This is a genomic window from Streptomyces sp. NPDC026206, from assembly GCF_040638465.1.
Classification (GTDB): Bacteria; Actinomycetota; Actinomycetes; order Streptomycetales; family Streptomycetaceae; genus Streptomyces.
Map to the genome: position 1 here is coordinate 1 of NZ_JBEZYL010000001.1, position 54,694 is coordinate 54,694.

General features: G+C 72.7%; 57 protein-coding genes, 1 pseudogene and 1 riboswitch (1 of these 59 cut by a window edge). Of the genes and pseudogenes, 29 read left to right on the forward strand and 29 right to left on the reverse strand.

All coding sequences use genetic code 11. The annotated features are described in order from the left end of the window. Positions 1 to 152: 152 nt before the first annotated feature. Both AB0F13_RS00005 and AB0F13_RS00010 read right to left on the reverse strand, forming a co-directional pair. Entirely contained in the window at positions 153 to 1,637 is a 1,485-nt protein-coding gene (locus AB0F13_RS00005; protein WP_362072493.1) for a trehalose-6-phosphate synthase, read from the reverse strand. A gap of 41 nt (positions 1,638 to 1,678) precedes the next feature. Beyond that, entirely contained in the window at positions 1,679 to 2,626 is a 948-nt protein-coding gene (locus AB0F13_RS00010; protein ID WP_362072496.1) for a glucosyl-3-phosphoglycerate synthase, read from the reverse strand. A gap of 163 nt (positions 2,627 to 2,789) precedes the next feature. Continuing rightward, a riboswitch (SAM riboswitch) is annotated at positions 2,790 to 2,933 on the forward strand. Between the two features lie 17 nt (positions 2,934 to 2,950). On the opposite strand from AB0F13_RS00010, the gene thrC reads away from it, so the two are divergent. From thrC to AB0F13_RS00035, 5 genes are all read left to right on the forward strand, one after another. After that, positions 2,951 to 4,234, forward strand: coding sequence for a threonine synthase (thrC, locus tag AB0F13_RS00015; RefSeq protein ID WP_362072499.1), 1,284 nt, complete (start codon positions 2,951 to 2,953; stop codon positions 4,232 to 4,234). 96 nt (positions 4,235 to 4,330) lie between these two features. Beyond that, positions 4,331 to 4,606 (forward strand): MoaD/ThiS family protein, encoded by a 276-nt coding sequence (locus AB0F13_RS00020; protein WP_362072502.1) that lies wholly within the window; start codon positions 4,331 to 4,333, stop codon positions 4,604 to 4,606. 512 nt (positions 4,607 to 5,118) lie between these two features. Further along, the gene (locus AB0F13_RS00025; protein ID WP_005486335.1) at positions 5,119 to 5,325 is read left to right on the forward strand and encodes a cold-shock protein; all 207 of its coding nucleotides are present in this window, start codon (positions 5,119 to 5,121) and stop codon (positions 5,323 to 5,325) included. A 376-nt stretch (positions 5,326 to 5,701) separates the two neighbouring features. Then, positions 5,702 to 7,324: a chaperonin GroEL gene (gene groL / locus AB0F13_RS00030; protein ID WP_362072505.1), complete on the forward strand. Its 1,623-nt coding sequence runs from the start codon at positions 5,702 to 5,704 to the stop codon at positions 7,322 to 7,324. 162 nt (positions 7,325 to 7,486) lie between these two features. Next, complete coding sequence (locus AB0F13_RS00035; RefSeq protein WP_362072508.1) at positions 7,487 to 7,627, forward strand: hypothetical protein; 141 nt, start codon at positions 7,487 to 7,489, stop codon at positions 7,625 to 7,627. A 148-nt stretch (positions 7,628 to 7,775) separates the two neighbouring features. On the opposite strand, the gene AB0F13_RS00040 is transcribed toward AB0F13_RS00035, so the two are convergent. Continuing rightward, complete coding sequence (locus AB0F13_RS00040) at positions 7,776 to 8,036, reverse strand: hypothetical protein (protein ID WP_362072510.1); 261 nt, start codon at positions 8,034 to 8,036, stop codon at positions 7,776 to 7,778. 269 nt (positions 8,037 to 8,305) lie between these two features. On the opposite strand from AB0F13_RS00040, the gene AB0F13_RS00045 reads away from it, so the two are divergent. After that, complete coding sequence (locus tag AB0F13_RS00045) at positions 8,306 to 8,473, forward strand: hypothetical protein (RefSeq protein ID WP_362072512.1); 168 nt, start codon at positions 8,306 to 8,308, stop codon at positions 8,471 to 8,473. A 91-nt stretch (positions 8,474 to 8,564) separates the two neighbouring features. Here AB0F13_RS00045 and AB0F13_RS00050 read toward each other — a convergent pair whose 3' ends face one another. Next, a complete protein-coding gene (locus AB0F13_RS00050) occupies positions 8,565 to 8,654 on the reverse strand; it encodes a hypothetical protein (RefSeq protein ID WP_362074388.1) in 90 nt (29 codons plus the stop codon). Between the two features lie 288 nt (positions 8,655 to 8,942). On the opposite strand from AB0F13_RS00050, the gene AB0F13_RS00055 reads away from it, so the two are divergent. Continuing rightward, on the forward strand, positions 8,943 to 10,589 hold the full coding sequence (locus AB0F13_RS00055; RefSeq protein WP_362072514.1) for a DNA repair helicase XPB: 1,647 nt from the start codon (positions 8,943 to 8,945) through the stop codon (positions 10,587 to 10,589). 154 nt (positions 10,590 to 10,743) lie between these two features. Here AB0F13_RS00055 and AB0F13_RS00060 read toward each other — a convergent pair whose 3' ends face one another. Beyond that, a complete protein-coding gene (locus AB0F13_RS00060; RefSeq protein ID WP_362072517.1) occupies positions 10,744 to 10,887 on the reverse strand; it encodes a hypothetical protein in 144 nt (47 codons plus the stop codon). 277 nt (positions 10,888 to 11,164) lie between these two features. Between AB0F13_RS00060 and AB0F13_RS00065 the strand changes: the two genes are divergently transcribed. Next, positions 11,165 to 13,225 (forward strand): AAA family ATPase, encoded by a 2,061-nt coding sequence (locus AB0F13_RS00065; protein WP_362072520.1) that lies wholly within the window; start codon positions 11,165 to 11,167, stop codon positions 13,223 to 13,225. Between the two features lie 126 nt (positions 13,226 to 13,351). Here AB0F13_RS00065 and AB0F13_RS00070 read toward each other — a convergent pair whose 3' ends face one another. Next, entirely contained in the window at positions 13,352 to 14,056 is a 705-nt protein-coding gene (locus AB0F13_RS00070; RefSeq protein WP_362072523.1) for a copper homeostasis protein CutC, read from the reverse strand. Positions 14,057 to 14,356: 300 nt separating this feature from the next. After that, entirely contained in the window at positions 14,357 to 14,674 is a 318-nt protein-coding gene (locus AB0F13_RS00075) for a hypothetical protein (protein ID WP_362072526.1), read from the reverse strand. 218 nt (positions 14,675 to 14,892) lie between these two features. On the opposite strand from AB0F13_RS00075, the gene AB0F13_RS00080 reads away from it, so the two are divergent. Both AB0F13_RS00080 and AB0F13_RS00085 read left to right on the forward strand, forming a co-directional pair. After that, a complete protein-coding gene (locus AB0F13_RS00080; RefSeq protein ID WP_362072529.1) occupies positions 14,893 to 15,561 on the forward strand; it encodes a hypothetical protein in 669 nt (222 codons plus the stop codon). Positions 15,562 to 15,609: 48 nt separating this feature from the next. Further along, positions 15,610 to 16,866: a Cmx/CmrA family chloramphenicol efflux MFS transporter gene (locus AB0F13_RS00085; RefSeq protein WP_362072532.1), complete on the forward strand. Its 1,257-nt coding sequence runs from the start codon at positions 15,610 to 15,612 to the stop codon at positions 16,864 to 16,866. Between the two features lie 42 nt (positions 16,867 to 16,908). Here the strand turns inward: AB0F13_RS00085 and AB0F13_RS00090 are convergent, their stop codons facing one another. Both AB0F13_RS00090 and AB0F13_RS00095 read right to left on the reverse strand, forming a co-directional pair. After that, entirely contained in the window at positions 16,909 to 17,184 is a 276-nt protein-coding gene (locus tag AB0F13_RS00090; protein WP_362072535.1) for a DUF4031 domain-containing protein, read from the reverse strand. Between the two features lie 18 nt (positions 17,185 to 17,202). Beyond that, positions 17,203 to 17,565: a hypothetical protein gene (locus AB0F13_RS00095; RefSeq protein WP_362072538.1), complete on the reverse strand. Its 363-nt coding sequence runs from the start codon at positions 17,563 to 17,565 to the stop codon at positions 17,203 to 17,205. 75 nt (positions 17,566 to 17,640) lie between these two features. Here AB0F13_RS00095 and AB0F13_RS00100 point away from each other — a divergent pair, with 75 nt between their 5' ends. The 3 genes from AB0F13_RS00100 to AB0F13_RS00110 all read left to right on the forward strand — a co-directional run bounded on the left by AB0F13_RS00100 (position 17,641) and on the right by AB0F13_RS00110 (position 21,064). Continuing rightward, the gene (locus AB0F13_RS00100) at positions 17,641 to 18,570 is read left to right on the forward strand and encodes a MurR/RpiR family transcriptional regulator (RefSeq protein ID WP_362072541.1); all 930 of its coding nucleotides are present in this window, start codon (positions 17,641 to 17,643) and stop codon (positions 18,568 to 18,570) included. A 98-nt stretch (positions 18,571 to 18,668) separates the two neighbouring features. Beyond that, on the forward strand, positions 18,669 to 19,604 hold the full coding sequence (gene murQ / locus AB0F13_RS00105; protein WP_362072544.1) for an N-acetylmuramic acid 6-phosphate etherase: 936 nt from the start codon (positions 18,669 to 18,671) through the stop codon (positions 19,602 to 19,604). Positions 19,605 to 19,636: 32 nt separating this feature from the next. Beyond that, positions 19,637 to 21,064 carry a PTS transporter subunit EIIC gene (locus tag AB0F13_RS00110; protein WP_362072547.1) on the forward strand — a complete coding sequence of 476 codons (1,428 nt, stop codon included), beginning with the start codon at positions 19,637 to 19,639 and terminating at the stop codon, positions 21,062 to 21,064. 95 nt (positions 21,065 to 21,159) lie between these two features. Here the strand turns inward: AB0F13_RS00110 and AB0F13_RS00115 are convergent, their stop codons facing one another. Then, positions 21,160 to 23,604: a helicase C-terminal domain-containing protein gene (locus AB0F13_RS00115; protein WP_362072550.1), complete on the reverse strand. Its 2,445-nt coding sequence runs from the start codon at positions 23,602 to 23,604 to the stop codon at positions 21,160 to 21,162. A 154-nt stretch (positions 23,605 to 23,758) separates the two neighbouring features. Here AB0F13_RS00115 and AB0F13_RS00120 point away from each other — a divergent pair, with 154 nt between their 5' ends. After that, a complete protein-coding gene (locus AB0F13_RS00120; RefSeq protein WP_362072553.1) occupies positions 23,759 to 24,763 on the forward strand; it encodes a hypothetical protein in 1,005 nt (334 codons plus the stop codon). A 122-nt stretch (positions 24,764 to 24,885) separates the two neighbouring features. Continuing rightward, the gene (locus AB0F13_RS00125) at positions 24,886 to 25,548 is read left to right on the forward strand and encodes a haloacid dehalogenase-like hydrolase (protein ID WP_362072556.1); all 663 of its coding nucleotides are present in this window, start codon (positions 24,886 to 24,888) and stop codon (positions 25,546 to 25,548) included. On the opposite strand, the gene AB0F13_RS00130 is transcribed toward AB0F13_RS00125, so the two are convergent. Continuing rightward, positions 25,518 to 25,763, reverse strand: coding sequence for a hypothetical protein (locus tag AB0F13_RS00130; protein WP_362072559.1), 246 nt, complete (start codon positions 25,761 to 25,763; stop codon positions 25,518 to 25,520). The genes AB0F13_RS00125 and AB0F13_RS00130 overlap by 31 nt on opposite strands. A 237-nt stretch (positions 25,764 to 26,000) precedes the next feature. Here AB0F13_RS00130 and AB0F13_RS00135 point away from each other — a divergent pair, with 237 nt between their 5' ends. Further along, on the forward strand, positions 26,001 to 26,384 hold the full coding sequence (locus tag AB0F13_RS00135) for a cold-shock protein (RefSeq protein ID WP_136740898.1): 384 nt from the start codon (positions 26,001 to 26,003) through the stop codon (positions 26,382 to 26,384). Positions 26,385 to 26,424: 40 nt separating this feature from the next. Here AB0F13_RS00135 and AB0F13_RS00140 read toward each other — a convergent pair whose 3' ends face one another. The 4 genes from AB0F13_RS00140 to AB0F13_RS00155 are packed head-to-tail and all read right to left on the reverse strand — an operon-like array spanning position 26,425 to position 29,902. Further along, a complete protein-coding gene (locus tag AB0F13_RS00140) occupies positions 26,425 to 27,276 on the reverse strand; it encodes a 1,4-dihydroxy-6-naphthoate synthase (protein WP_362072563.1) in 852 nt (283 codons plus the stop codon). Beyond that, positions 27,273 to 27,998: a futalosine hydrolase gene (locus AB0F13_RS00145; protein ID WP_362074391.1), complete on the reverse strand. Its 726-nt coding sequence runs from the start codon at positions 27,996 to 27,998 to the stop codon at positions 27,273 to 27,275. The genes AB0F13_RS00140 and AB0F13_RS00145 overlap by 4 nt, the downstream gene beginning before the upstream one ends. Before the next feature lie 21 nt (positions 27,999 to 28,019). Further along, the gene (locus AB0F13_RS00150) at positions 28,020 to 28,499 is read right to left on the reverse strand and encodes a DUF2771 domain-containing protein (RefSeq protein ID WP_362072566.1); all 480 of its coding nucleotides are present in this window, start codon (positions 28,497 to 28,499) and stop codon (positions 28,020 to 28,022) included. A gap of 26 nt (positions 28,500 to 28,525) precedes the next feature. After that, complete coding sequence (locus AB0F13_RS00155; RefSeq protein WP_362072569.1) at positions 28,526 to 29,902, reverse strand: MFS transporter; 1,377 nt, start codon at positions 29,900 to 29,902, stop codon at positions 28,526 to 28,528. 327 nt (positions 29,903 to 30,229) lie between these two features. On the opposite strand from AB0F13_RS00155, the gene AB0F13_RS00160 reads away from it, so the two are divergent. From AB0F13_RS00160 to AB0F13_RS00170, 3 genes are all read left to right on the forward strand, one after another. After that, positions 30,230 to 31,117 (forward strand): DUF3027 domain-containing protein, encoded by an 888-nt coding sequence (locus AB0F13_RS00160; protein ID WP_362072572.1) that lies wholly within the window; start codon positions 30,230 to 30,232, stop codon positions 31,115 to 31,117. Between the two features lie 335 nt (positions 31,118 to 31,452). Further along, entirely contained in the window at positions 31,453 to 34,746 is a 3,294-nt protein-coding gene (locus tag AB0F13_RS00165) for a molecular chaperone Hsp90 (RefSeq protein ID WP_362072575.1), read from the forward strand. Positions 34,747 to 34,848: 102 nt separating this feature from the next. After that, complete coding sequence (locus AB0F13_RS00170; protein ID WP_362072578.1) at positions 34,849 to 35,040, forward strand: DUF1059 domain-containing protein; 192 nt, start codon at positions 34,849 to 34,851, stop codon at positions 35,038 to 35,040. A gap of 21 nt (positions 35,041 to 35,061) precedes the next feature. On the opposite strand, the gene AB0F13_RS00175 is transcribed toward AB0F13_RS00170, so the two are convergent. Both AB0F13_RS00175 and AB0F13_RS00180 read right to left on the reverse strand, forming a co-directional pair. Further along, positions 35,062 to 37,455: an HAD-IC family P-type ATPase gene (locus tag AB0F13_RS00175; protein WP_362072581.1), complete on the reverse strand. Its 2,394-nt coding sequence runs from the start codon at positions 37,453 to 37,455 to the stop codon at positions 35,062 to 35,064. Positions 37,456 to 37,714: 259 nt separating this feature from the next. After that, positions 37,715 to 37,993 carry a DUF2530 domain-containing protein gene (locus tag AB0F13_RS00180; RefSeq protein ID WP_362072584.1) on the reverse strand — a complete coding sequence of 93 codons (279 nt, stop codon included), beginning with the start codon at positions 37,991 to 37,993 and terminating at the stop codon, positions 37,715 to 37,717. Positions 37,994 to 38,220: 227 nt separating this feature from the next. Here AB0F13_RS00180 and AB0F13_RS00185 point away from each other — a divergent pair, with 227 nt between their 5' ends. The 4 genes from AB0F13_RS00185 (at position 38,221) to thpR (ending at position 43,049) form a co-directional block, all read left to right on the forward strand. Beyond that, positions 38,221 to 39,696, forward strand: a complete 1,476-nt coding sequence (locus AB0F13_RS00185; RefSeq protein WP_362072587.1) for an NCS2 family permease — start codon at positions 38,221 to 38,223, stop codon at positions 39,694 to 39,696. Positions 39,697 to 39,928: 232 nt separating this feature from the next. After that, positions 39,929 to 40,381, forward strand: a complete 453-nt coding sequence (locus AB0F13_RS00190) for a MarR family transcriptional regulator (RefSeq protein WP_362072590.1) — start codon at positions 39,929 to 39,931, stop codon at positions 40,379 to 40,381. Between the two features lie 127 nt (positions 40,382 to 40,508). After that, positions 40,509 to 41,891, forward strand: a complete 1,383-nt coding sequence (locus AB0F13_RS00195; protein WP_362072593.1) for an MFS transporter — start codon at positions 40,509 to 40,511, stop codon at positions 41,889 to 41,891. A gap of 591 nt (positions 41,892 to 42,482) precedes the next feature. After that, positions 42,483 to 43,049, forward strand: a complete 567-nt coding sequence (gene thpR, locus AB0F13_RS00200) for an RNA 2',3'-cyclic phosphodiesterase (protein WP_362072596.1) — start codon at positions 42,483 to 42,485, stop codon at positions 43,047 to 43,049. Positions 43,050 to 43,242: 193 nt separating this feature from the next. On the opposite strand, the gene AB0F13_RS00205 is transcribed toward thpR, so the two are convergent. Continuing rightward, positions 43,243 to 43,398, reverse strand: coding sequence for a hypothetical protein (locus tag AB0F13_RS00205; protein WP_362072599.1), 156 nt, complete (start codon positions 43,396 to 43,398; stop codon positions 43,243 to 43,245). A 17-nt stretch (positions 43,399 to 43,415) separates the two neighbouring features. On the opposite strand from AB0F13_RS00205, the gene AB0F13_RS00210 reads away from it, so the two are divergent. Further along, a complete protein-coding gene (locus AB0F13_RS00210; RefSeq protein ID WP_362072602.1) occupies positions 43,416 to 44,405 on the forward strand; it encodes an aldo/keto reductase in 990 nt (329 codons plus the stop codon). A 189-nt stretch (positions 44,406 to 44,594) separates the two neighbouring features. On the opposite strand, the gene AB0F13_RS00215 is transcribed toward AB0F13_RS00210, so the two are convergent. The 6 genes and pseudogenes from AB0F13_RS00215 to AB0F13_RS00240 form a co-directional block, all read right to left on the reverse strand. After that, positions 44,595 to 45,023 carry a lasso peptide biosynthesis B2 protein gene (locus AB0F13_RS00215; protein ID WP_362072605.1) on the reverse strand — a complete coding sequence of 143 codons (429 nt, stop codon included), beginning with the start codon at positions 45,021 to 45,023 and terminating at the stop codon, positions 44,595 to 44,597. Further along, complete coding sequence (locus AB0F13_RS00220) at positions 45,020 to 45,283, reverse strand: lasso peptide biosynthesis PqqD family chaperone (protein WP_362072608.1); 264 nt, start codon at positions 45,281 to 45,283, stop codon at positions 45,020 to 45,022. The genes AB0F13_RS00215 and AB0F13_RS00220 overlap by 4 nt, the downstream gene beginning before the upstream one ends. After that, positions 45,261 to 47,177, reverse strand: coding sequence for an asparagine synthase-related protein (locus tag AB0F13_RS00225; RefSeq protein WP_362072611.1), 1,917 nt, complete (start codon positions 47,175 to 47,177; stop codon positions 45,261 to 45,263). The genes AB0F13_RS00220 and AB0F13_RS00225 overlap by 23 nt, the downstream gene beginning before the upstream one ends. Before the next feature lie 25 nt (positions 47,178 to 47,202). Continuing rightward, positions 47,203 to 47,340 carry a lasso RiPP family leader peptide-containing protein gene (locus tag AB0F13_RS00230; RefSeq protein WP_362072613.1) on the reverse strand — a complete coding sequence of 46 codons (138 nt, stop codon included), beginning with the start codon at positions 47,338 to 47,340 and terminating at the stop codon, positions 47,203 to 47,205. Between the two features lie 140 nt (positions 47,341 to 47,480). Beyond that, positions 47,481 to 48,197 carry a GDSL-type esterase/lipase family protein gene (locus tag AB0F13_RS00235; RefSeq protein ID WP_362072616.1) on the reverse strand — a complete coding sequence of 239 codons (717 nt, stop codon included), beginning with the start codon at positions 48,195 to 48,197 and terminating at the stop codon, positions 47,481 to 47,483. Positions 48,198 to 48,348: 151 nt separating this feature from the next. Further along, positions 48,349 to 48,519: pseudogene (locus AB0F13_RS00240) on the reverse strand (transcriptional regulator); the annotation flags it as partial. Between the two features lie 296 nt (positions 48,520 to 48,815). Here AB0F13_RS00240 and AB0F13_RS00245 point away from each other — a divergent pair. The 3 genes from AB0F13_RS00245 (at position 48,816) to AB0F13_RS00255 (ending at position 50,952) form a co-directional block, all read left to right on the forward strand. Then, the gene (locus tag AB0F13_RS00245) at positions 48,816 to 49,445 is read left to right on the forward strand and encodes a class I SAM-dependent methyltransferase (protein WP_362072619.1); all 630 of its coding nucleotides are present in this window, start codon (positions 48,816 to 48,818) and stop codon (positions 49,443 to 49,445) included. A 348-nt stretch (positions 49,446 to 49,793) separates the two neighbouring features. Then, complete coding sequence (locus AB0F13_RS00250) at positions 49,794 to 50,267, forward strand: nuclear transport factor 2 family protein (protein ID WP_362072622.1); 474 nt, start codon at positions 49,794 to 49,796, stop codon at positions 50,265 to 50,267. A 142-nt stretch (positions 50,268 to 50,409) separates the two neighbouring features. After that, positions 50,410 to 50,952, forward strand: coding sequence for a dihydrofolate reductase family protein (locus AB0F13_RS00255; RefSeq protein WP_362072625.1), 543 nt, complete (start codon positions 50,410 to 50,412; stop codon positions 50,950 to 50,952). 57 nt (positions 50,953 to 51,009) lie between these two features. Here AB0F13_RS00255 and AB0F13_RS00260 read toward each other — a convergent pair whose 3' ends face one another. Both AB0F13_RS00260 and AB0F13_RS00265 read right to left on the reverse strand, forming a co-directional pair. Beyond that, complete coding sequence (locus AB0F13_RS00260) at positions 51,010 to 51,237, reverse strand: hypothetical protein (RefSeq protein WP_362072628.1); 228 nt, start codon at positions 51,235 to 51,237, stop codon at positions 51,010 to 51,012. After that, positions 51,234 to 51,413, reverse strand: coding sequence for a hypothetical protein (locus AB0F13_RS00265; protein WP_362074394.1), 180 nt, complete (start codon positions 51,411 to 51,413; stop codon positions 51,234 to 51,236). Before AB0F13_RS00265 ends, AB0F13_RS00260 begins: the two co-directional genes overlap by 4 nt. Positions 51,414 to 51,810: 397 nt before the next feature. Here AB0F13_RS00265 and AB0F13_RS00270 point away from each other — a divergent pair, with 397 nt between their 5' ends. Beyond that, positions 51,811 to 52,038 carry a GntR family transcriptional regulator gene (locus AB0F13_RS00270; protein WP_362072631.1) on the forward strand — a complete coding sequence of 76 codons (228 nt, stop codon included), beginning with the start codon at positions 51,811 to 51,813 and terminating at the stop codon, positions 52,036 to 52,038. Between the two features lie 19 nt (positions 52,039 to 52,057). Here the strand turns inward: AB0F13_RS00270 and AB0F13_RS00275 are convergent, their stop codons facing one another. The 3 genes from AB0F13_RS00275 to AB0F13_RS00285 all read right to left on the reverse strand — a co-directional run bounded on the left by AB0F13_RS00275 (position 52,058) and on the right by AB0F13_RS00285 (position 54,022). Further along, on the reverse strand, positions 52,058 to 52,477 hold the full coding sequence (locus tag AB0F13_RS00275; RefSeq protein ID WP_362072634.1) for a TIGR03668 family PPOX class F420-dependent oxidoreductase: 420 nt from the start codon (positions 52,475 to 52,477) through the stop codon (positions 52,058 to 52,060). A 178-nt stretch (positions 52,478 to 52,655) separates the two neighbouring features. Next, complete coding sequence (locus AB0F13_RS00280; protein ID WP_362074397.1) at positions 52,656 to 53,720, reverse strand: cobalamin-independent methionine synthase II family protein; 1,065 nt, start codon at positions 53,718 to 53,720, stop codon at positions 52,656 to 52,658. 11 nt (positions 53,721 to 53,731) lie between these two features. Then, a complete protein-coding gene (locus AB0F13_RS00285) occupies positions 53,732 to 54,022 on the reverse strand; it encodes a hypothetical protein (RefSeq protein ID WP_362072637.1) in 291 nt (96 codons plus the stop codon). A 518-nt stretch (positions 54,023 to 54,540) separates the two neighbouring features. Here AB0F13_RS00285 and AB0F13_RS00290 point away from each other — a divergent pair. Beyond that, a protein-coding gene (locus AB0F13_RS00290; protein WP_362072640.1) for an EF-hand domain-containing protein crosses the window boundary here: on the forward strand, positions 54,541 to 54,694 show its start. The gene runs 377 nt beyond the window's last position; the window shows 154 of its 531 coding nt (coding positions 1-154); the start codon lies at positions 54,541 to 54,543; its stop codon lies beyond the right edge, outside the window.

The following is a 54,694-nucleotide window of genomic DNA, read 5'->3' on the forward strand; positions in this document are numbered from 1 at the left end:
AGCTGATCGGCTTACCCCACCCGCCCCCGACCGGGGGCTCCGCCCCGGACCCCGGTCCTCAAGCTCCCCCAGCTACCGCTGGGAGGTGCCCCCGGACGGGCTGGATTTCCAGCCCGTCCGGCGATGGGCGGGGCAGGGGCAGGGGCAGGGGATCACTGCTCCAGCGCGCGCAACTGGTCCGCGAACCAGCGGGCCGGTGGAAGCGCCGTCGCCGCCGCTGCCAGGCGCTTCGTGCGCTCGGCGCGTTCGCCGGGGTCCATCAGGAGGGCGAGGTGGAGGGCGCGGGCGGTGGCCTCGATGTCGTACGGGTTGATGATGATCGCCTCCTCGCCCAGCTCGGCGGCCGCGCCCGCCTCGCGGGAGAGGACCAGCGCGCAGCCGTGGTCGGAGACGACCGGGACCTCCTTGGCGACCAGGTTCATGCCGTCGCGGATGGGGTTGACCAGGGCCACGTCCGCGAGGCGGTAGGCGGCCAGGGAGCGCGGGAAGTCGTCCTCCAGATGGAGGGCGACCGGCTCCCAGCCGTCCGTGCCGAACTCGGAGTTGATCTCCCGGGCCAGCCGTCCGACCTCGGCCATGTAGTCGCGGTAGACCGCCAGGTCCTGCCGCGAGGGGTAGGCGAAGGCGATGTGCACCACCTTGCCGTGCCACTGCGGATGGTCCTGCAGCAGCCGCCGGTAGGCGCGCAGGCCGCGCACGATGTTCTTCGACAGCTCGGTGCGGTCCACCCGGACGATGACCCGGCGGCCCGGCCCGATCCGCTCCCGCAGCGCCGCCAGCCGCTCCTCGACGTCCGGCCGGTGCGCGCGCTCGCGCAGGAAGTCGGCGTCCGCGCCCAGCCCGTGCACGGCCAGCCGGGTCGTACGGCCCTCGAAGCGCACCGCCGTCACCGCACCGTCCTCGCGCACCGGTTCCGCGCCGAGCACGCTCTCGCAGCACGCGGCGAACGCCTCCGCCCAGCGCCGGGTCAGGAACGCGGCGCGGTCGCCGCCCAGGATGCCGCGCAGCACCTGTGCGGCGACGTCGTCGGGGAGCAGCCGGTAGTAGTCCGGCGGGGCCCAGGGGGTGTGCGAGAAGTGCCCGATGCGCAGGTCCGGGCGGCGCTCGCGCAGCAGCCGGGGGACCAGCGTCAGGTGGTAGTCCTGCACCAGCACGAAGGCGCCCGGCGCGGCCTCCTCGGCGATCGCGTCCGCGAAGGCGGTGTTGTAGGCCTCGTACGCCGCCCACTGGGCCCGGAAGCCGGCGTCGAAGGAGGGCTCCAGCGGCGTCTGCCACAGCATGTGGTGGACGAACCACAGGACGGAGTTGGCCACTCCGTTGTACGCGGCGGCGAAGGTCTCCGGCGCGATGTCCAGCATCCGCACGTGGAGGCCGCCGGTGTCGGCCGCGGCGAGCCGCCGGCCCGCGCGGCGGGCGGCCTCCCGGTCGCCCTCGCCCAGCGCGGCACACACCCACACCGCGGCGGCGCCCGTGGGGTCCCGCCCGATCTCGCTCAGGCCGGAGACCAGTCCGCCGCCGCCCCGCCCGGCCGCGAGCGAGCCGTCGCCGCGCAGCTTGTACGAGACGGGGCCCCGGTTGGAGGCCACGACGATCGGCGCGGCTGTGTCCGGGGCGTCCGGGATGTGCTCAACGACCATGACCGCAGCCTTGCCCCGGAGGGAACCGCTCAAACGTACGCTTACGCGGCGCGCCGCCGCGCGTACTCGGGTATCCCGGCCATCGGCGGCCGCTCCTCGGTGTCCACCGCGTACGTTCGCGGCACAAAACCCTCCGCCGTGCGCTCGAACTGGGTGAGCGCCGGACGCACCAGATGGCCGCGGGCCAGCCGCAGCTGCGCGGTGCGGTAGATCGCGGCGGCCATCCGGCCCAGGGCACGGCCGTCCTGGTGCCGGTGGACACGCACCCCCACGTCCACCTGGGCCAGCGCGTCCAGGCCCACCGTGTGCAGCGCGTCGACGAGCAGGCCCAGCTCCACGCCGTAGCCCACGGGGAACGGCAGCTGCTCCAGCAGCGAGCGGCGCGCCGCGTACTCGCCGCCCAGGGGCTGCACGAAACCCGCCAGCTGCGGCCAGTGCAGGTTCAGCAGCGGGCGGGCCACCAGCTCGGTCACCCGGCCACCCTGGCCGGAGACCTCTCCCAGCGGACGGTCGTACATCCCCTTGACGAAGTGGACGTCCGGGTCGGTCAGCAGCGGGCCGACGATGCCGGAGACGAAGCCGGCGGAGAAGTCCTTCAGGTCGGCGTCGATGAAACAGACGATGTCACCGGTCGTCGCCAGCAGCGACCGCCACAGCACCTCGCCCTTGCCGGGCAGCGCGGGCAGCCGCGGCAGGACCTCGTCACGGTGCACGACGCGCGCCCCGGCCGCCGCCGCGACCTCGCCCGTACGGTCGGTGGAACCGGAGTCCAGCACCACCAGCTCGTCCACCAGCGGAACGTCCGCGGACATCAGCTCCCGGCGGATCGTGGCCACGATGGCCCCGACCGTGGCCTCCTCGTTCAGCGCCGGCAGCACGACGCTGACCGTGCTGCCGGTGCCGCCCTTCGCGGCGAGAAGCCGGCCGAGCGGCCGGTCCGCCGCGGACCAGGACCGCCGGGCCAGCCAGCGCTCCACCTCTTCCAGCACGTGTACGACTCCTTGCGTGTGTCGCGTTCTGTGACGCATCTCGCGGTACGGACGGCCCTCTCAAGCGGCCGCCCCTTCCGTTACAGTCTTGAACAACGCGGACGGCCGCCCTATGTCGGGGTCGTCGTGCGGACAAATGCCTGGGCCGCGCCCAGTGCCATACCGCTCATCCAGAGGGGCAGAGGGACACGGCCCGTTGAAGCCCCGGCAACCCTCCAGCCGGTCTCGGTCATCCAGACGCGAGGCTCCCGGCGGGGAAGGTGCCAATTCCGTCTCGTGGTGAAGTCCGCCGCGAGGAAGATGAGGAGAAAGGGCCTCGCCTCCATGGCTGTGCAAGCCGTTGAAAGCGTTACAACTCCCGCAGCTTCCCCCTCGTTCGGCCCCGCCGTGGCGCTCTCCTGCCGCGAGTGCGGCGAGCGCTTCGAGCTCGGACCCCTCTTCGCCTGTGCCGTCTGCTTCGGCCCGCTGGAAGTGGCGTACGAGCTGCCGGCCGGCGACCCGGAAGCCCTCCGGCGCCGCATCGAGGCCGGCCCCGCGAACATCTGGCGGTACGCGCCCCTGCTGCCCGTCCCCGCCGACGTCGCCGACAGGCCGAACCTCAACCCGGGCCTCACCAAGCTCGTCCGGACCGACAACCTCGCCCGCGAGCTGGGCGTCACCGGCGGCCTGTACGTCAAGGACGACTCCGGCAACCCCACGCACTCCTTCAAGGACCGCGTCGTCGCCATCGCCGTCGAGGCCGCCCGCGCCTTCGGCTTCACCACCCTCTCGTGCTCCTCGACCGGCAACCTCGCCGGCGCGGTCGGCGCGGCGGCGGCCCGCGCGGGCCTGAAGTCCTGTGTGTTCATCCCGCACGACCTGGAGGCCGGCAAGGTCGTCATGGCCGCGGTCTACGGCGGCGACCTCGTCGGCATCGAGGGCACGTACGACGACGTCAACCGCTTCTGCTCCGAGCTCATCGGCGACCCGCTCGGCGAGGGCTGGGGCTTCGTCAACGTCAATCTGCGCCCGTACTACGGCGAGGGCTCGAAGACGCTCGCGTACGAGATCTGCGAGCAGCTGGGCTGGCGGCTGCCCGACCAGATCGTCGTGCCCATCGCGTCCGGTTCGCAGCTGACGAAGATCGACAAGGGGCTCCGGGAGCTCATCGCGCTCGGGCTGGTCGAGGACCGGCCGTACAAGATCTTCGGCGCTCAGGCGGAGGGCTGCTCGCCGGTGTCACGGGCGTTCAAGGACGGGCACGACGTCGTACGGCCGGTGAAGCCCGACACGATCGCGAAGTCACTCGCCATCGGCAATCCCGCCGACGGGCCGTACGTGCTCGACATCGCGCGGCGTACGGGCGGTGCCGTCGAGGACGTGACCGATGCCGAGATCGTCGACGGCATCAGGCTGCTGGCACGGACGGAGGGGATCTTCGCCGAGACGGCCGGCGGGGTGACGGTGGGCGTGACCCGCAAGCTGATCGAAAGCGGTGCGCTCGATCCGGCGCTGACCACGGTCGTGCTCAACACGGGGGACGGGCTGAAGACGCTCGACGCGGTGGCGGCGGGGCCGACGGTGACGATCCGGCCGTCGCTGGACGCGTTCCGGTCGGCCGGGCTCTAGCTCCCGCCGCCCGCCCTGTCCCTTCCCGTTTCTTCCCTTTCCTTCCTCAAGCGCCGGACGGGCTGATTCCGTCCGGCCTCACGCAGAGGTGACCCCATGAGCGTCAGCGTCCGCATCCCCACCATTCTTCGCACCTACACCTCCGGCAAGGCCGAGGTCACCGCCGAGGGGACCACCCTCGCCGAGGTCATCACATCCCTTGAGGCGAACCACCCCGGGATCGCCGCCCGTGTTCTCGACGAGGGCGGCAAGCTGCGCCGGTTCGTCAATGTGTACGTCAACGACGACGATGTGCGGTTCGAGGGCGGGCTCGGCACCGCCACGCCCGACGGGGCCGGTGTCTCGATCATTCCGGCGGTGGCGGGTGGCTGATCAGCTGCCTGATCAGTGGCCTGATCGATGACCCGATCAATGTCCGGATCAATGCCCGGATCATTGGCCTGAGCTTTTCGCAGCGTTCCTGTTCATTTCCTTGGAATCACCCTGGCCGTTAAACGGACGGGGTGATTCCGTCTGTTGAACCGCGATACAGTTGGGGCGTTCCCCCTCCGGTGTCACTGCCGAACGCATATGAGAACCCGTCAAGTTGTGCGCGTAACCTGTGCACGAATTGTCGGGTTGGTTGCGTTATGCCTGGTCCGACTTGCCCGGGAAGTAGTGGAAATCTGCGCTAATAAGCGATCGGCCGCGCCCGGAATTCTCGTCCGACTGACCTGTTGCAGACGGCATCCGTGCAGATACATTCAGCCGCGGTCGACGCGTTCCGGCGCACACCTCAGGGGTGTTCCCATGCCGTCATGGCATGGGGGCTGTCCGGGGGTGAGGTCTGACCCGGGTCCGCGAGGTGCGGTCCTGCGCAAGGGCCAGTAATAGGGGAGTTAGGCATGGCTCAGGGCACCGTCAAGTGGTTCAACGCGGAGAAGGGGTACGGCTTCATCGCGGTCGACGGTGGTGCGGATGTTTTCGTCCACTACAGCGCGATTCAGATGGACGGCTACCGCACCCTCGAGGAGGGGCAGCGAGTCGAGTTCGAGATCTCGCAGGGTCAGAAGGGGCCGCAGGCGGACATGGTGAGGCTGGCCGCCGGCTGATCGCGTCGCATCGACCACCGGCTCAAACGGCTCGCCGTCGAGGGGTCCGCACCTGTCAGGGTGCGGGCCCCTCGCGTGTGCGCGGGCCCGGGGCGGGGCAGGCTGCAGCGGGCGGGGCCTATGGGAGGTGCCCCGGCTACCGCTGGGTGCCCCCCTGCCACCGGGGGTGGATAACACGCGAACCGCTTGCACTCGGAGGGGTCGAGTGCTAATCATTGGGCTTAGCACTCTCCGGGTGAGAGTGACAGATTTGGACCGTCGGTGAGGCCGGCGAGCCAGGCGGAGCAAGGAACCGCAGGGCACGCAGGCCGTCCGTCGCGGGCGCCAGCGCGGTCCGGAGCAATCCACCCCGTCCCGTCTGGGAGGACCACTTCACATGGCCAAGATCATCGCGTTCGACGAGGAGGCACGGCGCGGTCTCGAGCGCGGGATGAACCAGCTCGCCGACGCCGTCAAGGTCACCCTCGGCCCCAAGGGCCGGAACGTCGTCCTCGAGAAGAAGTGGGGCGCCCCCACGATCACCAACGATGGTGTGTCCATCGCCAAGGAGATCGAGCTCGAGGACCCGTACGAGAAGATCGGCGCCGAGCTGGTCAAGGAGGTCGCGAAGAAGACGGACGACGTCGCCGGTGACGGCACGACGACCGCGACCGTCCTCGCCCAGGCGCTGGTCCGCGAGGGTCTGCGCAACGTGGCCGCCGGTGCCAACCCGATGGCGCTCAAGCGTGGCATCGAGAAGGCCGTCGAGGCCGTCTCCGCCGCCCTGCTCGAGCAGGCCAAGGATGTGGAGACCAAGGAGCAGATCGCCTCCACCGCCTCCATCTCCGCCGCCGACACCCAGATCGGCGAGCTCATCGCCGAGGCCATGGACAAGGTCGGCAAGGAAGGCGTCATCACCGTCGAGGAGTCGCAGACCTTCGGGCTCGAGCTTGAGCTCACCGAGGGCATGCGCTTCGACAAGGGCTACATCTCGGCGTACTTCGCCACCGACATGGAGCGTATGGAGGCGTCGCTCGACGACCCGTACATCCTGATCGTCAACTCGAAGATCGGCTCGGTCAAGGACCTGCTGCCGCTCCTCGAGAAGGTCATGCAGTCCGGCAAGCCGCTGCTGATCATCGCCGAGGACGTCGAGGGCGAGGCCCTGTCCACGCTGGTCGTCAACAAGATCCGCGGCACCTTCAAGTCCGTCGCCGTCAAGGCCCCGGGCTTCGGCGACCGCCGCAAGGCCATGCTGGGCGACATCGCCATCCTCACCGGTGGCACGGTCATCTCCGAGGAGGTCGGCCTCAAGCTGGAGAACGCCGGTCTCGACCTGCTCGGCCGCGCCCGCAAGGTCGTCATCACCAAGGACGAGACGACCATCGTCGACGGTGCCGGTGACAGCGACCAGGTCCAGGGCCGCGTCAACCAGATCCGCGCCGAGATCGAGAACAGCGACTCGGACTACGACCGCGAGAAGCTCCAGGAGCGCCTCGCGAAGCTGGCCGGCGGCGTGGCCGTCATCAAGGCCGGTGCCGCGACCGAGGTCGAGCTCAAGGAGCGCAAGCACCGCATCGAGGACGCCGTTCGCAACGCGAAGGCGGCCGTCGAGGAGGGCATCGTCGCCGGTGGTGGCGTGGCCCTGCTCCAGGCCTCCGCGGTCTTCGAGAAGCTCGAGCTCGAGGGCGACGAGGCCACCGGCGCCAACGCCGTGCGCCTGGCCCTGGAGGCCCCGCTCAAGCAGATCGCCGTCAACGGTGGTCTCGAGGGTGGCGTCATCGTCGAGAAGGTCCGCAACCTGCCCATCGGTCACGGCCTGAACGCCGCGACCGGCGAGTACGTGGACATGATCGCCGAGGGCATCATCGACCCGGCGAAGGTCACGCGTTCCGCTCTGCAGAACGCCGCGTCCATCGCCGCGCTCTTCCTGACCACCGAGGCCGTCATCGCCGACAAGCCGGAGAAGGCCTCCGCGGCCGCTCCGGGCGGCATGCCCGGCGGTGAGATGGACTTCTGATCGACCTCTGACGGTTGATCGCCTGTCCTCATGGACACCGGGGCGGCACTCCCTCACGGGGGTGCCGCCCCGGTGGCGTTTCCGGCCGTCCTCGACTCGGCGGCCTCCACCGCCTCCTCACGCGTGGTCAGCAGTACACGGTGCGGGAGCGGGGAGGCATCGGTGGCAGACTCCGCCGAGGCGGACGGGAGCGCGGACGCGGATGCGGACGGGGCGGGGCTCCTGCACACTGTGCTGCCGCGAGGCCCGGGGCAGGGCGGGACCCGGGTCGACGGCGATCCCGGGGCCGCCGCCCGCGCATGAGCCGGGCCCGCTCGTTCCGTGTTCCGCTGGAGGCGGCGGGTCCGGAGAACGACCCGGTAGGGGAAGGGCTCGGCGGAGCGACGACAACCCCGCCCGGACGCTATGTGTGCGGCGTACGAGCGGGGCTGGTTCGGTCCTTCAACCTCCGTCAGTCTTCGTCGGGCGGGATGATGAAGCACCGCGTGGGGCCAAGCTCGACGTCTCGGGAGAGTTCCGGGTCGGCTTCCTGGAACCTCGCCACGACGACCGCCAGGACGTCAGCAGTCGTGTCCTTGCGCGTCCTGGGGTCGGGGCTGTCGTACACGCGCCATGACCCCGCTGCGTTGTCCGGGACTTCCGGCGCGACCACCCCGGGGATTCCGAGGCGCCTCAGCGTGGCGTCCACTCGCCGGGCTTCTTCCGCGTCCATGCCCTCACCTTTCTCCGGTGCGTTGGGGAAGCCTGGCTACCGTCGCCCCCACTGCCCCCGCCGTGTGTGGCGCAGCCCCCGGGGTTGATCGGGCCGCAGCCTCCCGGCCCTCCTGGGGTGTGGGAGCAGTTCGCCGCCACGGGGACGAGAGCCTTGGTGGGGGCGGTCCACAGTTCGCCGTCCACGCGGTAGCCGGCCTGTTCGATGAGCGCCGTGGTCCGCGTGATGACGTGCGGGTCGTGGCGCGCCGGGTCCGGTCGCTCCGGGTAGTGGTGCACGAGCCGGAGGAAGCGGCGGCAACGGCGGAGCGGGTCATCACGCTGTCCGCCGGCGTGGCCAGCGAAAGGACGGCGGAGCGGGTCAGGGTCGTGCTCTCGCGACTGGAGCAGTTCCGGGACGTTCCGGAGGCCCGGGCCCTGCTCGACAGCGTCGCGTGAAGCCTGCCGGCGCCGAAACCCGCACACCGCCTGGAGCGCTGTCACGTTCCGGTCTGCGTCCCGAGCGCCACGCCCCCGTTCTGCGTGATCTTCAGATCGCGGCGAAATCCACCGTGGACCGCGCGAGACGGTCGATCTTGAAGAACACGATCACGTCGAACTCTGTGAGGCGGGCCAAGATTCGCTGGAGCCCCCCGGACGATCAAGCCCCGCGAGTAGCCGGATACGTCGATGTCCTCTCCAGCCGCTATCACCTGCCGGCCCCTGGCCTGGCACAACGCCTCGCAAGCCGCCCGTTGACGCTCCGGCGAGGTAGAATCATCTGTTTCCCGCGAAAGGCGGGCATGGACAGCCGCGCGTATTCCAGGCGCGTTGGCTGAGACGCCCTGGGCGGCGGGCGCGGAGCATTGCCCGAGCCGTGGCCGGTGTGGCGTCTGTCACGCTGACGATCCCATCTGCGGAGGTATGTGTGTCCTGCTTGATCGTCCAGAGCGACAAGACGCTGCTGCTGGAGGTGGACCACGAGCAGGCGGACGAGTGCCGCCGCGCTATCGCGCCGTTCGCCGAGCTGGAGCGGGCGCCCGAGCACATCCACACCTACCGGGTCACGCCGCTGGGGCTGTGGAACTCCCGTGCCGCGGGGCACGACGCCGAGCAGGTCATCGACGCGCTCGTCACGTACTCCCGCTACCCCGTGCCGCACGCCCTGCTCGTCGACATCGCCGAGACCATGGCCCGCTACGGGCGGCTGAAGCTGGTCAAGCACCCCACGCACGGCCTGGTCCTGGAGAGCACCGACCGGCCGGTGCTGGAGGAGATCCTCCGGTCGAAGAAGGTCCAGCCGCTCGTCGGGGCCCGCCTCGACCCCGACACCGTCGCCGTGCACCCGTCCGAGCGCGGGCAGATCAAGCAGACGCTGCTGAAGCTGGGCTGGCCGGCCGAGGACCTGGCCGGCTACGTCGACGGCGAGGCGCATCCCATCGAGCTGCGCGAGGACGGCTGGGCCCTGCGGCCGTACCAGCGGCAGGCCGTGGAGGGGTTCTGGCACGGCGGCTCGGGTGTGGTCGTGCTGCCCTGTGGTGCGGGAAAGACGCTCGTCGGCGCGGGCGCCATGGCCGAGGCCAAGGCGACGACGCTGATCCTGGTCACCAACACCGTCTCGGCCCGGCAGTGGAAGCACGAGCTGGTCAAGCGGACGTCGCTGACCGAGGAGGAGATCGGCGAGTACAGCGGTACGCGCAAGGAGATCCGCCCCGTCACGATTGCCACCTACCAGGTGCTGACGACGAAGCGGAAGGGCATCTACCGGCACCTGGAGCTGTTCGACTCCCGGGACTGGGGCCTGGTCGTCTACGACGAGGTGCACCTGCTGCCGGCGCCCGTCTTCAAGTTCACCGCGGACTTGCAGGCCCGGCGCCGACTCGGGCTGACCGCGACGCTCGTGCGCGAGGACGGCCGCGAGTCGGACGTCTTCTCCCTCATCGGGCCCAAGCGCTTCGACGCGCCCTGGAAGGAGATCGAGGCCCAGGGCTACATCGCGCCCGCCGACTGCGTCGAGGTGCGCGTCAATCTGACCGACTCCGAGCGGCTGGCGTACGCGACGGCCGAGACGGAGGAGAAGTACCGCTACTGCGCGACGACGGCCACCAAGCGGAAGGTCACCGAGGCGCTGGTGCGCAAGCACCAGGGTGAGCAGACGCTGGTCATCGGCCAGTACATCGACCAGCTGGACGAGCTGGGCGAGCATCTGGACGCGCCCGTCATCAAGGGCGAGACGAGCAACGCGCAGCGCGAGAAGCTCTTCAATGCCTTCCGGGAGGGCGAGATCTCGGTGCTCGTCGTCTCCAAGGTCGCGAACTTCTCCATCGACCTTCCGGAGGCGACGGTCGCCATCCAGGTCTCGGGCACCTTCGGCTCCCGCCAGGAGGAGGCCCAGCGCCTGGGCCGCGTGCTGCGCCCGAAGGCCGACGGCCACGAGGCCCGCTTCTACTCCGTCGTCGCCCGTGACACGGTCGACCAGGATTTCGCGGCGCACCGCCAGCGCTTCCTGGCCGAGCAGGGGTACGCGTACCGCATCGTGGACGCGGACTCGCTGCTGGCGGAGGAAGACGTCTGAGCCGTCCGGCCGGGCGGTGTGAAATCGCCTCACGTCGCAGATCGTGGCCGAGTACATGGTGTCGCGGGGCCGCCTGCTCCTCGTGGTTCTGAGGATCTTCGACGACGCGGACATCCATCTGGCTGAAGACCGACCCGGCCCGGGTGTGTGAGCCTCAGGCCTTGCGCTCGTCCGCGTACTCGCCGAGGAGGACGACGCTGACGGCCGCGCCGGCGAAGGCCTTGATCGCGCGGAGGGCGTGGGTGACGGCGGAGGCGGGGGGCCGGGCGCCGGCCGGGGTGAGGGATGCTGTGGTCATGTCCTCCATCATGGTTTCCGGCCGCGCCGGGCACATCGGTCTGCCGGTGTAAACGCGCGGGTGCGGGCGTACGACCCAAGGATCATGGCGTCCCCTACGGGAGGCGGACGGCAACCCTGAGGCGTCCCGGGGGCGTGGGAAAAACCGTTCGCGCCCTTGGTGCCGGCTGACTAGAATCCACGCTTCCCCCGCCTCCCGCATCGCTTACGGGAGCGCCGCCGCCCGGACGGAAACCGGCGGTTCCCGCTCACTCCGCCGTACGCCTGGAGGCTCCGCCGTGCCCGCGCAGCAAGTGACCGATGCGAACGACCCCCTTGAGCGTGAGCGAATCCACCTCGCCTCCTCCCGCTCCGCCCTGCGCGCGATGCGCGCCGACGTCGAGTCCCTCGACATCAAGGACGTCACCGCCAACTGGGTCAACGCCGCCGTGCTGCAGCGGCAGATCGAGGAGCGCATCACCGCCCTCGCCGACCTCGCGCACACCCCGCTCTTCTTCGGCCGACTGGACTACCTGCACGCCCCCGGCGCGGAGCAGGCGGAGGGGGCGGAGGGCGAGCTGTTCTACATCGGGCGCCGGCACGTGCACGACGCCGGTGGCGACCCGATGGTCATCGACTGGCGTGCGCCCGTCTCGCAGCCGTTCTACCGGGCCTCCAAGAAGGAGCCGATGGACGTGCGGCTGCGGCGCCGGTTCGGCTACACGGGCGGGGAGCTGACCGCGTACGAGGACGAGGACCTCACCGACGCCGCCGCGGACGACCGCACGAGCCGGCTGCTGCAGACCGAGATCGAGCGGCCGCGCGTGGGCCCGATGCGGGACATCGTCGCGACGATCCAGCCGGAGCAGGACGAGATCGTACGGTCCGGGATCGGCGGCACCGTGTGTGTGCAGGGCGCCCCCGGCACCGGGAAGACGGCGGTCGGCCTGCACCGTGTCGCCTATCTGCTCTACGCCCACCGCGAGCGGCTCGCCCGCACGGGCACACTGGTCATCGGGCCGAACCGGTCCTTCCTGCGCTACATCGAGCAAGTGCTGCCCGCGCTCGGTGAGTTGAACGTGGCGCAGGCGACCGTCGACGATCTCGTCGCGCACGTCGACGTGCGCGGGACCGACACCCCCGCCGCCGCCCGCGTCAAGGGTGACGCCCGCATGGCCGAGGTGCTGCGGCGCGCCGTACGGGCCGGGGTGACGATGCCCGTCGAGCCGGTGGTCGTGGTGCGGGGCTCGCGGCGCTGGCGGGTGCCGGCGTACGAGATCGAGGAGATGGTCCGCGAGCTGCTGGCCCGCGACATCCGCTACGGAGCCGCGCGCGAGGCGCTGCCGCAGCGCATCGCGCACGCCGTCCTCGTACGGATGGAGGAGGCGGGCGAGGCGCCCGACGACCGCGTGCAGGACGCCGTCGCGCGGGGCGCGGTGGTGAAGGCGGCCGTGAAGGCCATCTGGCCGGTGGTCGACCCGGCGAAGCTGGTGCTGCGGCTGCTGTCCGACGCCGGGTTCCTCGCGGAGCACGCGGACGGCGTGCTGGAGGAGGGCGAGCAGCGGGAGATCCTCTGGCCGCGGCCCGCCCGGAGCGTACGGTCCGCGAAGTGGTCGGCGGCGGATGCGGTGTTGATCGACGAGGCGTCGGACCTGGTCGCCCGGACGCACTCGCTCGGGCACGTGGTCCTGGACGAGGCGCAGGATCTGTCCCCCATGCAGTACCGGGCGGTGGGGCGCCGCTGCACGACGGGCTCGGCGACGATCCTCGGCGACCTCGCGCAGGGCACGACGCCCTGGGCGACGGGCAGTTGGCCCGAGGCGCTGGCGCACCTGGGCAAGGCCGACGCGCGCGTCGAGGAGCTGACCCGCGGTTTCCGCGTGCCGCGCGAGGTGATCGCGTACGCGTCGCGGCTGCTGCCGTTCATCGCCCCGGGGCTGGCGGAGGCGACGTCGGTGCGGGAGTCGGCGGGTTCGCTGGAGATCCGGGCGGTGGGGGAGGGCGGCCTGGACGCCGCCGTCGTCGACGCCTGCCGGGCCGCTCTGCGGCGGGAGGGGTCGGTGGGGCTGATCGCGGCCGATTCCAGGATCCCGGTGCTGGGGGCCGCGCTGGCGGCGGAGGGGCTGTCGTGGCTCGCGCCGGGCGAGGAGACGTCGGCGGAGGCGCGGCTGACGCTGGTGCCGGCGTCGCTGGCCAAGGGCCTGGAGTACGACTACGTGGTGCTGGAGGAGCCGGCGGCGGTCGTCGCCGGGGAGCCGGACGAGCGGACGGGGTTGCGGCGGCTGTACGTCGCGCTGACGCGGGCGGTGTCGGGGCTGGCGGTGGTCCACGCCGCGGCGCTTCCGCCGCAGCTCGCGTAGTCCGGCACCTGGTCCGGCGCGGCCGGCCGCGTCACGGCGGAGGGGCCCCCGGCCCCGCCCTTTCGCCTCCCCAGCTACCGCTGGGGGAGCTTGAGGACCGGGGTCCGGGGCCGAGCCCCGGGACGGCTACTGCGCGTCCAGTGCCTCGCGCCACGTCCGCACCGCGGCCGCGTCCACCGGCGAGTCCCAGCCCGCCGGACGCGCCGCGCCGCCGATGTGGAAGGCGGTGAGGCCCGCGGCGCGCAGGACGGGGACGTGCTCGAGCTTGAGGCCGCCGCCCACGAGGATCCGCGGCTCGTAGCCCGGCTCGTCGCTGCGGGCCGCCTCCGCGAGGAGCGTGGCGAGACCGTCGTCGACGCCGGAGGCGGAGCCGGCGGTGAGGTAGGTGTCGAGGCCCGGCTGGTCGGCGAGCTGCTTGCGCAGGGCGTCGCGGTCCGCCGCCCGGTCGATGGCGCGGTGGAAGGTCCACCGGGCCCGCGGCCCGACGGCCCCGGCCAGCTCGGAGACCGCCGACAGGTCGGCGCGGCCGTCGTCGGTGAGGAAGCCGAGGACGAACTCCTGCGCGCCCGCCGCGCGCAGCGCCCGCGCGTCCTCGCACAGGGCCGTGAGCGCCGCGGCGCCTCCGGCCGAGAAGCCGTCCCTGGCACGGAGCATGACGCGTACGGGGATGTCGACGGCGGCACGTACCGCCGCGAAGGTCTCCAACGCGGGGGTGAGCCCGTCGGCGGCCATGTCGCTGACCAGTTCGAGCCGGTCCGCACCTCCGGACTGCGCCGCCACCGCGTCCTCGGGCCCGAGCGCGATCACCTCCAAGATTGCACCGTTACCCACGTGACACCATTCCTCTCCAGTAGCACGCGTCATTGGGACAACGTGCGTGCAATCTCTCAGGACGTCAGTCGAAGCGTCGGGAAGACGGCAACAGGTCTAGTCCAATAGCACAGCGTAAGTCCTGGGAGGCATGCGTGGCACCACGGCCCGGGCTGGGTTCCCGCCACGTGATCTCGTCGTGCCGGGAATCTGCACCAGTCGCTCAGGGGCGCGGAGAAGCCGTCCGGGCCCGTGTGAAGCGGACGCGCGCGAGGTGCCCCGGCCGGGCGTGCGGCCGGGGCACCTCGTTCATGCGGGTCGTCAGCAGGGGAGCAGGCCCTTGGCCACCTGGCCGAAGCCCATGGACCAGTACTCCTCCACGACGCTCTGCTGAGGGGCGAGCGAGTGGCACTTGTCGCCCGGGCCCGAGGGGAAGACGATCTTCACCTTGACGGACTGAGTGCAGCCGTTGGTCACCGTGGCCTTCACTATGCCGCCGAACATGTTGTACGGGGCGTCGAGCTTGACGCAGCTCGGCACGGTCTCCGTCGTGGTCGCGGCCTGCGCCGTCCCCTGCACGGCGCCGAGCAGGGCGACCGAACCCAGGGCTGCTGCGGCGAACTTCGCCATCTTCTTCATATCGCTTGCCTCCAAGGCAATTATTTGCATTGCGGGCGCGTATACCCGAATCAACAGTGAATTCCTAAAAAATCTATACGCAGCGGCCCGGAGAGGTGAATAGCGATTCGAATGATTCCATGCGAGCGTTTATAGCTGCACAAGGAATATTTCAGGCCGGATTCCCGCTTGTTTCCGGCCGGTTCCACCCCGGCCGCGCGGTACTCCACAATTGACCCATGGCACTCACGCCCGAGCACCCGGCCGGACCCCCGTACGAGGGCCTGCGCGCCCGCTGGCGGCAGACCGTCGAGCAGGTCCGCACCGCCGGGGAGCCCGACCCCGGCCCGTACGCCGACGACCTCCTCGCCCGCTGGTCCGAGCCGCAGCGCCGCTATCACACCGTCGATCACCTCGCCGCCGTCCTCGGCCACCTCGACACCCTGGCCGCCCACGCCGACGACATCGGGAGCGTCCGCCTCGCCGCCTGGTTCCACGACGCCGTCTACCGCCCCGACCGCTCCGAGAACGAGGAGCGCAGCGCCCACCTCGCCGAGCGCGCCCTGCCCGAGCTGGGCGTCGACCGGGCCCGCACGGCCGAGGTCGCCCGGCTCGTACGGCTCACGACGGGTCACGACCCCGCCGCCGGCGACCGCGACGGCGAGACGCTGTGCGACGCGGACCTCGCCGTCCTCGGCGGCACGCCGCAGGAGTACGCGGCCTACGCGGCGGCGGTCCGTGAGGAGTACGGCTTCGTGCCCGACGACGCCTTCCGCGCCGGCCGCGCCGACGTGCTGCGGCACCTGCTGGAGATGCCGCGCCTGTTCCGCACGCCGCTCGGCCACGACCGCTGGGAGCTCCTGGCGCGCCGCAACCTCACCACGGAGCTGGAACTGCTCACCGCCTGAGCAAAGGCTGGGGGATTACGTCCGCGAGGGCGTCTAGTGTCAGCCGGTATGCCGAACGCCAGACCGAGCCGGACCGCACCCGCTCGCACGCCCATGCCCGTCGCCGTCCACGTCCTCGGCCTGTCCGCCTTCGCCCTGGGCACCTCCGAATGCATGCTCTCCGGGCTGCTCCAGCCGCTGGCCCGCGACATGGGCGTGTCCATCCCCAAGGCCGGGCTGCTGGTCTCCGCCTTCGCGATAGGCATGGTCGTCGGCGCGCCCCTGCTGGCCGCCGCGACGCTGCGGCTGCCGCGCCGCACGACGCTGATGGCGCTGCTGGTCGTCTTCGGGCTCGGGCAGGTGGCGGGGGCGCTCGCGCCGTCGTACGGGGTGCTGTTCGCGTCGCGGGTGGTGAGCGCGCTGGCGTGCGCCGGATTCTGGGCGGTGGGCGCGGCGGTCGCCGTGTCGCTGGTGCCGGCGGACGCGCGGGCGCGCGCCATGGCGGTGATGGTCGGCGGGCTGTCGGTCGCCAACATCGTGGGCGTGCCGGCCGGGGCGTTCCTGGGCCAGCACGCGGGCTGGCGGGCCGCGTTCTGGGCGGTGGCCGCGCTGTCGGCGCTCGGCCTCGCCGGGGTCGTGGCGCTCGTACCGGCGACGAAGCCGCCGACGGGCGCGGACGCGCCGCGCCTGCGCAGGGAGCTGACCATCTACCGCGACGCGCGGGTGTGGCTCGCGCTGGCCACCACCGCGCTGAACGCCGCCGCCGTGTTCTGCCTCTTCTCCTACCTCGCCCCGCTGCTCACCGAGTCCGCCGGGCTCGCGGAGAGCTGGGTGCCGACCGTGCTCGGCCTCTTCGGGGTGGGTGCGCTGATCGGCACGGCCGTCGGCGGGCGGATTGCCGACGCCCATCTCTTCGGGACGATGTACGCGGGGATCGCCGCCTCGGCCGTCATCCTGGCCGTACTGGCGCTGACCGCGCACCATCCGGTCGCGGCGGTCGTGCTGGCGCTGCTGCTGGGCATCACGGACTTCCTCACGGCGCCCGCGCTCAACGCCCTGATGTTCGACGTCGCCGACGCCGCGCCGACGCTGGCGGGCGCGACGACGACCGCGGCCTTCAACATCGGCAACACACTCGGCCCCTGGCTCGGGGGTCTCGTCATCACCGCCGGCTGGGGCTACCCGGCGGTCGCCTGGACCGGTGCGGTGCTCGCCGCGCTCGCGGTGGGGACGACGGCGGCGACGTCCTGGCTGCGCCGCGGCGAGTCCCGTGTGGTGGCGGGCGGAGCGGTGCGCTCCGGCGCGCGGTCGTCCGTCGGCGGCTGACCCGCGGGCGTCACTGCTCCGCGCGCCGCAGCGCTTGCGCCGTCACTGCTCCGCGCGCCGCGAGCGCTTGCGCCGTCGCAGGCCCGCCGCCCACAGGAGGTGGACCACTTCCTTGCTGCCCACTTCCACCGCGCCCAGCCGCACGGCGGCCTCGTACGACGTCGACGGGATGTCGTAGTGGTCGCCGTCGAAGGCCCGGCCGGGGGCGCCCAGGCGGGCCGCGAACGTGTGCAGTTCCTCGAACGAGACGTCGCTGACCAGGTGCGACCACATGCGGCCGTGACCGGCCCAGTTCGGCGGGTCGATGTAGAGGGTCACCCGGGCACCGTCACTCGCTCACCGGCGCAGGGCCGTTGCCAGGGATCCCACCGGTGCCACGAGGACCGCCTGCTTCGTGCAGGCCCAGTGCGGGTCGGGGCCCAGCTCCGGCTCGACCTCCAGCGCGTGCGGGTCGCCCCCTTCCGTGCACACCGGGCACAGCGGCCAGCGGCCGTGCCGCTCCAGCAGCGCGTCCTGTACGTCCTGGGCGACGAGCCCGGGGAGAAAGGCGGCGCCCTGCGGCCACTGCTCCACCCACCAGCGCCGGTGGGCGACCGCGTCCTCGACGAGCGAGACGACATCGGCCTGTGCCACGTCGCCCGCGACCAGGTCGGCGAGGACCAGCGCCCGCGCCGTGTGCAGTGCCTCTTCGAGCTCCATGTGACCCATTGTCGGCGGACCGGTGGGTTGACGGCACACCGGGCCGAAAATACCTTTCGGAAGGTGAGCAGCAAGGTGAAAGAAACTTCCCGCTCCTCCCGTTCCCCCGGTCCTGCCACCACCCGGACGCCTCCGGCCGCCCTGGCGGCGAAGGTCCGTACGCTCGCCCCGTCCATGACCCGCTCCATGCAGCGGGTCGCGGAGGCCGTGGCCGGCGACCCCGCGGGCTGTGCCGCGCTCACCGTCACCGGGCTCGCGGAGCGCACGGGCACGAGCGAGGCCACCGTCGTGCGCACCGCCCGCATCCTCGGCTACCCCGGCTACCGGGACCTGCGGCTCGCGCTCGCCGCGCTGGCCGCCGAGCAGGCGGCGGGCCGGGCGCCCGCGGTCACCGCCGACATCGCCGTCGACGACCCGCTGACCGGCGTCGTCGCCAAGCTGGCGCACGAGGAGGCGCAGTGCCTGGCGGACACCGCCGCCGGGCTCGACACCGCCACGCTGGAGGCCGCGGTCGCGGCCCTCGCCACCGCCCGGCGCACCGACGTCTACGGGATCGGCGCCTCCAACCTCGTGGGGCAGGACCTCGTGCAGAAGCTGCTGCGCATCGGCCTGATCGCCCACGCACCGGCCGACCCCCATCTGGCCGTCACCAACGCCGTCCAGCTGCGCCCCGGTGACGTGGCGATCGCCATCACCCACTCCGGGCGCACCACCGACGTCATCGAGCCGCTGCGGGTCGCCTTCGAGCGCGGCGCGACGACGGTGGCGATCACCGGCCGCCCGCAGGGGGAGATCGCCCAGTACGCGGACCACATCCTCACCACGTCCTCCGCACGGGAGAGCGAACTACGGCCTGCGGCCATGTCGAGCCGCACCAGCCAGCTTCTCGTGGTGGACTGCCTGTTCATCGGCGTCGCCCAGCGTACGTACGAGAGCGCGGCGCCCGCCCTGTCCGCGTCGTACGAGGCGCTGGCGCACCGGCACGACCCGCGCGACCGGCGCTGATCCGCCGGACCCGCACCGACCGGCACCGGAACCGAAACCGAATCCGCACCGGAACCGAAACCGAATCCGGCACCGAAACGGAGAAGAGCCGCCAGCCCATGACCTCGACCGCTGCCTTCGCCGCCCTCCGCGCCCAGCTCGCGACGCTGACCACCGAGGCGTTCCGCGCCGACCTCGCCGACATCGACCGGCTGCCGACCCGGGCCATCGCACAGATCATGAACGCCGAGGACGCGACGGTGGCCGGCGCCGTCGCCGAGCGGATCCCCGAGATCGCCGCCGCCATCGACGCGACCGCCGCCCGGATGGCGCGCGGCGGGCGGCTGATCTACGCGGGCGCCGGTACCGCCGGGCGGCTGGGGGTGCTGGACGCCAGCGAGTGCCCGCCGACCTTCAACACCGACCCCGCGCAGGTCGTCGGCCTGATAGCGGGCGGTCCCCCGGCCCTGGTGGCCGCCGTCGAGGGCGCCGAGGACAGCGAAGCGCTGGCCGCGGCCGACCTGGACGCGCTGAAGGCCGGCCCGGACGACACCGTCGTCGGCGTCTCCGCCTCCGGCCGCACCCCCTACGCCGTCGGCGCCGTCCGGCACGCCCGCGCCGCCGGGGCGCTGACCATCGGCCTGTCCTGCAACGCCCGCTCCGAACTGGGCGCGGCCGCCGAGCACGCCATCGAGGTCGTCGTGGGGCCCGAACTGCTCACCGGCTCGACACGGCTGAAGGCCGGCACCGCGCAGAAGCTCGTCCTCAACATGCTCTCGACCATCACGATGATCCGGCTGGGCAAGACGTACGGAAACCTGATGGTCGACGTCCGCGCCTCCAACGAGAAGCTGCGCGCCCGCTCGCGGCGCATCGTCTCCCTCGCGACGGGCGCCCCCGACGCGGAGATCGAGGCCGCGCTTGCCGCCACCGGCGGTGAGGTGAAGAACGCCATCCTCGTCCTCCTCGGCGACGTCGACGGACCCACCGCCGCCCGCCTCCTCGACGAGTCGCACGGCCATCTGCGCGCGGCCCTCCGCGCGGCAGCTGACTGACGCCCCGTCATATCCCGACCGACCGAGGCCCCATGCCCGCAGACGACGACCACAGCGCCCCCGGCAGACACAGTGCCACCGCCGCCGCGCTCCTTCCCCTCCTCGGCGGCGCCGCGAACCTGCTCTCCGTCACCCACTGCATGACCCGCCTGCGCGTGGAGGTCCGCGACCGCTCGGCAGCCGACGGCGACGCGCTGCGAACGGTGCCGGGCGTGCTGGGCGTGGTGGAGGACGCGGAGTCGTACCAGATCGTGCTCGGCCCCGGCACGGTCGCACGCGTGGCCCCCGAGCTGGAAAGGCTCGCGGCCGCCCCCGCGGTGAGCGCCGAAGCGCTGGCGGCACGCGGTGCGCGGCTCAGGGCCGGGCAACGGGCCCGCAACGCGACGCCGTTCAAGCTCTTCCTGCGCCGCATCGCGCAGATCTTCGTGCCGCTGATCCCCGCCCTGATCGGCTGCGGCCTCATCGCCGGCCTCGCCGGGCTCCTCGCCAACCTCCACGGGCTGCCCTCGCTCGTGCCGGCGCTGACCGCGATCGCCTCCGGCTTCATGTCGCTGATCGCGGTCTTCGTCGGCTACCAGACGGCCAAGGAGTTCGGGGGCACGCCCATCCTGGGCGGCGCGGTCGCGGCCGTCGTCGTCACCCCCGGCGTCACCCACGTCGACGCCTTCGGCCAGAAGCTCTCACCCGGCCAGGGCGGCGTCCTCGGCGCGCTGGCCGCGGCGCTGCTGGCGGTGTACGTGGAACGGGGCTGCCGCCGCGTCGTCCCGGAGGCCCTCGACGTGCTGTGCACGCCGTTCCTGACGGTGCTGCTGCCGGGGCTGGTCACGCTCTACGGGCTGATGTTCGTCGCCGGCGAGGTCTCCTCGGCCATCGGCCGCTACGCCGACGCGCTCCTCGCCCACGGCGGCGCCGCGGCGGGCTTCGCCCTGGGCGGCCTCTTCCTGCCCCTGGTCATGCTGGGCCTGCACCAGGCCCTCATCCCCATCCACACCACGCTCATCACCGAACAGGGCTACACGGTGCTGCTGCCCATCCTCGCCATGGCGGGCGCCGGCCAGGTCGGCGCGGCCCTCGCCGTCTACGTCCGCCTCTCCCGCAACACATCCGTCCGCAAGGTCATCCGCTCGGCGCTCCCGGCGGGCCTGCTCGGCATCGGCGAGCCGCTCATCTACGGGGTCTCCCTGCCGCTGGGGCGGCCCTTCGTCACGGCGTGCGCCGGCGGCGCGTGCGCCGGCGGTTTCGTGGGCCTGCTCAACCAGCTGGGCGACAAGGTCGGCGCCACGGCCATCGGGCCCTCGGGCTGGGCCCTCTTCCCGCTGCTCAAGGGCGACCACGGGGTGGGGGAGGCGGTGGCCGTCTACGGGGCGGGGCTGCTGGTGGGGTACGGGGTGGGGTTCGTGGCGACGTACTTCTTCGGGGTGAGCGAGGAGATGCGGGGCCCCGCCGGGGGCGGGGGGTAGGCGGGCCGGTGCCCCCATGTCCTCAAGCGCCGGACGGGCTGGCTGTGCTTGTGTCCTCAAGCGCCGGACGGGCTCGATTTCGGGCGGAGCCCCGGTCAGACGGCGTCGTCCGCCAGTTCCGCGACGCCCGTGATGCGGTGCAGCGGATACGTGCGGACCTCGTCGGCCGTGTGGTCGTAGGCCGTGACGTAGCCGCCCTCCACGCGGATGGGCGCGATGACGCGCTGGCTGGCGGCGCCGTCGGCGTTGACGTAGCCGATCCACACGGCGGCGCCGGTCAGGACGGCGGCCTGCACCGTGGCCAGGGTGTCGGCGGAGGTGGTGCGCGGGAGGCCGCCGGCGGTGGCAGGGGCGGCCGTGGGCTTGCGGGGTGTGGTCGAGGCCAGGTCGCCGGCGCGGATGGCGCGGACGGCGGCGCCCAGCAGGGTGCTGTCGGGCACGGGCGGACCGTCCGGGACCGGAGCGGGGGGCGTGCGCGGGGGCGTGCGGTGCGTGTCGGCGCGGGTGACCAGCACGTCGCCCTCCGCGGACTCGGCCGCCGGGGCGTAGCCCATCGCACGCAGGCCCTCCAGGAGGGCGTCGGGAGCGGCCTGGGAGGCCAGGACCGTCGCCGCCAGACGGCGCAGCCGCAGAGGTGCCGAACGGCGGTCGGCGAGGATCTCCGCCAGCACCGCCTCGTCGTCGCAGCGCAGGTACGACGACGCGGCACCGACCCGCACCCGGCCGTGGCGGCGGGCGACGTCGTCGATGAGATAGGCGAGCGGCTGCGGCACAGGCGTACGCGAGTGCTCGGTGAGGAAGGCCCGCAGGTCCGCCGCCGTGCGGCCCGCGTCGAGGGCGCGGCGCACGGACTCGGGGGTGAAGCGGTAGACGGTCGCGCCGCCCTTGGACTCGATGTCCGCCAGCACGGAGAGGGTGTGCGCCAGCGGGCGGCGCAGCGGGCCGGGTGCCACGGCCGTCAGGTCGGCCTGGAGCAGCACGTGGTCCAGGGGCTGGGGCAGCAGCGGGGCCAGCACGCCCCCGGCGGCGGCCGGGTCGCGCAGGAGCGCGCGGCCGTGGCCGGAGAGCGCGCCGCGGCTGGTCATGCCCAGCTGGTCGGCCTCCGCCAGCGTCCACAGCGCCAGCCGGGAGCGCAGGTCGTCCGTCGCCGTGCGCGGCGGGCGCTCCCACTGCAGCCGGGCCAGCAGGGTGTCCGCCGAGACGGACGCCCCTTGGGGCAGCTCGGCGAGCAGGGCCAGCACCCGGTGGCGCACGTACGGGGCCGGGCCCCGGTCCAGGTCCGGGCCCAGCGCCGCCAGCGTGCGGCCCTTCGCGTCCCTCTCGCCCGCCAGTCCCGGCGTGCGGGTGGCCGCGAGCCACGCGACGGCCAGGCGGGTCCAGCGCTGTTCGGCGGGCAGCAGCAGCCAGTCGTCGTACGCGGGAGTGGGCGCGTACCGCTCGTCGACGTCGCCGTCGGAGGCTAGCAGCCCCGCCGCGTAGGCGAGCTCGGCCCAGAAGGCGGCGGCCTGTTCGGTCGTGTCGAGGGCGGCCGCGGCGCGCTTGAGGTCCCGTACGCTCAGGCCGCCCGCGCGCAGAACGAGCGGGCCGGCGCTCTCCCACTCCTTGAGCAGCTCCTCCACGGTCGTCAGCGCCGTGAAGGCCTGGCCGGCGGCGGTCGTGTCCACCACGCGCGCGGAGTGCTCGGTCAGGGGCGCGAGCTCCGGCGCCACCGGCTCGGGGGTGCGGTGCGCGCGCCCGGCGCGCAGATGCAGGGCGGCCTCACGGGGCAGCACCACGCCGCCGGGACCGGTGGACAGCAGCAGCCCGCGGTCCAGGAGCCAGCGCAGATGCGGGGCGGGCTCGGCGGTGACCGTGCCGTAGGGCGGGCCCCAGAGCAGCCTGCCGAGGACGGCGGTGGCCTCGGCAGGGGCGTCGGCGAGCAGCGCCGCCATCCGCGTACGGTCGCCGAACAGCTCGGTCAGGGCGGCGACGGCCGTCACCGGGTCGTGCGTCGCGGGCAGCCCGGCCGCGGCGATGATCTCCTGCAGCCGGCCCGGCGACATGCCTGCCGTGGCCTCGGCGACGCCCGGGCCCAGGCCCGTGGGGGAGGGGTGCGCGGCACTGGGTGCGAGGAGCTCGCGGGCCGTGCGGACCAGGCGCAGCCGCTCCTGGCCACCCCACACCAGGGCCTGGTCGCGCAGCGTGCCGACGGCTCTGGGCAGGGCGGCGGCGATGCGCGGGTCGGTCGACCCGTCGGCGGGGGTGCCCGCCATGAGCCCGGCGAGCGTGTCGTACGAGCACGGGTCCGGGGCCACCGCGAGCACCTCCGCGACCTGCAGCGCGAACCGGTCCAGGCGGTCCAGGGCGCGGACGACCGAGGCGCGCGTGGACGCCCGGGTGGCGAGCTGGGTGAGGTCGCCCGGCACCGGGTTGAGCAGGTCGGGCCGCGCGCTCAGCAGGGTGGCGAGGGCGTCGTCGGGGCGGGTGCGCAGCTCTTCGGCGAGCGTGCGCGGTGCGCTGCCGGTGCTGGCGCTGCTGCCGGTCTCCCGCGAAGTGGTCATTCTGCTTACGGTACCGGGTCCTCGCCGGCCGGCCCCGGCTTCGGCCCGCCTTGGCCCCGCTTGGCTCCCGGCTTCCTCCGTGGCCGGAGACCCGTGGGTCCGCAACCGGTACCTTCGGTGGGGTTCGACGGCTCGTGCGGTCTTGGGGGTTCCGATGGGGATCGAGAGCGATCAGCTTGTTTACGACTATTTGAGCAAGGTCGGGGACCTCGCCCAGAGACAGGCGCTCACCTCGGGCGACCGCATGCGCCTGGTCTCGCGGCTGCGTGCGGAGATCGAGCGCCGCCGGGCCGCCGAGGGCGCCGACACCCCCGCCGCCGTGCAGCGCATCCTCGACGGACTGGGCACCCCCGCCGAGGCCGTGGCCGACGCCGACGGCACCCCCGGGGCCGCGGGGCCGGGCCGGGTGCCCGTGCAGCGGCGGCACGACGAGGCCGTCTCCGTCCGTACGCCCCGTACCGCCGGTGCCGCGCTGCCGCCGCACCTGGCGACCGAGGAGGAGCTGCGGCCGCTGGGCGGTGGCGGCGTCCCGGAGGGGTGGGGGCTGGAGCCCGGACCGCCGCGGGGCGGGGACGAGGTGCACGGTTTTGTCGGCGGCATCGAGATCGCCGACATGCTCAGGCCGCCGGAGGCCGCCCGGAGGGCACCCGGGGCCGGCGAGGCTGTCGGGGAGTTGTGGCCCGGGCAGCCCCACCCCGGGCGTCCGCAGTCCAAGCAGCCGCAGTCCAAGGAGCCGGCCGGGGCCGCCGCCCCGCGCGAACCGGACGAGGACCCGGAGGGCACCGACGAGCGCCGCTTCAGCTTCTGGCGCTCGCGCTCCGGCGTTCCCCTGAGCCCGTTGCTCCTGCTGGTCGCGGTGCTGCTCGTCGCCGGCGCCGTCACCGGCAACTGGATCGCGCTGGCCGCCGGCTGGGCCCTCGCCTACGTCACGCGCCGCCTCACGCAGACGGAGTCGAAACTGGCCGTCATGGGCGTGCCCGGGCTGGTCGCCGCGGGTGGCCTGGTCTGGCTGTGGGGCCGCGTCAACGGGCGGTGGGGCGAACCGATACCGCAGGGGGAGATGGGGGCGGCTCTGTCGGAGACGTGGCCGGTGGTGGTGAAGGTGGCGGCGGTGGCGTCGGCGGTGTTCGTGCTGTGGCGTGCGCGGCGCCCGGGGTGACGGTTGCGGTAGCTGGGGAGATTGAGGACCGGGGGTCCGGGGGCGGAGCCCCCGGTTACGGGAAGGGGCGGGTCAGGGGACTTGCCCCCCACGGCCTGACCCGGCACCACCAGAATGGGCGCATGACCTCGTACCCGCGCAAGGACGTCACCGTCGGCGGCTTCACGGTCGGCTTCGACCTCGACCTCACCCTGGTCGACTCCCGCCCCGGCATCAGAGCCGCCTACGAGAGCCTGGTCGCCGCCACGGGCGCGTACATCGACATCGACCTCGTCGTCAGCCGACTGGGCCCGCCGCTCGACCACGAACTGCGCAACTGGTTCCCCGAGGAGAAGGTCGAGGAGGCCGCCGGGATCTACCTGGCCGCCTATCCGTCCCACGGGATCGCCCTGTCGCCCGCCATGCCCGGCGCCCGGGAGGCGGTGGCCGCCGTCCGCGAACTGGGCGGCCGGGCCATCGTCGTCACCGCCAAATTCCCCCGCAACGCCCGGCTCCACCTCGACCACCTGGGCATCGAGCCCGACGAGCTCGTCGGCGGCCTGTGGGCCGAGGGCAAGGCCGTGGCCCTGCGCGAACACGGCGCGGCCGTCTACGTCGGCGACCACGTCGGCGACGTACGCGGGGCGCGTACGGCCGGTGCGCTGTCCGTGGCGGTGCCGACCGGCCCCTGCGACGCGGCGGAACTGCGCGCGGCCGGGGCGGACGTGGTCCTGCCCGGCGGCCTCACGGACTTCCCCGGCTGGCTGCGCGGTTACTACGCGGCGGAGCTCGCCGCGCGGGCCTGACGGCGCTGCTCGGCGACCGAGCGCAGCACCCCGGCCGCGGCGACGACGAAGCCGACGCCCATCAGCATGCAGACGAAGTACGCCGCGGGCGGCAGCGGATCCGCGCCGAGAAACAACGGGGCCACCGTGGCCATCGTGGCCACAGCGCCGACAAGAAAGATCACGGCGCCGGTCCGTACCAGCAGATCCCCGGCTCGGGGCGTTTCGCTACTCACCTGACCAGGGTAGATCCCTGGGCGGCGGTATGGCGGCCGGATGACCACGAACAGATCGGACGCGCACAGGTACGACCCGAGGACGTCTTGTCACCGGGCCCGGGACCATTAGCCTTGGGGGTGGCGGGTCTTGCGGCCCGCTGTAGTGCTATCCAGAGCTGTTTTTCTGTTGATTGCAGATTTTTCAGATATTTCGGCTTTTTCGGTATCCGACGAGACACGAGGACGAGGACAGACGTGCCTACCGGCAAGGTCAAGTGGTTCAACAGCGAGAAGGGCTTCGGCTTTCTCTCCCGCGACGACGGCGGAGACGTCTTCGTGCACTCCTCGGTGCTCCCGGACGGGGTCGACGCCCTCAAGCCGGGCCAGCGCGTGGAGTTCGGCGTCGTGGCAGGCCAGCGCGGTGACCAGGCGTTGACGGTGACGCTGCTCGACCCCGCCCCGTCGGTAGCGGCCGCACAGCGCCGCAAGCCCGACGAACTGGCCTCCATCGTCCAGGACCTCACCACACTCCTGGAGAACGTCACCCAGCAGCTCGAGCGCGGCCGCTACCCCGACAAGGCACACGGCTCCAAGATCGCGGGCATGCTCCGCGCGGTGGCCGACCAGCTCGACGTCTAGCCCGCCGGCCGCAACCCGGCCGGAACCACACGAGCCGGAATCACACGAAGCTGAGCGCGTCCGGGCCGAGGGGCGGTACGAGCCCCTCGGCCGCGGCGCGGGTCAGCAGCCCACGCACCGCGGCGTAACCGGCCTCGCCCAGGCCGGCCGTGAACTCGTTGACGTACAGCCCGATGTGCTGGTCCGCCACCGCCGGATCCATCTCCTGCGCGTGCTCCAGCACGTACGGACGCGAGGCCGTCGGATCGTCCCAGGCCATCCGCACCGACGCGCGCGCCGCCTCGGCCAGCTCCCGCAGCACCGGAGCCCCCAGCGACCGCTTGGCGATGATCGCCCCCAGCGGAATGGGCAGCCCGGTCGTGTCCTCCCAGTGCTCGCCCATGTCGGCGAGGCAGCTGAGGCCGTAGTCGCGATAGGTGAACCGCGCCTCGTGAATGACGAGACCGGCATCCACCTTGCCGTCGCGCACGGCCGGCATGATCTCGTGGAAGGGCATCACGACCACCTCGCCCACACCACCGGGCACCTCGGTCGCCGCCCACAGCCGGAACAGCAGGTACGCGGTCGACCGTTCGCCCGGCACCGCCACGGTCTTCCCGGACAGGCCGGCCGGCCGCTGCGCCTGCCCGGTCAGCACCAGCGGGCCGCAGCCGCGCCCCAGCGCCCCGCCGCAGGGCAGCAGCGCATACTCCTCCAGCACCCACGGCAGCACCGCGTAGGACACCTTCAGAATGTCGAACTCGCCGCGCTCCGCCATGCCGTTGGTCACGTCGATGTCCGCGAAGGTGACATCGAGCGCGGGCGCCCCGGGGACGCGGCCGTGGGCCCAGGCGTCGAAGACGAAGGTGTCGTTGGGGCAGGGGGAGTAGGCGATCTGGAGCGGCTTGCTCATACGGACACCTCCGGCTTGTCGGTCAGTGCGGGGGCGAGCCTGCGGAAGGCGCCCGAGAGCGCGCCCAGCGCCTCGCCGATGCGCCAGGTGCTCCGGTCGCGCGGCCCGATCGCGTTGGAGACCGCACGCAGCTCCAGTGCGGGCACGCCGTGCGCCCGTGCCGCCTCGGCGACCCCGAAGCCCTCCATGCCCTCGGCCACCGCCCCCGGGTGACGCTGTGCGAGCTCCGCGGCCCGCTCGGCGGTACCGGTCGCCGTCGACACCGTCAGCACGTCCCCGCGCACCGCGCCGGTGGCCCGGGCCACCGTCCGCACCAGCGCCTCGGGCACCTCGTGCGTGATGGAACCGAAGCCCAGCTCGGCGACGGACAGGAAGCCGCCGGCGCTCGACTGCGCGCCCAGGTCGGCGGAGACGATCGCGTCGGACACGACCACGGCGCCGACCGGCACGGCGGCCGCGAAGCCGCCCGCGATGCCCGTCGAGATCACCAGGTCGTACGGCTCGCCCGCGAGCGCGGCGGCCGTCAGCGCCGTCGCCGTCCCGGCCGCGGCCGCGGCCGGGCCCACGCCGGCGGCCAGCACGTCGAGCACCGGACCCCCGGCACCGTCCGGGGTCGCCCGGCGCAGCACGGCGCCGGGCAGCGCGACCTCCGTCGTGTCCGGCCAGGCGGCGGTCACGACGTCACGTTCCGCCGTGACTGCGGCGACGACCAGGACGCGCATCGGCGGGGTGGCCACAGGGCGTCAGGAGTCGCGTTCGAGGGTGAAGTGCCAGACCCCCAGGGCCTTGCCGGAGGACGCCTCGACGATGCTCACCCGGGTCTTCTTCACGGAGGGACCCTGGCCGGAGGAGAAGAAGGCGCTGGCCGGGATGGTCCGGTAGGTCTTGGTGTTCGACTCCTGCTCGGCAGGCCGGCCGTTGATGAAGAGGGTCCAGCCCTCATCGGCGATCTTCGGGTCGACGCCGAAGCGGACCTTGTCCTCCATGGACGCCTTGACGGTCTTGCCCGAGCCGTTCTGCAGGCACTCCGCGAACTTGTCGTTGGCGATGGAGTCGCCCTCGTTGTAGCAGGCGGCCCCGGCGGTCACCGTGGTCGAACCGACGGTCACGGTCGCCAGCGGCGTCGGCTTGTCGCAGGCGGAGAGGGCGACGAGCCCGAAGGTCACGGCACCCACGGCGGCAGCGGCGCGGCGGCGCCTGCCCCGGAAAATCGCAGCGGTCATGCGGGCAGGCTATCGGGCGCCTCCGCTCAGGCCACGCGCGGGTGCGGCGAGCCGCGCCGGGCGGCCGTCAGCAGGCCCCGTACGGCAGTGGCCGCACCCAGTGCCAGGAAGCCGGCGGCCACCGACATGCCCACCACTCCCTTGAGCGGCAGCAGGATGCCGATGGCCCCGCCGGCCACCCAGCACATCTGCAGCAGCGTCTCCGAACGGGCGAACGCCGAGGTCCGCACCTCCTCCGGCACGTCCCGCTGGATCATGGAGTCCAGCGACTGCTTGCCCAGCGCCTGCGAGATCCCGGCCACCGCCGCCACGACGACCATGAAGAACCCGTTGTAGAGCGCCGCCGAGACGATCGTGGTGCCCAGCGTCACCGTCAGCACCAGCGCGATCATCTTCTCCGGCCCGCGCGAGCGCAGCAGCGCGCCGATCGCCGTCCCCAGGGCGTTGCCCGCACCCGCCGCCACCGCCACGATGCCCAGCGAGAGCGCCGGGCTCAGGCCGCCCAGCGGATGCACCCGCAGCAGGAACGCGAGGAAGAACGTCAGGAAGCCGGACAGCATGCGCAGCGCGCCGTTGGCCTGCAGGCCGTGCAGCACCGAGGCGCCCACCGTGCGCAGGCCCGGCGGCCTGCGCCGCTTCCGCTGCCTCGTCAGATGGTGCCGGTGCTCGGGCGCGGTCAGCCGGGCCCGGGCCTCACCCCTGGCCGAGTCGACCTTGTGCGGCAGCGAAAGGGACAGATATGTGCCGAATGCGAAGACGGTGCAGGCCCCGTACAGCGGCCAGGCCGGCCCCAGCTGGTGCAGCCCCGCACCGAGCGGGGCCGCCAGGCCCGTGGCCAGCAGCCCGCCCAGCGTCACCCGGGAATTCGCCTTGACCAGCGCGATCCGCGGCGGCACGAGCCGGGGCACCACCGCCGACCGCACCACCCCGTACGCCTTCGACGCCACCAGCACCCCCAGCGCCGCCGGATACAGCTCCAGGCCGCCCGTCGCCACCGCGCCCGACATCATCAGCGCCAGCACCGCCCGCGTCAGCATCGCGCCCGCCATCGCCGCCCGGCGGCCGTGCGGGATGCGGTCCAGCAGCGGGCCGATCACCGGCGCCAGCAGAGCGAAGGGCGCCATCGTGATCGCCAGGTACAGGGCCACCCGGCCGCGCGCCTGGTCGGTGGGGACCGAGAAGAACACCGTGGACGCCAGCGCCACTGTGATCATCATGTCGCCGGCCGAGTTCACCGCGTGCAGCTCGATCAGCCTGCCCAGGCCGGACTCGCCCGCACCGTGCGCGTTCGTGGCCTTCCGGACGCCCCGGGCGGCCTTGGAGAAAGGGGCGCGCAAGAAACGGCCGACGCCCCGGGCCGTACGGCGGAGCGGGCCGCCTTCGGCTGACCGGATGGCTCCCACCACGCCATACTGCCCCAACTGGACCCGCGCATGGCACTTTCGGCGCACGAGCGGGGCGCGCACACCAGGTTGCCGGGGGCACGCCGTGGCCCGGGTATCCCCCGGGCGGTCGCGCGGGGTAGCGTGCGTAGCGCGCCACCGGCCGCCACTCTTGGCCGCACCCCGAGTCCCCATCCCGCAGAATGGGTGATGACAGGTGCGCCCGAGGCCGTTCGGGCGCGGACGTCGACGCGGTCCAACGGTCCGCTCCGTCCGTCGCCCCGACCGTTCGGCTGGCGCACTCGTGAGACGGCGTGGAAGAGAGAATCGATTCTTGTGAGTGCTGCGATGCGAAGCCGTACCCCGGACCGCCTGTGCGCCGAGGCGGTCGAACTCGCCCGTGCGGCGGCCGAGGAGGCCGCACTGCCCGGGAAGGTCGGCGACCACGTAGAGGCCGTCGCCGACGGGGACCGCGTCGTCACGCACTACTTCGTCTGCGAGGACCCCGGCTACCGCGGCTGGCGCTGGGCCGTGACCGTCGCCCGTGCCTCCCGCGCCAAGAACGTCACCCTCGACGAGGCGGTCCTGCTGCCCGGCTCCGACGCCCTCCTGGCCCCCGAATGGGTGCCGTGGAGCGAGCGGCTGCGCCCCGGCGACATGGGCCCCGGCGACCTGCTGCCCACCGAGGCCGACGACCTGCGCCTGGAGCCGGGCTGGACCGGCGAGGACGTCCCGCCGCCGAACTCCGTCATCTCGGAGGAGATGGCCGAGCTGGCGGAGGCCGAGGACGCCGACGTCTCGGCCGGCCCGCCGTCCGCGCAGCCGACCGCTCCCGTGCGGGGTTCGATCTCCGCGCTCGCGGAGGAGCTCGGCATGCGCCGGGCCCGGGTCCTGTCCCGCTACGGCCTGCACACGGCCGCGGACCGCTGGGACGAGACCCACGGCCCCAAGACCCCCATGGCCCAGGCGGCGCCCGCATCCTGCGTGAGCTGCGGCTTCCTGGTCCCCATCGGCGGCTCCCTCGGGCAGGCGTTCGGCATCTGTGGCAACGAGTTCGGGCCGGCGGACGGGCACGTCGTCTCCCTGTCCTACGGGTGCGGGGGCCACTCGGAGGCCGCGGTCATGCCGAAGGCGCCGCGGCCGGCGCCGCCGGTGGTGGACGAGACGCTGGTCGACCCGATGCCGCTGCGGGCGGAGGAGCCGGCCGAGGACGAAGCGGACCTGGGTCACGCCTGAACCTGGCCGGTCGCTGTGGGTGACCACGGCCGGTGGGGTGACCACGGCCGGTGGGGGGTGCCGTATGAGGCGCTCACCCACCTGTCGTAACGAGGGGCGGTCGCCGCCCCACCCGTGAGAGTGGCGCGGGGCAGGCCGAGTGGCACGGTCCGCAGACTCCGTCCGGCGGGAGGGGACGGGGTGGGATGGGCCCTTCAGGGGCGTAACGCGTTAATTGCGGCCCAAGCCGGGGGCTCCCGTGGAAACTCCGGGCGACGGGCCGTAAATAATGCAGCCCCAGAAGGGTCCGTCCCACCGGCCCCGACCCACCCACGCGCACAGGGAGACCACAAGACGTGAGCGGCACGGAAACGGACCCCTTCGGCACCGCACGCCTGCGCCGCGGCGTACTCGACGCGTGGGCTGCGTCCCCCGCACGGTTCCGGGAGGACGCCAACGCCGAGGAGGACCTCGCCCTCGGCGGCTACCGCGACCGCCTCGTCGTCGAGCTCGCCCAGAACGCCGCCGACGCCGCGGCCCGCGCCGGAGTCCCCGGCCGGCTCCGCCTGACCCTGCACGCCGCGAACGCCGGCGCCCCCGCCACCCTCGCCGCCGCCAACACCGGCGCACCCCTCGACGCCGCGGGCGTGGAGTCGCTGTCCACGCTGCGGGCGTCCGCGAAGCGGGAGGGCGGCGACCGGAGCATCGGCCGCTTCGGCGTGGGCTTCGCCGCCGTCCTCGCCGTCAGCGACGAGCCCGCCGTACTCGGCCGCACCGGCGGCGTCCGCTGGTCCCTCGCGGAGGCGCGGGCCCTCGCGCAGGAGGCGGCGGGGGAGGACGGCGAGCTGGCGGAGGAGATCCGCCGCCGCGAGGGCCACGTGCCCCTGCTGCGGCTGCCCCTGCCCGCCGAGGGCGCGGCACCCGAGGGCTACGACACCGTCGTCGTCCTGCCCCTGCGGGACGGTGCCGCCGAGGACCTGACCGGCCGTCTGCTCGCCGGCATCGACGACGCGCTGCTGCTGACCCTGCCGGGCCTGACCGAGGTGGTCGTCGAGACCCCGGGCGGCGCCGGGCGCACCCTGACGCGTCGCCAGGAGGGCCCGTACGTCCTCGTGGAGGACTCCGCCCGGGCCACCGCCACCCGCTGGCGTGTCGAGAGCACCGGCGGCCCGCTGGAGGCGGCCCTGCTCGCCGACCGCCCGGTCGAGGAGCGCCTGCGCCCCCACTGGTCGCTCACGTGGGCGGTTCCCGTGGGCGCGGACGGGGCACCCGTACGGCCCGCCACCGCGCCCGTCGTGCACGCCCCGACCCCCACCGACGAGCCGCTGGGCCTCCCGGCGCTGCTCATCGCGAGCTTCCCCCTCGAACCCACCCGCCGGCACACCGCCCCGGGCCCGCTCACCGGTTTCCTCGTCGAGCGCGCCGCGGAGTCGTACGCCGCACTGCTGCGGGACTGGCACCCGGTCTCCACCGGCACCCTCGACCTCGTCCCGGCGCCGCTGGCCACGGGCGCGCTGGACGCGGAGCTGCGCCGCCGGGTGCTGGAACGGCTGCCGCGCGTGGCGTTCCTGCCGAGCGCGGGCGCGGCCGCCGGGACGGGCGAGCAGGAGCCCACGCCGCCCCCGGGCGGCGGGGTGGAGGGCATCCCCTGGACCGAGGGACCGGACGCCGCCACGCAGACGCCGGGGCCGTCCGGCGCCGCCGCGGGCGGCGGGCGGGGCGCCGTCCCCGCCGCCGAGGCCGCCGCCTGGGACGACCCCTTCGCGCACAGCGGTCCCGGCGGTGAGCCGGCCGCGCTGCGGCCCGTGGAGGCCGAGGTCGTGGAGGGCGCGGGCGCGGAGACCGTCGCCGTGCTGGCCGAGTTGTTCCCGAGCCTGCTGCCCGCCGGCCTGGAGCGGCGCCAGGAGCTGCGTGCTCTCGGCGTGGCGCGCGTACCGCTGGGCGAGGTCATCGACCGTCTCGCCGGCGTCGAGCGCGCCGCCGCGTGGTGGTGGCGGCTCTACGAGAGCCTCGCCGGGGTCGACCCGGACCGGCTGACGGGCCTGCCCGTGCCGCTCGCGGACGGCCGCACCGCCATCGGCCCGCGCCAGGTGCTGCTGCCGCCCGCGGACACCACCGGTTCGGAGCGGCTGTCGCGGCTGGGCCTGAAGGTCGCCCACCCCGACGCCGCCCACCCGCTGCTGGAGAAGCTGGGCGCGACGCCGAGCTCGCCCCGGGCGGTCCTGACCACCCCGCAGGTGCGGGCGGCCGTGGCGGGCTCGCTCGATGCCGAGGACGTCTGGGACGAGGAGGGGCTCGACAGCGACACGCTTGCCGAGGTCGTCCTCACGCTCGTCCGTGACGCCGACCTCGCGCCCGGCGACGAGCCGTGGCTGGCCGCCCTGGCCCTCCCCGACGAGGACGGCGAGCTCGCCCCGGCCGGTGAACTCGTCTTCCCCGGCAGCGCGTTCGAGCGCGTCATCCGGCCCGGGGAGCTCGCCGCCTGCGACGCCGAACTGGCGGAGCGCTGGGGCGAGCAGCCGCTGACGGCGGTGGGTGTGCTCGCGGACTTCGCGCTCGTACGGGCCACGGACGTGGTCCTGGACCCGGACGAACTCGAGCCGCGCGACGGCGACTTCGCCGAGCCGGACGACGCCGGCCTGCTCGACGCCGTCGACGTCTGGTGCGAGGACGTCCTGGACCGGCTGCCCGACACCCCGGTGCCGCCGGTCGCGACCGAGATCGTGGCGGTACGGGACCTGGACCTGGTCGACGACGACGCCTGGCCCGAGGCCCTCGCCATGCTGTCCCGGCCGCCGCTGCGCGACGCGCTGACCGCGCCGGTCCGCATCCTGCTGCCGGACGGCACGACGGAGTCCGTACGCCCGTACACCGCGTGGTGGCTGCGCGGCCACCCCGTCCTGGACGGCCGCCGCCCCGCCGGGCTGCGGGTGGAGGGCGGTGACCCGCTGCTGGCGGGGCTGTACGAGGCGGCGGACGCGGCCGGCCTCGCGGACGAGCAGGTGCTGCGGGCCCTGGGCGTACGCACCTCGCTGACCGCCCTGTTGGACGAGCCCGGCGGTGCGGCGGAGCTTCTTGCCCGGCTGGCCGACCCGGACCTGCCGGTGGGACCGGCCCAGCTGCACGGCCTGTACGGGGCGCTGGCAGGCCTCGACCCCGACGAGGTGACGCTGCCGGACGAGCTGCGGGCCGTCGTCGACGCCGAGGTGCGCGTCGTGGACGCGGCGGACGCGGTCGTCGCGGACGCCCCGGACCTGCTGCCTCTGGCGGCCGGGCACGCGCTGCTGCCCGTACGCCCGGAGCGGGCCGACGAGCTGGCGGACCTGCTCCAGGTACGGCGGCTGAGCGGCGCCGTCACGGCGTCCGTCCTCGCGGACGAGGGCGAGGTGCGGCAGGTGCCGGAGGGCGTGCGCGCGCTGCTCCCCGGTGCGCCCGCCACGTACGTCGAGCACGAGGAACTGGTCGCCGACGGCATCGAGCTCGACTGGCGCTACGGCCCCGACGGCGTCCTCCACGCCGCGACCCTGGAGGGCGTGGCAGCGGGCCTGGCCTGGGCGTCCGGCGCCTGGTCCCGCCGCTTCGAGGCGGCAGCCCTGCTGGAGGACCCGACGCGCACGGAGGAGCTGGCAAGGGCCCGCTGGTTCGACTAGGGGCAGCAAAATCAGCCCGTCCGGCGCTTGAGGACAAGAAGCGGGAAGGGGCGGGGAGGGGAAAGAACTATCCTGGCAGTGCACCCCATTCGGGAGGCCGCCATGACCAGAAAAGTAGCCGACTGCCGCCGATTCCCCAGCGAATCGCACTGCACGCTCACCATCTCCGGTGAAGAGGACGAGGTCCTGCGCGCAGCCACCGAGCACGCGGTCTCGGTACACCAGCACAAGGACTCACCGGAGCTGCGCCAGCAGCTCAAGGAATTCCTGGAGGACGAGAAGGCCCCGTCCTGAGCCGCATCGTGACGCCCGCCGTCAGGCGGGAAAGCGGCGCCCCACCCACCGCCAGCTGAGCTCCAGCGCCACCGCCGCCGCGGCGGCGACGGCCACGGCGGCCCACGGCATGGTCGTACCGACGAGTTTCAGCGCGAAGAAACGCTGCAGCCACGGCGTCAGCAGGACGACGAGGAAGCCTGCCGCCATGGCCGCCACCAGCGCCACCCGCCACCACGTGTACGGCCGCGCGATGATCGCGAGCACCCACATCGAGATCAGGAACAGCGTGAGCGTCGCCGCGCTGGTCTCGGCGTCCAGGGCACCCGGCCCCGAGTAGTGGTGCCGGGCCAGCAGGTACGCGGCGAAGGTGGCCGCTCCCGCGATCAGCCCGGCGGGCACGGCGTAGCGCATGACGCGGCGTACGAAGTGGGGGCGGGCCCGTTCCCTGTTGGGGGCGAGGGCCAGGAAGAAGGCGGGGACGCCGATGGTCAGCGTCGACAGCAGGGTCAGGTGGCGCGGCAGGAACGGGTAGGGGACGCGCGTGCAGACGACCAGGATGGCCAGCAGCACGGAGTAGACGGTCTTCGTCAGGAACAGCGTCGCCACGCGCGTGATGTTGCCGATGACGCGGCGGCCCTCGGCGACCACGGACGGCAGCGTGGCGAAGCTGTTGTTCAGCAGGACGATCTGGGCGACGGCCCGGGTGGCCTCGGAGCCGGAGCCCATGGAGACGCCGATGTCGGCGTCCTTGAGCGCGAGGACGTCGTTGACGCCGTCGCCGGTCATGGCGACGGCGTGCCCGCGTGACTGGAGGGCGCCGACCATGTCGCGCTTCTGCTGCGGGGTGACGCGCCCGAACACGGCGCCCTTGTCGAGGGCCTCGCCCATCGCGTCCTGCTCGGCCGGCAGGCGGCGCGCGTCGACGGGGGCCCCGGCGCCGGGGAGGGCGAGCTTGGCGGCGACGGCGCCGACGGAGACCGCGTTGTCACCGGAGATGACCTTGGCGGAGACGTTCTGCTCGGCGAAGTAGCGCAGCGTGTCGGCGGCGTCGGAGCGCAGCCGCTGCTCCAGGACGACGAGCGCGGTGGGCCGCACGCCGTCGGTGACGCGCGGGTCGTCCAGCTCGCGCTCGGTGCGGGCGAGGAGCAGGACGCGCAGCCCCCGGGCGTTGAGCTCCTCGATCTCGGTGAGCGTCGCGTCGCCGGACGGCAGGAGGACGTCGGGGGCGCCGAGCAGCCAGTTACTGCTCTCCGCGTCGGGGTTGTTGAAGGACGCCCCGCTGTATTTCCGGGCGGAGGAGAAGGGCAGCGACTCGGTGCAGCGCCAGCCGGAGCCGTCGGGGTAGGCGTCGATGATGGCCTGGAGGCTGGCGTTGGGCCGGGGGTCGGACTCGCCGAGGGCGCCGAGGACCTGGCGTACGTACGGCTCGTCGGCGCGGGCACCGGGCAGCAGGCGCAGTTCGCTGACGTCCATGCCGCCCTCGGTGAGGGTGCCGGTCTTGTCGAGGCAGACGACGTCGACGCGTGCCAGGCCCTCGATGGCGGGCAGCTCCTGCACCAGGCACTGCTTGCGGCCGAGCCGGACGACGCCGATGGCGAAGGCGACGGAGGTGAGCAGGACCAGGCCCTCGGGGACCATCGGCACGATGCCGGCGACCATCCGCCGGACCGCTTCCCGCCAGTCGTGTTCCTGGACGACGAGCTGACTGATGATCAGCCCGACCGCGGTCGGGAGCATCATCCACGTCACGTACTTGAGGATGCGGCTGATGCCGGTGCGCAGTTCGGAGTGGACGAGCGTGAAGCGGGACGCCTCCTCGGCGAGCTGGGCGGCGTAGGCCTCGCGGCCGACCTTGGTGGCGGCGAAGGCGCCGCCGCCGGCGACGACGAAGGAGCCGGACATGACCTTGTCGCCGGCCTGTTTGAGCACCGGGTCGGCCTCGCCGGTCAGCAGCGATTCGTCGATCTCCAGCCCGTCGGTCTCCAGGACCTCGCCGTCGACGACGCACTTGTCGCCGGGGCCGAGCTCGATGACGTCGCCGAGGACGATCTCGCCGGTGGGGACGGCGGTGGGCCTGCCGTCGCGGCGGACGGTGGGCCTGGCCTCGCCGATGACGGCGAGGGAGTCGAGGGTCTTCTTGGCGCGCAGTTCCTGGATGATGCCGATCGCGGTGTTGGCGATGATCACAAAGCCGAAGAGGCCGTCCTGGAGGGGCCCGACGGCGAGAATGATCAGGAAGAGGACGCCGATGATGGCGTTGAACCGGGTGAGGACATTGGCCCGGACGATCTCCGCGGTGGAGCGCGAGGACCGCACGGGCACGTCGTTGACCTCGCCCCGGGCCACGCGCCCGGCCACTTCGCGCGCGGTCAGGCCGGGGTGCGCGCCCGGTGGGAGTGGCTCCTCAGTCGCGGTCTGCGCCGGATCGCTCATGATTCCGACGGTACGGGCGCCCGGCCCGGTTCACGACCGGGGTGCGGGGCGGTGCGAGTGGCGCTGGGGCCGGTTCACGACCGGGGTGCGGGGCGGTGCGGGTGGCGCTGGGGCCGGTTCACGACCGGGGTGCCGGGCGGTGCGGGCGGTGCTCGGGCCGGTTCACGACCGGGGTGCGGGCGGTGCTCGGGCCGGTTCACGACCGGGGTGCGGGCGGTGCTCGGGCCGGTGAACGCCCCGGGTGCGGGCTGCGGCCCGGTCACGCCTTCGGGGTGATCGGTTCCGTGGTCTCGGCGGCCGCGTGCCGGCGGATGGCCGCGTCGCGCTTGCGGACGTACCAGATGCCGATGAGGCCGAGGCCGCCGCCGGCCAGGCAGGTCCACAGCCACCACAGGTGCCCGTGGTCCTGGAACCAGCCGTAGAACGGCAGCTGGCAGAGGAAGAGGACGAACCACAGGATCGTGCCGCCGGTGATGGTGGCGACGACGGGGCCTTCGAGCGGCTCCGGTGCCTCGTGGGTGGGTGTCCACTTCGTCATGGCGTAAGCCTAGTGCGTCCGGCCGGGCCGCCCGTCGGGGGAGGCCTTGCCCCATAGGGGTCTACGCGCGGAGATAGCCAATCGGAGCTTGTTTATTCATACTGAATCGGACTGGAATTGACTGGATGCTTTTGTTTGATCATCCAAGGCGCCATCCAATCATGATCCTTTTTGTTTGTCTCCCCGGCCGTGACCCCGCTCCCGGCCCATACGACTGAGGTCCCCGCATGCCCACCTCGGCCACCTCTGCGGTCGACGCGCAGCAGCCGTCCCCCACGCCGCCCGGCACCGCGAAGAACGCCCTCGACCGGTACTTCCGGATCTCCGAGCGCGGCTCGTCTGTCGCCCGCGAGCTGCGCGGTGGGCTGGCCACCTTCTTTGCGATGGCCTACATCATCGTGCTGAACCCGATCATCCTCGGAGCCGGCCAGGACAAGTTCGGCCACCAGCTGGACAACGCCCAGCTGGTCACGGCCACCGCCCTGATGGCCGGGCTCAGCACGGTCCTCATGGGCGCGATCGGCAACGTGCCCATCGCCTGCGCCGCCGGCCTCGGCATCAACGCCGTCGTCTCGCTCCAGCTCGCGCCCAAGATGAGCTGGCCCGACGCGATGGGCATGGTGGTGCTCGCCGGCCTGGTGCTGATGGTGCTGGTCGCCTCCGGCCTGCGGCAGCGCGTCATGGACGCCATCCCGGGCGGGCTGCGGCGCGCGATCGCGATCGGCATCGGCCTGTTCATCTCGCTGATCGGCCTGGTGGACTCCGGCTTCGTCACCCGCAACCCCGACCTCGCGCACACCACCGTCCCGCTCGGCCTCGGCCAGGGCGGCCAGCTGCAGGGCTGGCCGGTGCTGATCTTCGTGATCGGCCTGGCGCTGACCTTCATCCTGGTCGTGCGCAAGACCTCCGGTGCGATCCTCATCGGGATCGTGGTGATGACGTTCACCGCGATCGTCATCAACTCGCTGGTGAAGATCCCCGAGGCGGGCTGGGGCCTGTCCGTGCCGTCCTGGCCGGACAAGATCGTGGACACCCCCGACTTCGGGCTCATCGGCGAGGTCAGCCTCTTCGGCGGCTTCCACGAGGTCGGTCTGCTCACCGGCTGCCTGTTCGTCTTCACCGTGCTGCTGTCCGGCTTCTTCGACGCGATGGGCACGATCATCGGCGTCGGCGAGGAGGCCGGGCTGACGGACAAGAACGGCCAGCTGCCGAACATGGGCAAGATCCTGATGATCGACGGCGTCGCCGTCGCCGCCGGTGGCGCGGGCTCCGCCTCCGCCAACACCTGCTTCGTCGAGTCCACCGCCGGCGTCGGCGAGGGTGCCCGTACGGGCCTGGCCAACCTGATGACGGGCGGGCTCTTCCTGCTCGCCCTGATCTTCACCCCGCTGGCCACCGTGGTCCCCTCGCAGGCCGCCACCCCGGCGCTGCTCGTCGTCGGCTTCCTGATCATGGCGGCAAACGTCAAGGAGATCGACTGGAGCGACTTCACGATCGCGGTCCCCGCCTTCCTGACGATCATCTCGATGCCGTTCACGTACTCGATCACCAACGGCATCGGCATCGGCGTCCTCGCCTTCATCCTGCTGCGGGTCGCGGACAAGCGGGCGCGGGAGATCCCCTGGCTGCTCAACGTGGTGGGCCTGTGCTTCCTGGTCTACTTCCTGCTGGACCCGATCGAGCAGCTGCTGGGCGTGAAGTAGGAAGTAGTACGCGCGAGGCGGAATGCACAACGCGGAACGCGCTGGGCGAATAAGCGGAACGCGAGTACGCACCAAGCGGGGCCGCGCTCTGCGGCGGCAGTCGTGGAGCAGGCGTAGAGCGGAGCCGTAGACCGTGTCGACGTGGGCGGCCGGGCGTGATGCCCGGCCGCCCACGTGTGCTTCCGTCCGCCCCACTGTCCGCTTTCCTTAGTTCAGGTAATGAGTTAATCTAATGAACATGCCGGACCAGTCCCGCACCTCCGAACCAGACAACGAAGCCGCCGTGGACGCTCTGCGGTCGGCCGTGATGCGGCTGTCCCGCAGGCTCAAGCACCAGCGGGTCGACGAGTCGCTCAGCCCCGCCGAAATGTCGGTGCTCGGCACTCTCGCGCGCTGCGGCGAGGCCACCCCGGGCGAGCTCGCCCGCAAGGAGCACGTGCAGCCCCCGTCGATGACCCGCATCGTCGCGCTGCTGGAGGCCAAGGACCTGGTCAGGCTGGAGCCGCACCCCGAGGACCGCCGCCAGAAGGTGGTCCGCCAGACCGAGCAGGCCGAAGCCATGCTCGAAGAGAGCCGGCGCAAGCGCAACGCCTGGCTCGCCGAACTGGCCGGGCAGCTGGACGAGGACGAGTGGGCGACGCTGCGCGCCGCCGCGCCCGTACTCGAAAAGCTCGCGCAGTTGTAGCGGCTGCAGCGGCGCGGCGCCTGACGAAGCGGCCGTTCGCGGCAGGTGGGTGAGGCGCCGGCCGGCACAGCGCATCGAACCACCCCGCCAACCGGCGGAGCCCGCACAAGAAGGAGGCGAACGCACCTTGAGTACGGGACACGGAGCAGACTCCGCACCCGCACCGAACCACGACGACGCAAGCACCACCTCCCTGCCGCGCGTGAAGCGCACATCCAAGGGAGGCACTTTCAGCTCGCTCCGGGTCCGCAACTACCGGCTCTTCGCCACCGGACAGGTGGTGTCCAACACCGGCACCTGGATGCAGCGCATCGCCCAGGACTGGCTGGTCCTCAGCCTCACCGGCTCCTCCGCCGCCGTGGGCATCACCACGGCACTGCAGTTCCTGCCCATGCTGCTGCTCGGCCTCTACGGCGGCGTCATCGCCGACCGCTGCCCCAAGCGGCCGCTGCTGCTGATCACCCAGGCCGCCATGGGCGTCACGGGCCTGGCGCTCGGCGCACTCACCCTCTCCGGGCACGTGCAGGTCTGGCACGTCTACCTGACCGCGCTCGCGCTCGGCCTGGTCACCGTCGTCGACAACCCCGCCCGGCAGGCGTTCGTCGTGGAGATGGTCGGCCCCGCCGACCTGCGCAACGCCGTCAGCCTGAACTCCGCGAACTTCCAGTCCGCCCGCCTAGTCGGCCCCGCCGTCGCCGGTGTGCTGATCACCGCCGTGGGCAGCGGCTGGGCGTTCCTGCTCAACGGGCTGTCCTATGTAGCGCCCATCGCGGGACTGCTGATGATGCGCACCGCCGAACTGCACCGGACCGACCCCGCCCCGCGCGGCAAGGGCCAGCTGCGGGAAGGGCTGCGCCACGTGGCCGAACGGCCGGAGCTGGTCTGGCCGATCGTGCTGGTCGGTTTCATCGGTACCTTCGGGTTCAATTTCCCCATCTGGCTCACGGCGTTCGTCAACGACGTCTTCCACGCCGACGCCAGCACGTACGGCCTGCTCAACACCCTGATGGCGGCCGGTTCGCTGGCGGGCGCGCTGCTCGCGGCGCGCCGGGGCAGCTCGCGGCTGCGGCTGCTGGTCGGCGCGGCGGTGGCCTTCGGCGTGCTGGAGGTCGCGGCGGCGCTGGCGCCCTCCTTCTGGACCTTCGCGCTGCTGCTGGTACCGATCGGCATGTGCGGTCTGACGATCAACGTGACCGCCAATTCGAGCCTGCAGCTCGCGTCGGATCCCGCCCTGCGCGGCCGGGTGATGAGCCTGTTCATGATGGTCTTCATGGGCGGTACGCCGCTGGGTGCGCCGCTGGTCGGCTGGATCACCGATGTGTACGGGCCCCGCGTCGGCTTCCTCGCCGGCGGCGCGGTCTCGGTCCTCGCCGCGACCGGGATCGGCTTCGCGCTGGCCCGGGCGGGCGGTCTGCGGCTGAAGATAGACCTGCGGCGCGGGCGCCGGCACGTGGCGTTCGTACCGCGTGAGCCGGCGGCCCGGCGCGAGGACGTGACCGTGGCGGCGTAAGGCGGGCGGCGAGCGTCCCGGGTGGAACGGCCGGGCGCGCGGCGAGCGTCCTGGGTGGAACGGCCGGGCGCGCGGCGGGGGTCTCCGGTGGGACGGGCCGGGCGGGCGGCGGGGCGTCCCTGGTGGAACGGGCCGGGCGGGCGCGAGGGCTGCCGGGTGCGGCCCGGGTGTCGGGCGTCACCTGCCTGCCGGGTGCGGCCCGCCCCCGCCTGCCAGGTGCCACCCGCCCCGCCTGCCAGGCGTGGCCCGGCCGGTCCGCCCCGGGCGCAAGGGCTGCCAGGCGTGGCCTGCCTGCCGGGCGCGGCCCGCCTTCAGGCACGGCCCGCCTGCCAGGCGCGGGCCCGGCCGGTCCGCCCACCGGGGCCACGCGGCCGTCCCCGTGCCGCGCCGCCGTGCCGCGTCCCCGTGCCGCGTCCCCGTGCCGCGCCGCCGTCCCGCGTCCCCGTGCCGCGCCGCCGTGCCGCGCCGCCGTCCCGCGTCCCCGTGCCGCGCCGCCGTCCCGCGCCGCCGTCCCCCGTCCCCGTGCCGCGCCGCCGCCCCCCGCCCCCGCGCCTCGTCGCTGTCCGCCTCCTCCGGAGCGACACTGGCCGCATGCGTCTGTTCGCCGCAGTGAACCCGTCCGCAGCAGCCGTCGACGAACTCGCGGCCGCCGTGCACGCCTTGCGCGCCCTGCCCGGCGCGGGGCGGCTGCGCTGGACGGAGCCTGCCACCTGGCACTTCACCCTCGCCTTCCTCGGCGAGGTCGACGAGAGCCTGCTGCCCGGGCTCGGCGAGCGCCTTGCGCGCGCCGCGCACCGGCATCCGCCGCATGACCTGCGCTTCGCGGGCGGAGGCCGGTTCGGCGACCGGTTGCTGTGGGCCGGTGCGGACGGCGACGTGGAGACGCTGCGCGGCCTCGCCCGGTCGGCCGCCGCAGGGGCGCGCCGGGCAGGAGTACCGGTCGACGAGAAGCACGCCTTCCACGCGCACATCACGCTCGCGCGCGTCGCCGACCGGGTGAACCTGCGCCCGTACGTGGCGGGGCTGGCGGGGTTCGAGGGCCGGTGGTGGCCGGTGGAGCGCCTGGAGCTCGTACGCAGCAGGCTGCCCGGTGCCTCCGGCGTGCCGGGCGAGCGCCCCCGGTACGAGACGGTCGCGGCCTGGGAGCTGGGCCGGTGACCGAGCCGGTTACGCTCATGGGGTGGACCCCAAGACCAGGAACCGGATCATGACCGGTGCATTCGCCGTCATGCTCGTCGTCGTCGCCGTGGTGACCGCGGTGAAGTGACGGCGCCGCCCGCCGCGCTCCCTCGGCTGCGGAGCCGGTCGAGCCGTCAGCCGCCGAACCGGTCGAGCGGAGCCGGTCGAGCCGTCAGCCGCCGAACCGGTCGAGCAGCGTCCGGTTGTCCTCGGTGTGCCGGTCCGCGGTGACGAGGCCGCCGCCCGGCTCCGCACCGGCTGGAGGAAGGCGCGTGACGGCCCGGCCGTGCGCGCGGCGCGGGCCACCCTTGCCTTGAGCGGACTCCAAGGCGTTGGCTGAAGCCCATGGAGTACACGCAGCTCGGACGCACAGGGCTCAAGGTCAGCCGACTCGTCCTCGGCACCATGAACTTCGGCCCGCAGACCGAAGAGGCCGAAAGCCACGTCATCATGGACGCCGCGCTCGACGCGGGCCTGAACTTCTTCGACACCGCCAATGTGTATGGCTGGGGCGAGAACAAGGGCCGGACCGAGTCGATCATCGGCAACTGGTTCGCCAAGGGCGGTGACCGCCGCGACAAGGTCGTCATCGCCACCAAGGTGTTCGGCGGCATGAACGCCGAAGGGAAGCCGTGGCCCAACGAGGACCGGCTCTCCGCGCTCAACATCCGGCGCGCCGTCGAGGCCAGCCTCAAGCGGCTGCAGACGGACCACATCGACCTCTACCAGTTCCACCACATCGACCGCCGGACCCCCTTCGAGGAGATCTGGCAGGCCATCGACGTCCTCGTCCAGCAGGGCAAGATCCTCTACGCCGGTTCCTCCAACTTCCCCGGTTACAAGATCGCTCAGGCGAACGAGATGGCCGCCCGGCGCGGCACGCTCGGGCTCGTCAGCGAGCAGTGCCTGTACAACCTCGCCGAGCGCCGCGCCGAGATGGAGGTCATCCCGGCCGCGCAGGAGTACGGCCTCGGTGTCATTCCCTGGTCGCCGCTGCACGGCGGCCTGCTCGGCGGCGTGATCAAGAAGGAGAACGAGGGCGGCCGCCGCGCCTCCGGCCGGTCGGCGGCCGCCCTGGCCGACACGGCCGTCCGCGCGCAGATCCAGTCGTACGAGGACCTCCTCGCCGAGCACGGCATCGAACCCGGCGAGGCGGCACTGGCCTGGCTCCTCGCCCAGCCCGGCATCACCGGCCCGATCGTCGGCCCGCGCACCCTGGACCAGCTCAAGAGCGCGCTGCGCGCGGTGGAACTGGAGCTGGGCGAGGAACTGCTGACGTCGCTGGACGAGATCTTCCCGGGCCCGGGCCCGTCGCCGGAGGCGTTCGCGTGGTGAGCTGAGGCAGTGCCCCGGCCGGTCGCCTCGGGGCCCGGCACGGCATCCGGCCGGGGCATGGGGCCCGTCCGGCGGGTCCTGGGCCCCGGAAGCCGACGGAGGCTGACGGCGGGTCAGCGAGGGGCGTCGCGGCGCCGTTGGGCGAGGCCGCGGGCCAAGGGGGAGGGCATCCGGCGTCGGGGCCGGGGGTCAGAGAGGCTTCCGTGGCCGGCTCGGCACGACCATCATCCGGTGGTAGTGCCCTGCCCGGTGCGGTTCGCCGACCGGCTCGCCGTCGACCTCCACCCAGGCGTGTGCGCGGAACGGCGCCGTTCGTACCCCGGTGCACCAGTCCGGCCAGACCCCGCGCATCCGGCACAGCAGCGCGGTGGCCACGGAGCGCTGCAGACAGCCCTCCCCGGCACAGCGCGCGCTCACCGCGACGACCGCCCGGCGCGCGGCCAGGGCCTGCTCGGCCGTGGCGGGGGCGGCCCCGCGCCGGGCCAGCGACAGGACGCGCCGGATGCGGTGGGGCTTGAGCAGGACGAGCAGCCGGGCGGTGACGGTGGCCAGGAGCACCGGCGGGCGTCGGTGAAGTGGCAGGCGCTCCCGGGCCGCCGCCACCATCGCCTGGCTCATGCGGGGACCACCAGCCCGGCTTCGAGCAGCGCGTCGATGAGCGAGGCCGTGTCACTGCCGGAGCGTTCGACGGTGAGCTGGGGGTATGCCTCGCGGAGCCCGGACGCCGCTTTCTGCGGTGCGGCGCCGCCCAGCAGGGTGCGCAGGATGAGGGTCGCCGTGCCGTTGAGCTGCCAGTAGCGGCCGGTGATTTCGTCGAGCAGCACCATGCCGTCCTCTGTGTCCGTCGCGCAGACGTCATGGCGCAGGGTGAGACTCACGGTGTTCCTTCGGTGTTCCTTCGGTGGTCGCCGTGGCCGCCGTGGCCGCGGTGGTCAGTGGGCCGGGCCTCCCGGGGCGGGCGCGGAGCCAGGTCTCGCTGCCCAGAGTGGGGCCGAGGGAGCGCAGCGCGTCCGGGGTGGGGTGGACCCCGAGCAGGCTCGTGCGGATGGCTGCGGCGTCGATCAGTCCGGCGCGGGCGAGCTGTGAGTCGTCGAACAGCTCCACCAGGGACGCCCGGTTGCGGCGCAGGCCGACGTGGAAGTCGGTGCTGTACTCGCCTTTGGTGGCACGCTGGAGGAGAGGGGCGGGCACGATTCCACGCATCGCCGCGGCGAGCACCGGTTTGTACCGGCCGGGCGTGGTGCGTTCGGACACGCGGATGGCCAGTGCCGCCTCGATCACGCCGTCGTCGAGGTAGGGCGCCGCGTACTCCAGCCCCGTGCGGGAGAACACCTGGTCCAGCTGGCGGATGCCGTGCCCACCGGCCCGTACGTACGAGAGTGCGGCGTGCTGTCCGCGCTGGGGCGCGAGCGGTTCGGCGGCGTCGGCCGCCTCGCGGAGCAGGCTCTGCACCGCTCGGACCGCGTCAGGGGTCGCCCACGGCGGCATGCGCAGGTCCATGCCCCACGCTGCTGAGGGGGCGCAGCGGGCGAGAGCCGCCGAAGGGGGCTCAGGGTCGGTGAGGCTGTCCGCCCAGGCGGCCATCCACTGGCTGAACGTACGGCGGTCAGCGAGTTGGCGCAGCACCTGCCACAGCGGCCAGTGCTGGGAGGCGCGTTGCGTGCGGATGCGGGCGAAGGCGGCCAGGGGACGGCTTCGGACGTAGTCGTGCAAGTGCGGGGGAGGGGAGGTGAACAGTTCGTCCCCGCCGCCGCCCATCATGTGCAGTCGCGATCCCCGGCCGGTCATCAGTCCGGCGAGGGCGGCGATTCTGGCGCCATCGCGCACCCATGCACCCGGTTCCTCGGTGGGGATGCTGCTCGGGCCGGTCAGGTCGCTGTACCAAAGGGGCCACTGGTCGCGGGAGGGCGTCACATGCTCGATGCCGGGGAGCCCGGCGGTGGCGAGGGCGGCCCAGGCGGCGTCGTCGTTGCCGGGATCGAGGCTCTCCCAGCGCAGCGTCACCAGCGTTGCCCGGCCCCGGGAGCTTTCCCGGGCCGCCAGGAAGCACAGGCTGGTGGAGTCCATTCCTCCGGTCAGATCCGAGCTCACCGTGCCGCCACCGGCCGTGCAGGCGTCCACCGCGGCGGTCAGCGCCCCGCGCACCGCGGGCGCCCCCTCGGCCACCGGGAGCTCCGGCTCCGGAGGGTTCCACCACCGCTGCGTACGGGCTTGCCCGTCCGCCTCGATCAGCAGGCAGTCATGGGCCCGCACGCCGTGCACGCCCTGCCACAGGCACCGGTCCTCCAGCGGGTAGGGAGGGGGCGAGGCCAGCAGGTGAAGAGCCAGAAGCCGCTCGTCCACGCCCGCCCCGGTCACCGAGGCGAGCCTGTCCGATCTGTCGGCGGCCACCGTCGCACCGCCCATACGTGCGTGGAAGATCCGCCGCACCCCCGACGCGCTGCCTCGGGCCCGGACCCGGCCCTCGACCGAGGCGAGGAGGTGGAAGCTGCCTCTCAGGCCCCGGGCGGCCCGCTCCACGTCCGCGATGTCCCGGATCTGCCCCGCACGCGCCGACAGCTCGTCGGCGGTGACCGGGCAGCGCCCGATCACCGCCAGTCGCCGCGCCCCCGCCGCGCCCACCGTCACATGTCCGTCCGGCCAGCTGCCCAGCAACCACGGGCGGCCCGAAGGATGAGCGATGGTCTCGGTGGCCCGGGGGCGCAGCAATTGCGCTGCGGCCAAGCCCGGTTCACCGTCCGGGAGGACGGCGAACCACACTTCACCGGTCATGGGCTGTCAGCCTCGGCCAGCCACCTCAGCTGGGGCCGGGGTACCACTCGAAGGGAGGCGCCCCGCCTTCGTAGAACGCTCCGATCGCCTCGCCGCGGGTCAGCTCGGCGAAGTCACCGACTTCGGCCATCGCCGGTGGTTCATAGAGCTCGTGCTGGTCCATGGATAGTCCCCCTGCCTTGCCCCTGCTGTCAGCAGTGCGGAATCTGCACTTGCTCCGGAAGTGCCCGTAACCTGCCGGACTACGCCAGTAGGCGGTATTTATCACCCTAAGGAGTTAAGGATGGCGGTGGTTTCCGGCAGTCAGGAGGTGAAGGCGGAGGCGGATGCGGACGCCGGGGTGTACGGGCCGCCCACGTCCCACGCCTCGTGCATCGCGGCCGCGAAGGCACCGGCGATGAGGTGCTCGCCACTGACGTTGGGGTGCGTCCCGTCGTACGTGTCGCGGTCGATGTCCCAGCCCTCCGGGCGGGAGGCGAGCAGCAGCGGCGAGGAGGGCTCGTCGAGGTCGGCGACGGCCTTGGCCAGCAGCTCGTTGAAGTACTCGCACTCGGCGGCGAAGGCCGGTTCGGTGAAGGCGCGGATGTTGGGGATCACCGGCATCAGCACGGCCCGCACCCGCCGGTTGGCCTCCCGGGCCTCGGCGACGAAGCGACGGACGTTGGCGGCCGTCTGCTCGGCGTCGGTGTAGAAGCCCAGGTCTATCAGGCCGAGGGAGATCAGCAGCGTGTCCGCCTTCCCCTGCCGCACGGCGTCCCCGATGAGCGGCACCATGTGCTGCCACCCCTCGCCCCAGCCCGCCAGGTGCCCCCGCGAGCGCTCGGGAAACCCCGGGTCGCCGTAGTCGAGGGACCCTCCGGCGCCGTCACCGGCAGCGGGGTCGTGCAGCTCCTTGCGGGGGCCAACGATCTTGTACGGGCCGCCGTAGGAGGCGTTGAGGTGCTGCCACATGCGGTAGCGCCATGTGTAGTCACCGGCGCTACCGACCGTCATCGAGTCGCCGACGAACATAATCCGCATACCTCCATCTTCCCAGGTTGGGGAGCGGGGCGGATACGTGACGCGGGACACCCCGGGCAGAGGACCCGGGGCGGGCCGGGGCTGGCCGGGGGCGGCCGCCCAGCCTTCCTGGGCGAACTTCGGTCAGCACCAAGGGTGCCGCGTAGCACCGTCAGGCGGCATCCGTGCCGGTGACGGCAATCAGCTCACGGACCCCAGGGACCCGGGAGTGCCGAGACCGCAGGGCGGTGACGATTTGCCGGATCGCTGGGCGGTCACGGACCTCGCCGGGCGAGAAGCGCACGGCCGACAGCAACTCGGAAGCGGTCTGTTCAGGCCTGCCTCGTAGCCGCCCGGGCCGCCCGGAGAAGTGGGGCCGGAGATCGAGTTCAAGTACGACGGCAGTGTTACGACGGCAGTGTGCAGCGCACCGCCCGGATCGTGGCCGAGAACGGCTTCGGGATGGACTGGAAGCTGTGGGAGAGGGACTACGGCAAGTGTGGTCCGTGCAGCCCGGGGGCGAACTGCCACTAAGGGCCAGCCCCGTGATCACGTGACGGGACAGTCAGTCTCCAGGGGTGGGGGTCGATACGGGGCCGAAGACGCTGCGAACGTGCGCGGATGTTAGCTTCCTTTCCCGTGGTGGAACACCAGGAAGAGACCAGGGCGGCCTACGACGGGATCGTCGAGCTGTATGCGTCGATGTTCGCTGATCGGCTGGAGACGCAGCCGTTCGCGCGGGCCATGGTCGGCACCTTCGCCGAGCTGGTGCGCGGGACGGGGAACCCGCGGGCAGCCGACGTCGGGTGCGGGCCTGGGCATCTGACGGCCATGCTGCACGACCTGGGGCTGGACGCCTTCGGGCTCGACCTCTCCCCGGCCATGGTCGACCACGCCCGGCGGGCTCATCCGGCGCTGCGGTTCGACGAGGCGCGGATGGAGGCCCTGCCGGTCGAGGACTGCGCGCTCGGCGGCGTGCTGGCCCACTACTCGATGATCCATACCCCGCCTGGGGAATTGCCCGCGCTGCTCGCCGAGCAGGTGCGTGTCCTGGCACCAGGGGGCCTGCTCCTGGTCTCGTTCTTCGCGACCGACGGACCGGAGCCGGTCCGCTTCGACCACAAGGTGACGCCCGCCTATAGCTGGCCGGTGGACCGGTTCGCCGAGTTGCTTGCCGGGGCCGGGCTCGTCCCGTTCGCCCGGCTGATCCACGACCCGGCCTCCGAGCGGGGCTTCCTCGACGCCCACTTGCTGGCCCGCCTCCACTAAGGGCGTCGGAGACCGTCAGGCCCGGGAGCGCAGTGAGCACTGCCGGGCCGCTGTGTGCGCAAAGCGGATGACGAAATGTCATTCGTCTTCGCCCGGGAGGACCCAGTACCCCGGCTACGGGCCGGGCGCCGAAGTCCTCGGTGAGGGCCGCCGCGCCCTGGAGCTCGGGCCGGCGGAGCCCACGCCGTGCGTCTGCGAGTCACCGCCCAGGCCGCGACGGCCGCCGGGGCGGGCCGGGGCGGGCCGGGGCGGGGCCGCCCGTCGGCATGTCCGAACGGTCGGCATGCCCGATTCCTCGGCATGCCCGAACCTCGAACAGGCGCCTGGTCCTGCTGGTAGGAATCGCTCATGATCACAGAACCTCTTGATCCGATGGAATGCCTGATCGCCGAGCGCGCCTGCGAGCGCCTGATCGTCGAGTTCGTCCGCCGGCTCGACCTCGGGGACCCGAGCACGGTGGCGGAGCTGTTCACGCCCGACGGAGTCTGGGAATGGGCCGCCGACGAACGCCGCGTGGAGGGCCGCGACGCGATCCGCCGCTATTTCGGCTCCCGCCCGGCGGACCGGCTCTCGCGCCGCATGTGCACCAACATCCTGGTCACCGTGGACTCTTCGGCGACGGCCACCGCGACCTCGTACTTCGCGACCTACCGGGTCGACGGCTACACCGGCGGCATGGTGTCGCCCCGGGCGCCCACGAACGTGGGCCACTACGAGGACGCGTTCCGCAAGGTCGGGGGCGTGTGGCTGCTGGCCACCCGGTCCACGTTCCTGCCCTTCGGCGGGACGACGGACCGCCTGGCTTCCCCCGGCGGGTCGTGACGGCGGCCTTGGCGGGATCCGTCGCCAAGTCCGTTGTCAGTGGCATGCCCTAGGTTTTGATCAGGCCGGGGGACGCGTTCGCAAGGCGTCCCCTGCCGTGTCCGTGTGTGCCCGAATTCCGGGCTATGTACTGGGGGTTGCAATGAGCAAGATCGTCGCGCTGGTCTATGTGTCGCTGGACGGCGTCATGGAGAGCCCGGCCTGGACCGGCCCGTACTTCAACGAGGAGCACGGCGAGTACGCGCACACCCGGCTCTTCGCCTCCGACGCGCTGCTGCTGGGCCGCGAGACGTACGAGGGCTTCGTCCAGGCGTGGCCGGGCATGACGGACGAGGACGGCTTCGCCGACCGGATGAACGCGATGCCCAAGCACGTCGTCAGCACCACCCTGGAGACGGCGGAGTGGAACGCGACCCTGGTCCAGGGCGACCTGGCCAAGGAGGTCGCCGCGCTCAAGGAGCGGTACGAGCAGGACATCCTCATCTACGGCAGCGGCGCCCTGATCCGCTCGCTCATAGCCGAGGGCCTGGTGGACGAGCTGAAGCTGTGGGTCCACCCGGTCGTCGTCGGCGAAGGCAAGCGCCTTTTCCCGGAGGGCACGCCGACGTCCAAGTGGGCCCTGGCCGGGACGACGACGTTCAGCTCCGGCGCCATCGTCCTCGACTACCGGCCGAACGGCGAGTGACGCCTCGGGTGGGGGACCGGAGGGGAGTCCCCCACCCGTGTTGTCGGTCCGGCGCGTTCAGTCGGTCCCGGTCACCGTGACCGGGGACCACGCGCGCTCTGCCGCTACGAGCCGGTGCCTTTCCGCCGGCCCGGGCGGCCGCAGGTTCGTCGCGTACGCCTGCCAGCTGTAGCCGTTGGGGTACTGCAGGCGGACGAGGCCGTCGGCCGATTCGGTCACGGTGCCGACGGCGCCGGTGAACGTGTCCACGGCGACGGTGCCGACCGCGACGCGCGGCAGGCTCATTTGCCCCACCTGCCCCGGGCGTTGACCGCCTGCACCTTGGCGCTGAGCCGCTCGGCGTCGGTGGCGGCGCGCACGGCATCGGGAGCCACCTCCCACTCCAGCCCGCCTGCGGGGGGCCGCAGTTGGAGGCGAGGGCCTTCGTGGCCCATGACCTGACCGACCTTCCCGAGATGCATGTCGATGACGAACGTGCCGAGCCGAGGGACGGCATGCCGGGCGTCAGGGCATGTGCAGGCCGGTTCCCGGTGGCCGGACGGGCGGCCTACGGCGCTTGTGTGGGGGAGGGAAAGAGGGGCGGGGGCGGAGGGAGCGGTGGCGGGGCCGGGGGTGGTGCGGTCGAGGCCGGGCGGGACGTCTGCGAACAGCGCTCTCGTCCACTGGAGGAGGCGGGCGATAAGGTCTTTCACGTCATCAGCTCCTTGCAGGCTGCTGGCCATGCCCCCGGACCGGTCGCACGGTCGCGGGGGTCTGTCATAGGTCTTGCGTCCAAAATACCTAGACCCCCCTGTCCATGCCTAGACAAGTACACTAGTGTCTATGTCCGCCTGCATATTGATGCATACAGTCATCGCCGTGATGGAGTTTGACCCGAAGCGGCCGAAGTGGGCTCAGATCGCCGATGACATCCGCAACCGGATCGAGAGCGGTGAGTACCCGCCCGACCACCTGATCTCCGAAGTGCGTATGGAGCAGGAGTACGACGTCGCGCGAGGAACCGTCCGCAAGGTGACCGCCGCACTCCGAGAAGAGGGCCTGATCGTCACCACCCCGGGCATGGGCTCGTTCGTGGCCCGGCGATAGCCGACGAAGCTCTGACTCCTCAGCCTGCGAAGGCCCAGCCGCTCCACCGGTGAACTTGGATGGCCACCACTGGGCCCTCCGGAGGGCGTTCCATGTACTGGACGTACTTCGACTGGAGCAGCTTGATCGGCGTGCTGCAGCGAGAGGGTTCCGACCAGACTTCTGCGTGACCATCTGCCCTGGCCCACCACAGGGCGTCCCAGTTGTCGGCGTAGTGATCGACGAGGAGCGAGACCCGAGGGTTCTCCTCGATGTTGCGGAGCCGACGCAAGACCTGCGTGCTCTTCGGCTTGTGGTCGACCGCGAAGTACAGGACGTCGTGGTCCAGAGCGAAGGTGACCGGCACGAGGTGCGGCGTGCCGGTCGCGTCGGCTGTGGCCAGGCGGGCGATCGGCGAGGCCATGAACCGTGACCTGGATTCGGCTGGTCCCAGTCTCATTCGTTGAGCCTACTCGGCAGAGCGCCAGGGGTGCGGTGGACGCCCCGTGGGCGTGGGACGCCCCTGTGGGCCGGTGGGCGGATTCGTCAGCGCAGCCCGCCGCATGGGCGGTCAGGTCGCCGTCACGGGGACCTGACCGCCCATGCGGTGCGGGCGGGCGGTGCCGCCCGTGGTGTCCTCAGAGGGGCAGTTCGCGGGCGGCCAGGGCGGTGCCCTCGATCCGGGCGCGGATCTTGGCGAAGGCGGTGTCGCGGGAGGTGGAGGTGTCGTCGGCGAAGGGCGAGAAGCCGCAGTCGTCGCAGGTGCCCAGGCGGTCGGCGGGCAGGTGGCGGGCGGCGGTCAGGACCCGGTCGCGGACCTGCTCGGGGGTCTCGACGCGCGGGTCGATGGGGTCGGTGACTCCGATGAACACCCGGGCATGGCCGGGCAGATGGTCGGCGAGAAGGCCGAGGACCTTGTCCGGGTCCGGCTCACTGGCCAGCTGGATGTAGAAGGCGCCGGCCTTGAGCTGCAGCAAGTCCGGCAGCAGGGCGGCGTAGTCCACGTCGAGGCTGTGCGTGGAGTCCTGGTCGCCGCCGGGACAGGTGTGCACGCCGATCCTGGCCTGTTCGGCGGCGGAGAACCGCTCCAGGACACGGTTGTTGAGCGCGATGAACTGCTGCAGCAGGACCCCTGCCGGGTCCAGCTTCAGTGCGAGGCGTGCCTCGGTGAAGTCGAGCTGGACGATGTGCGCGCCGGCGGCCAGGCAGCCGCGGATGTCGGCCTCGGCCTCGGCGGTGAGATCGTCGAGGAAGTCCTCGAGGGGATAGCCGTCGATGCCGTCCGGCGGGTAGAGCAGGCTGAGCGCCGAGGGGGCGATGACGGCCTGTTTGACGGGGACGGTCGCGTGCCGGAGGGCGGCCCGCAGATAGCGGTCGGCGTGCACGGCGTAGCGCAGCGGTCCCGCCGTCAGGCGGGGCAGCTGCCGCTGGTGCCCGTCGGCGAAGGGGATGACGACACCGTCGGGTGCCAGCCGGTCCGGTCCGGCGAGGGGGTAGGTAGCGAAGCTGGGCTTGGACTGTTCGCCGTCGGTGACGACCGGCGAGCCGATCTCCTCCAGGCGGCGGACGGTGTCGCGGACCGCGCGGTCCTGGGCGGTGGCGAGTTCCTCGTCGCCGAGCCGGCCGGCGGCATGGTCCGCCATGGCCGAGAGCAGCTCGGGGGGCCGGGGGATGCTGCCGATGGGTTCGGTGGGAATCCCCACGCCGGCCGCGGTCACGGCTTGATCTCCAGCTGCGCCCTGCCGCTGCTGCCCCGGAGACCGGAGGCGAGGCACTCTGTGGGGAGCTGGCGGGGCAGCGCGAGGAGCACGGTCCGCCGCGCCGGCTGTCCTTCGCCTCGCCCCTTGATGACCCGGCCCGACAGTTCGACGATGAGAACGCCGGCGACACGGGTAGTGCTGCCCTTGGCGTAGTCGATCAACGACCGCTTGCCGTCGGCGTACCGCACGGTTTCCTTGAGGCGGGAGGGACCGGCGAGGGTGACGCAGGACGATGCCGGTGACACCCCGTCCAGAGAGCCGGTGGCCGGTACCGTCCTGCCCGGTGCGACGGTGCACTCGTACCGGGCGTCTGTATGGACGCGGGTTCTGCGTGATTCAAGGGTCAGGGGCGGGGCGTACGTGCTCACGCTGGCGCCCGAGCACCGCACACCTCCTCTGTGTCGGCCCGCGTCGGCCTGACCGGCTGGAGCACCCGCCCACGACGCGCCCACCAGGAGCAGGGAACTCAAAGCCACCGCAGCACCACGTCCGCCGACCATGCGCCCTCCAGAATTCCGGATCGCTACCGGCCCCTGACTACCCCGGACATCTCCCGCCACCCGGGCTTCTTGCAGCGGACCGACCGCGCACATCCGCGTCCGTGCGCGGGACATACGCCACGTGCACCCCGGCACCGCAGCACGGACTGCCCGGGCCGCCTGGAACCCCGGATTGCCGGGTAGGGACAGGCCGGACGAGAACACAGCTCTCATCCTCGGCCAAACCCGCTAGAACCCGATAGAAACCGGTAGAAGGTGCCTCTGTGAGCGAAACCGCCGCCAAGCGACTCGTCTTCGCCATGCTGGACGCGGACGGGGACGGGGTCATCTCGAAGGACGAATACTCCGCGCGGGCCGAGCGCGTGACGCTGGCGACGGGGCGCACGAACGACGACCCCCTGGTCATCGCCGCACGCA

Coding starts and splice junctions, on each gene's coding strand:
- AB0F13_RS00005 (WP_362072493.1), bottom strand. CDS start 1,637: ATGGTCGTTGAGCACATCCCGGACGCCCCGGACACAGCCGCGCCGATC.
- thrC (WP_362072499.1), top strand. CDS start 2,951: ATGGCTGTGCAAGCCGTTGAAAGCGTTACAACTCCCGCAGCTTCCCCC.
- AB0F13_RS00020 (WP_362072502.1), top strand. CDS start 4,331: ATGAGCGTCAGCGTCCGCATCCCCACCATTCTTCGCACCTACACCTCC.
- AB0F13_RS00025 (WP_005486335.1), top strand. CDS start 5,119: ATGGCTCAGGGCACCGTCAAGTGGTTCAACGCGGAGAAGGGGTACGGC.
- groL (WP_362072505.1), top strand. CDS start 5,702: ATGGCCAAGATCATCGCGTTCGACGAGGAGGCACGGCGCGGTCTCGAG.
- AB0F13_RS00040 (WP_362072510.1), bottom strand. CDS start 8,036: ATGGACGCGGAAGAAGCCCGGCGAGTGGACGCCACGCTGAGGCGCCTC.
- AB0F13_RS00060 (WP_362072517.1), bottom strand. CDS start 10,887: ATGACCACAGCATCCCTCACCCCGGCCGGCGCCCGGCCCCCCGCCTCC.
- AB0F13_RS00075 (WP_362072526.1), bottom strand. CDS start 14,674: ATGAAGAAGATGGCGAAGTTCGCCGCAGCAGCCCTGGGTTCGGTCGCC.
- AB0F13_RS00080 (WP_362072529.1), top strand. CDS start 14,893: ATGGCACTCACGCCCGAGCACCCGGCCGGACCCCCGTACGAGGGCCTG.
- AB0F13_RS00085 (WP_362072532.1), top strand. CDS start 15,610: ATGCCGAACGCCAGACCGAGCCGGACCGCACCCGCTCGCACGCCCATG.
- AB0F13_RS00095 (WP_362072538.1), bottom strand. CDS start 17,565: ATGGAGCTCGAAGAGGCACTGCACACGGCGCGGGCGCTGGTCCTCGCC.
- murQ (WP_362072544.1), top strand. CDS start 18,669: ATGACCTCGACCGCTGCCTTCGCCGCCCTCCGCGCCCAGCTCGCGACG.
- AB0F13_RS00110 (WP_362072547.1), top strand. CDS start 19,637: ATGCCCGCAGACGACGACCACAGCGCCCCCGGCAGACACAGTGCCACC.
- AB0F13_RS00115 (WP_362072550.1), bottom strand. CDS start 23,604: ATGACCACTTCGCGGGAGACCGGCAGCAGCGCCAGCACCGGCAGCGCA.
- AB0F13_RS00120 (WP_362072553.1), top strand. CDS start 23,759: ATGGGGATCGAGAGCGATCAGCTTGTTTACGACTATTTGAGCAAGGTC.
- AB0F13_RS00125 (WP_362072556.1), top strand. CDS start 24,886: ATGACCTCGTACCCGCGCAAGGACGTCACCGTCGGCGGCTTCACGGTC.
- AB0F13_RS00140 (WP_362072563.1), bottom strand. CDS start 27,276: ATGAGCAAGCCGCTCCAGATCGCCTACTCCCCCTGCCCCAACGACACC.
- AB0F13_RS00145 (WP_362074391.1), bottom strand. CDS start 27,998: ATGCGCGTCCTGGTCGTCGCCGCAGTCACGGCGGAACGTGACGTCGTG.
- AB0F13_RS00150 (WP_362072566.1), bottom strand. CDS start 28,499: ATGACCGCTGCGATTTTCCGGGGCAGGCGCCGCCGCGCCGCTGCCGCC.
- AB0F13_RS00160 (WP_362072572.1), top strand. CDS start 30,230: ATGCGAAGCCGTACCCCGGACCGCCTGTGCGCCGAGGCGGTCGAACTC.
- AB0F13_RS00170 (WP_362072578.1), top strand. CDS start 34,849: ATGACCAGAAAAGTAGCCGACTGCCGCCGATTCCCCAGCGAATCGCAC.
- AB0F13_RS00175 (WP_362072581.1), bottom strand. CDS start 37,455: ATGAGCGATCCGGCGCAGACCGCGACTGAGGAGCCACTCCCACCGGGC.
- AB0F13_RS00180 (WP_362072584.1), bottom strand. CDS start 37,993: ATGACGAAGTGGACACCCACCCACGAGGCACCGGAGCCGCTCGAAGGC.
- AB0F13_RS00185 (WP_362072587.1), top strand. CDS start 38,221: ATGCCCACCTCGGCCACCTCTGCGGTCGACGCGCAGCAGCCGTCCCCC.
- AB0F13_RS00190 (WP_362072590.1), top strand. CDS start 39,929: ATGAACATGCCGGACCAGTCCCGCACCTCCGAACCAGACAACGAAGCC.
- thpR (WP_362072596.1), top strand. CDS start 42,483: ATGCGTCTGTTCGCCGCAGTGAACCCGTCCGCAGCAGCCGTCGACGAA.
- AB0F13_RS00210 (WP_362072602.1), top strand. CDS start 43,416: ATGGAGTACACGCAGCTCGGACGCACAGGGCTCAAGGTCAGCCGACTC.
- AB0F13_RS00215 (WP_362072605.1), bottom strand. CDS start 45,023: ATGAGCCAGGCGATGGTGGCGGCGGCCCGGGAGCGCCTGCCACTTCAC.
- AB0F13_RS00225 (WP_362072611.1), bottom strand. CDS start 47,177: ATGACCGGTGAAGTGTGGTTCGCCGTCCTCCCGGACGGTGAACCGGGC.
- AB0F13_RS00230 (WP_362072613.1), bottom strand. CDS start 47,340: ATGGACCAGCACGAGCTCTATGAACCACCGGCGATGGCCGAAGTCGGT.
- AB0F13_RS00235 (WP_362072616.1), bottom strand. CDS start 48,197: ATGCGGATTATGTTCGTCGGCGACTCGATGACGGTCGGTAGCGCCGGT.
- AB0F13_RS00250 (WP_362072622.1), top strand. CDS start 49,794: ATGATCACAGAACCTCTTGATCCGATGGAATGCCTGATCGCCGAGCGC.
- AB0F13_RS00255 (WP_362072625.1), top strand. CDS start 50,410: ATGAGCAAGATCGTCGCGCTGGTCTATGTGTCGCTGGACGGCGTCATG.
- AB0F13_RS00260 (WP_362072628.1), bottom strand. CDS start 51,237: ATGAGCCTGCCGCGCGTCGCGGTCGGCACCGTCGCCGTGGACACGTTC.
- AB0F13_RS00265 (WP_362074394.1), bottom strand. CDS start 51,413: ATGCATCTCGGGAAGGTCGGTCAGGTCATGGGCCACGAAGGCCCTCGC.
- AB0F13_RS00275 (WP_362072634.1), bottom strand. CDS start 52,477: ATGAGACTGGGACCAGCCGAATCCAGGTCACGGTTCATGGCCTCGCCG.